Source organism: Desulfofustis glycolicus DSM 9705, assembly GCF_900130015.1.
Classification (GTDB): Bacteria; Desulfobacterota; Desulfobulbia; order Desulfobulbales; family Desulfocapsaceae; genus Desulfofustis; species Desulfofustis glycolicus.
On record NZ_FQXS01000026.1, the window covers coordinates 1 to 57,671 of the forward strand.

The following is a 57,671-nucleotide window of genomic DNA, read 5'->3' on the forward strand; positions in this document are numbered from 1 at the left end:
CGGTGATCAGCCGGTCACCGTCCGGATCGCTGATTTCGGCGATCACCTCCTCGCCCCAGGGAAATTCTCGATACAGCTTCTCGGAAACCGTGGCTACATTGCCGTCGGGACCCGACACCGTGGTCCGTTCGACTCGGTCGCCGTCCCCGTTCCGGTATTCAAGGCGGGTTTCCAGGCGCAGACCGTTGCCCGAGGTCAGGCTCCAGGTGTTGTCCGCTTCGGTGTACCGATAGTCGTAGCGGCGCTCCAGGCCTTCCCGGTATTCCTGCACGAGCAGATCGGTGGGCGCGGCGCCGTCCGGGGAGGGATTTTCGAGTCGCCAGACGACAAACGGATCGGCAAAGAGCGTGAGCTGGTAGAGGCCGTCCTCCTGCAGCTCGCCCTGGTCCGACTTGTCATAAAACCTGATCTCGTAGGAGGACGCGGTGTCGGGCTCGATGACGACAAACGCTTCGGGGGTGACCACTTGCCGGAGGGTATCGTCCAGATAGACGGGGATGACGTTCTCGCTGAGGGTGGAAAGACGTATTGTTGCCGGGGTGAACAGTTCTGGAGACGGTTTGTCGGCCCTGACGAACAGGTCGCCGGCCGGCATGCCTTCTTCGGCTTGGCCGAGGTTGATGGAAATATCGATGGAACCGATATTGACCGTGCCGCTGCCCACCACGTTGCACGAGTCGCCGGTACAGATCTGGCAACCGACGTAAACCTTGGCCGCAACCGATTCGCCGCCGGTGATCGAGGCCTCAACACGTATCCAGCCGCTGCCGCTTTGGTCGGTTGGCAGAATGACGACCTGGTTGTTTCCCTGCGCTACAAAGGAAATCCGTGCCTCCGATCCGTCATCCGGGGTGATCGCCCATTCCACCTGCTGGCCTTCAGGATAGGTCCGCGCGGTCAGCGTAGCGGAATCGCCGAACATGATCGGTACCGACTCCTTATCTTCAAGATAGATACCGGTGACCATGGCCGGGACGGCCTTGAGCACACCAAAGTCAAGGCCCGCCTGGGCCGACCTGAGAGATAATAGGACAACGGCAAGAAGGAGACAGAGCCGCAGCAGGGGGGGCAAGGTTTTATTCCGGATCATTTTCCTGTGTTTCCTGGGTGACTACCGGCAGGCCGCCTATTTGCCCGACTTGGCCGGGCGATCGGAGGTCCGGGATGGATACGGGGGCGATAGGGATAAGCTCAATGGTGTCCGGCTCGGGAGGAACCGCGCGCACCTGCACTGGTGGATTGGGTATTACGGAAGCAATGTCCACCCGATAGAGCCTGGCCAGATAATGCGCTACTGCCGAGAGTGATGCTCCTTCCTCCACTGCCGCCAGGTAGGCGTCTACCGCACTGTTCTTTCTGCCGATGTGCTCCATGGCCCGGCCCAGCAGGATGAATGCTTCCCGGCGGTTTTGCTGGTCGTCGTCATCCTGTGCCAGCGAGGAGAGCAGTTCAACGATGAGCTGGTGTTCCGACTCCGCATGAAAGAGGATATAAGCGACCAACAACTTGACCCGGGAAGGGAGGGTATGGTGCCGCGCAAGCTCCGCCGACCTATGACGAAGCTCGCCCAATTGGCCCGGGGTTATACTGATGGCGTCGGCGGCGAGCAGCTCCAGCGGCAGGTCCCGGCCAAGCATGCTCTCAGCCCGGACAATATCCTCTGCCATGAACAGCCGATAGATATCGACCAGGCTTACCCCGGCCTTGACCAGTGGCTCACGCTGACGATGGGTATCGCTGGACAACAACAGTGGCAGGAGGTCATCCTCCAGTTCCGGGTCACAGGTGATGGCCTGTTTGTAGAAAACAAACGCCTGCTGATAGTCCTCATCGATCATGGCCAGATTGCCGAGGCCAGCATGTGCCGGACCGTACTGGGGATCAAGGTCGATTACCTGCTGAAAAAACCGGTTGGCCTCGGCGTAGTCGCCTTGTTTGTAGGACTGACAACCCGTTTCATAGAGAAATTTGGTTTCTTCGCGGTAGAATTCGGTTCGCACAGCGGCGCACCCCGAGAGGATCACGGTGCACAGCAATGCCGGGAAAAGGTGCCGGAAAAGCGTTCTCATCAGAACTGTACCTCAAAGCCGATTTCACATTGTGCTTCTGTCTCTATTGAGGATCTGTTACCCAGGGAAATATAGGCGAGGGCCTGATAGCGATGCAGAAATTCCGGTTTGTAATCCAGCCGGCTAAAAACATTCATGCCCGACTCCTCGCCGTTGCGTGAATATTTTGTTTGCAGCTGGAAATGCCAGAGATCGTCGCTCAGATCGAAACGGATGTAGCCCTGGTCGTAGGGTGAGAACCTGGAATAGTCGATGGTTCTCCTGGTCCATTCGACAGACAACCTGCCGATCACCTCGGCCCGGGTGTAACTGGTAGTCAGCATGAAACGCAGCGAATCACTGGTGTCGGTGTCGGTGTAGTTCGCCTGCAGCATGGTTGACCAGCTGTCATCCCATCTATGAATGAGGCTCCCCATACAATTGGTATTGGTGCCGAATTCGTCCTCACGGTTATAGATGCTCAGAAACAATGTGTCGGCACTGCCTACCCCCAGACGTAAAGAACCGTCGATTTCACGAACCGTGCTGTCGTCGCTGTGGCGGGTCAGGTTGAAAAAGCGCAGCGTAGCTGAAAGGTTACTGAAAACCCAAACAGGCTGGGACATGAAATAATCGATACCGGCATCAAACCCTTGTGCGTCGCGGTCTACGTTGTGCAGAGGATCTGCGAAGTCTGCCTTGAAGTTTTCACCGAGGTTGGTATAGCCAGCCGAAAACCTGATGGCGCCGAGGTCATATTCTCCTTTCAGGACATACCCCTGATCGCTGCCGAGTACTTCATCATCCGTCGTCACTGCTTCGGCTGCTATGGAGAACGATTCAGAGAACCAGTATTGCAGGTCGGCGGCAGCAGCGTGGGAACCCTGCCGTTCGTCACTGAAATACTCATCGACCGCTCGTCGGTAGGTGAAACTTGTCCCGACCAGCCAGGATCGCTCCTCCCCGTAGCTGAGTCGGGCTGCCGCTCCCTGCTCTTGACTGTCGACATCGCCTTCCGAAGAGAAGAAAACGGCTGTCCCGCTCAAGCGATCATACCCCTGGTCGACCGTGAAACCGAGCTTGTTGCGCTCTGTCTTGAAATCGCTGAAGAGTTGCATGGGGTCCCGGAAATTACCGAGATTGTCCCGGAACACGCCTTTGGCCTTGCCGGTAAGCCAACGCCTTTCGGCCATCACCTGGGTTCCGTTGAAGGTTGCTGAAGAACCGTCATAATCCTGGATGGCCTGGAAGACACCCCGAACGGTGTTGTTCTCATCTTGATAGTCCAGACCAGTCCGCAAACGGGCTTCACCGTCATCCTGGTCTTGATCATCATTATAGCGATACAACGTTGAGAAGGAGCCATAGAGTCGATGTGGATATTCCACCGCCGGCAGCGGTTCAGGAACCTGGATTCCCGGCCGAGATTCAATTTTAGCTACCATGACATCGATCAGAGCAGCATCCCGGCTGCCGTCGGTAAAAACAACACTAACGGCAAATTGATATCTGCCATCGGGCACCAACTCACCGTTGTTATCGGTGCCATCCCAAACAAAGCGGTGATCCCCCGCGCGAAGATCGACAAAGGTAAAGCGATCAGCAACCTGACCACGAAAATCGATCACTTTGACCTCGATCTCGCTCGCATCCCGAAAAAGCTGATAGCCGACGGCAAGAGGGCCCTGGGATGGATCGAATATGCCGGCATCGCTGTTGAAAGGAAGGAAGCCCTGGGCCGCACAGCTTTGTGGGAAGATGAGAAACAGAACTATCGTCGCGCCAGCAACTACGTGTATGAGAAATTCGATTCGCACCGTCATGTTCAAATTATTCCGATTACCAGCAGGGACCAGTAACGATGATAACGGTATCAGTCGCAATCAGACCGTCCACAGTGCGTATCTCGACCTCGATTGGATAATTTCCTTCCGGAGAAGCAATAGAGTCACATTCAGCCGTGAATGTTTCGCCGCTGATATCCGGGTCGGAGCAACCAACGGGGCCGCGCACCAAAATAGTATCAACCGATGAGCTGCCCGGAGAAAATGTGCCGTTCACCGGTATTGGGTCGCATAGAAAATAATCGCCATTTTCAATGGATGTTATTGTTATGACAGGTGATACGAAGGAAGATGTCTTGTTGACAAAGGCTGAGGCGGAGCCCATCAGTCCGGTCTCATCCCTCGCCTCGGCTCTGACTGCATTGCCGCCATCCTGGAGGTCAATGGTGGCCGAGAACCGTTTGCTGGCCGCATTATAGCTGGTCGGGAATGACGAGCCGTTACTGAGCACCTGCATATAGGTTATATCGCTGCCTGTGCTTGAGGCACTTCCGGTTACCAAAAGAGATTCGGCTTCCGTTGAGGGGGGCAGACGATCCAGTTTGACGGAAATGGCAGCTTCGAACCGTATGGTCGTTTGCGCCCGGCCGTAAGCCCCTGCCTCGTCGAAAGCCTCGACAACTATCGTATTCAAGCCAGACGTTAACGAGACTTCTGCTCGAAAGGTACCGGCCGATTTGTGCCAACGGAGATCAACCGGAATTCCATTTACCTGCATGGTAATTTCACTGATGATCGAAGCGCTGCTTTCCGCCTTGCCGGAAATCATTATTTCCGAAGAATCAGTGGTGCGAGGGAGTCTATCCAGCGTTACCTCAATAGCGCTGTTGCAGGAAATGAAAACAATAGCAAACCCGTTTGCACCGCTTTCATCGACGGCTCTCATTTCGATAGTATTCGGACCCGGATCAAGATTCAGAGCCACTTCGAAACGCTCGCTGTGTTTGTCATAATTACGTACCGGAACCTCCCTGCCGTTGACCAATACGGTAACTTCCTCAACGTAGGAGTGACTGCTGCTCGCCTTACCGCTCAACGTGATCAACGAGGTATCCGTGACGGCCGGCAGACGATCCGGTTCGACAACCACCTGCGAGGAAATATCTGCAGGCACGCTCGGCTTGAAGATCGGCAATTTGAAGGGAATTTCGTATGGGGGGTGCTCATCGCAACTGAGGTGTAATCGGAAATCCGCTTCGAATGGGTCTCTGATGGTGGTGTCAAAAATCTCTGGAGAAATCTCCATTTCAAACCCGCGCAACGGCATCGTTGACACACCCGGGGAAAGTTCCCCATACGAGACTCGTGCAGTTTCGACACCTATTCTCGAATCGAATGCGTGCAGAGATGCTTGACATTGCTCGGCCGGGATAACGGTATTGTTTTGCAAGGACAGGAAGAGGCGGATTGTTTCGCCGGGGTTTGCTTGGCCGTCGTTATTCTGATTGCTTATTTCCCAGATATTGTAGGTATCGATAGAGATATCAAGGGAAGTGTCGGGAAGAATAGTAGTATTTTGCCCGGCGAAGAAAGAGATCTGCTGAAAAGCGCTGTTGCCATCCGTATCTACTGCCTTGACCACGGCGAAATGTCGGCCATGGCTTAGTTGTAATGGGCCAAGCACACAAAAATAACCGCTATCCGGATCATAGTAGAGTGCTTCTTGCGCTACAATTTGGTTGTCGATAAAAAAACTGATACCATCGGGATGCAGGTTTTTACCTTTATCAAGGATAAGAGCGGTAAACAGGGGGCCACCATAGCCCTGGACCGAGGAAGGTGAAGCTTTGAAATTGAAAATTTCCGGCTTGAATGTCAGCGAGAAATCAAGGCTAGCCTCAGCGGAGTAGCCACTATGGTCGGTTACCCTGAATTGGGCGGTATGTGGCCCCTCATCGACCTGAACACCAAAGTTAAGCCGATAAATCCCATGAGTTGAGTCAAGCAGCCTGCCTTCGGCAACTTGATATTCAAGCACTGAACGCCCTTGCCAATCAAATGGCATGCGGCCATAGTAAGGGATCGGCTGATCATCTACCCGCACTCTCGTTTTGTCTGGATCGATTCGGCTTTCATCCCACGCCTCGCCCAAAAACTGCGCGTTAATCGCATTCCCTTCCAACTTGAGACTCTTTCCACTTTCAGCCCGATCAATGAGCCTGAGAGCAACGAGAGGCGGATTTTGCGGGAGGAAGATACCAATCGTCCTTGAACCGAGATTCTGAGCGGCATCACGTGCCTCAATGGTGAGTCCGAAGAGTTCCAAACCCTGATCTTCATACGTGCCTGAAAAATGGCCGGATGAAGGATTAAAAGCGGTTTCGGGCAAATAGTCGTGCCCACCTCCATAGAGTTTAATATAAGATGGATTTTCTGGAACAATTTGATATTCAGCGTAACCTGGATTTCCTGGCTCAATTTCCAAACTTTCAAGCTTTAGTCTCGTTTTTAAATTCTCTAAAGGTGCTCCGTGATCATAAATATCCGCTTCAATTTTTCCGGTATTGAAATTATAGCTCGCGTTGAAAATTACTGGTGGAAGCAGATCCATAAACCTCACCTCACACTCCGGCGGGTGAGTGACCGTATAATAGTTTTTGTTAACCCTTAGAACGTATGGCTCTGGCGGCTGAGAGAGATTCCAACCAGGTTCTCCTTTGGCAATCGCCTCTTGCCATTTTTCTTTTGCCTCTTCCCAGTTCGCAGCACCAAAGCTGGCGAGAATATTATTATTTATTTGCGCAAATAGGTGTCTCAATCCTTTCTCTGTATAAAATTTCATATTGACGAACGCGCCAAGAACGCATTCCGTTTTTTGCGTGCAATACGAAACCTTATGAAGGCCGCTCGTCAGCGGTCCTTCCAGCAAAGCGGCGCTAATGGTTTCGGATGGTTCGGAACAAAATTTGTTTGAAACGGTTGATCGCCGCCCTGATTTATTGATGAAGTCGATGTGATCTTGCATCTGTTCAGCAGGACTCGTTCCATACAACATTTTATACAGGTGGTTGTTGTAATATACGGCAGGCGTACCTATTGACGGATTGATTTCCTGTTCCGGAGCCTCGGTGGCAGTCGAAGTTACGGCTGATTGATCGGGATCCTCGGACGTATCATCCAATTCTCCATAAACGACACAGTGTGCGGTCGTATTCTGTGAAGCGTTGTCGGTAACTGATAAAGAAACCGTTGCTATATCATCAGTGAGCTGAAACGGCGCAGTCAATTTTCCGGTAGATTTATCAAAAAAGAATGGAATATCACCATGCATCGGAGTCGACAGGAAGATTCGTAAATCCTTGAGTGGCGTTCCTTCATCTTTAATCAATGCAGAAAAACTGCGACTTTCTCGGTTATAAATAAAATTCTCGATTTCAGGAGGATCGAAGGGCACTAATATTTCTTTGGAATACAAAACGTTTCTATCGTTATTGATAAGCCGAAATGTATCGCTATAGGTGGTCTGCCATTTCCCTGTCTTGTGACCGATATTTACGGTATAGAGATTGAATCCCTCAATGGCGGGGGCAGTCGAGAAACCCTCTTCATCGAACCAGTATTTTTTACCGTTTACCTCAAACCATGAGGCTTGCAAGTCGATCTCAGGAAGCGGTCTTGTTTCAGCCGAGGCAACTAGAGTTTTGTTTAGCGGTTCGACTTGAAACCGCAACTCCGTGGACTGTTCAATTCTGACGGGAATCTCTATTGTTCCGAAAGTAAAGACCGCGTTGTTTGAGTAAAAACTATCAACATCTTGCTGGGTCGATTCGCTATCGAATGGGCAGTTTTCCGAACTCAGGTTTGATTGAAAACCGTTTGGGAAAGTCAATGATAAGGTTGTAAAATCAAGCTCTTGATCCTGAGTAGCGATATTGAAAATGACCTTGTTATTTTGTTGCGAATCAAACTCGACTTTCTTCACTACTATCGAACCGTCTGTACTATCCAGTGAGAATTGACTCCATATATTCTCGTTTAACCGACTAAGTCTTTCAGATGGATGCCCAAAACGCCAAATCCATGTGGTGAAAGGGATAGTCAAAGGATACGTCCGATGGGGACGAATAATAACAGGAGAAAGATGGTCTGTTCTAATTTCAAGTGGAGTATTTGATAGACTATACAAATACCCCGCTGTCTCACAATGAGCCCAGGTTTTTTCTGGTTGTTCAACTGAATAATGATTTGTAATCGTCTTTTCATTTCCGGCGCGATCCTGAAGGGTCAGAAGTAAAGACAATTCAGAAGTTGAATCTAACTGTCCTTCAGCGTTAATCACCACAGTTCCCGATCCATCGGCATGATTGGTCATTGCCGCATGAACCGCTTGGCCATTGATGCGGGCCTGCTTGACTCCCTGGTTATCGGTTGTCTCAACACCGGACCCTGTATCCAGATACTGAAAGAAAAACGGTATGTTGCTCGACGGAATTTTTTGAACTTGCGGGGTCGATGCCACGATTTCAGGAGGAATCGTATCAACAATGAAGAGGAGCTGTTTTGAGTCTTTGGTGGAATGGTCAGGATAAAGTGTTGTCAACGTAGCCGAGTGCCGACCTTCTGCCGGTGTCGCTATGGTCTGCTCAACAGAAGCCGCCCCTGCGTCTGATCCCGAGATGGTCATGTTGATTTTATTCTCATCGATGGAGAGTGTTATCAAGTCATTGTTTGGAGCGGGAATCACCCCATGAGGATCTGGAACCAGCGTTGCTGATAATGGCAGGTCTTCTTCGGAAACGTACTCCACATCGATCCCCTCCTGTGCAGGTGCCGACGGGCATGTGAAGACGAGCAAGGCAATAGCTGACAGAGCAAGAAGAAGAATTTTCGACTCGGGAAAAAGGAGATCATGATAGCCCTCTTCCCGACGGATATCTTTCCACGTTTTGCGGATGACATTCGAGATCAATCGAAAACGAAGACCGGAGAGATTCTTAAGTTGCGATGAAGTTATCATCTATCCTTTTCCAAAGAGTGGTGAGGGGTCCTTGTTCCCCTAATGGTGCATAAGGATCTCAAGGATACTATTTCGGCCGGTCTCCCAAATATTACATATCCCTGGGAAATGATGGCTGATTATCCAGACGAACAAAAGTGCCACTAACACGCGGCATTTTTTGTGTCAACAATAAATTTTAATGTCAAAACAGATACTAGCACCACTTTTGGTCACAATCCCTTACCAGTAAAAGGTTTGCGTCGTTTCACACAATTTTTTCGATGATCAGGGGTGTACTATGCGAAGGAGTGCATTCACGACAAGTTGAATCTCCACGGCGATGCTACTCAATATGTTAGGATGGTTAACGAAGATTCCTGCCCCTTGCAATCAAAGCGAAGCCTTCATTTTTCTTATTCAACTGTTTCGGTAGTGACAAAACAGGTGACTCAGATTTCCGATTTCAGCACAAAGCACGACTGGCCAAAAGCTCCAACAGATTGGTTCTCTCTCTGAGGCAAGACATCATCTTGGTGAATAAGGGGGGAGGTGCTGAGGGCAGAAGAAATCCGTTCAGGAGCGGTCGTTCAAGCGCTCCGTAGTGATACCCGGCGTAATTTCGACGTGTCCGAGATCGCTTGCCGACTGATCAGAAAGCGATGAAAGAGACGGACGAGAAAGAACGCGCCCTGCCTACAGGCTTAGGGGCTCCGCACAGGGCGCGCTCCGGAGGGGTCTGTTCAGCTGGGGTACTTATCCTGCATATAATCTTTGAGGTGGCGGATCTCCACATCTTGTTCGGTGAGCTGGGCCTTGACCGCGTCGCCGATGGAGACGAGACCGGCGAGTTTGCCGTCCTCGATGATCGGGATATGGCGGATGCGGTTCTCGGTCATGATGCTCATCAGGCCGCCGACATCGTCCTCCGGCGTGGCCACGATGACGTCTCTCGTCATCACCTCGCTGACCGACACGGTGGAGATGGATTCCGGTTTCTGGTGGACCGCCTTGAGTACGTCGTTGGGCGCGACGATACCGAGAATCTTGTCGTATTTGTCGACCACGACGAGTGAGCCGATCCGGTTGGCGAAAAAGAGCGACACCACATCGATCAACAGGTTCTGCTCGTGGATGGTTACCACCCGCGTTCCTTTTTCGGTCAGAATATCCTTTACTTTCATAACGATGCCTGTTGTTTGATTGGTTGTTACGACCGGCAGCCGGCAAGTTGCCGGCTGCCGGCGATGCTTCTGTGACGCTTACAACACGACCGGGTAAAAACTGATGGCAAATACGCAAACGGCAAGAACGATCGTACCGAGCGGGGCCAGCGTCAGTTCGGCGACCTCGAAGCGCTGCTCCGGCTCCCGGAAATACATGACGATAATCAGGCGCAGGTAGTACCAGAGCGACAGGATGCTGCTGACAATGCCGAGCACCGCCAGGACTGCATGACCGGCCTGAAAGGCCCCGGCGATGATGTAGAATTTCCCCATGAACCCGGCCGTCGGCGGAATACCGGCCATCGACAGCAGGAAGATGGCAATGCAGGCCGCCGAATAGGGCCGCACCTTGGCCAGCCCGCGAAAATCGTCGAAGCTGACCCGCCGCTCGTCCTGGCCACTCAAATAGGAGAGCGCGACGAACAGGCCAAGCGTCGCGACGCCATAGGCGGCCAGGTAAAAGAGAATCGCCCCACCGCTGAACCGCTCGCTGCCCAGCGCCACCAATGCAATGAGCAGATAACCGGTATGCACGATGCCGGAAGCGGCGAGCATCCGCTTCAGATTTTGTTGGCCGATGGCAATAAGATTGCCGGCGAACATGGTCAGGATCGACAGGTAGAACAGGAAGGTGACCCAGCCCTGATGAACTTCGGGATTGATCAACAGGAAGTTGGCCAGCACGGCAAAGATCGACGTTTTCACGGCGGTCGCCATAAACGCGGTGACCGGCAGCGGCGCCCCGTCGTAGACATCGATCACCCAAGCATGGAATGGGAAGGCGGCGGCCTTGAAGAGGAAGGCAAACAGTATCAGAAACGAACCGCCGACCAGGGCCGGGTTGCTCAGATAACCGCTGTCGGCAACGACCGCGCCGATGGCAGCAAAGGAGGTGCTGCCGGTGCCGGCATAGACCAGTACGGCGCCCATCACGTAGAAGGCACCGGCAAAAGCGCCGAGCATCAGGTATTTCAGGACCGCCTCCGCTCTGACCACGCTGTGCCGGTCGTAACCGACCAGGGTGTAAACGGCCAGCGACATGATCTCCAGCGCGATGAACAGGGTGATCAATTCCGCAACCATGGTCAACAGGAGCATACCGAACGCGGCAAACAGCAGCATACAGTAAAACTCGAGAACGAACCCCTTGTTCTGGGTGAAATAGGTCTGGGCGGCCAGAGCTGAAAAAAAGCCGCAGGCGAGAATGATCAGGCCGGCCACTTTGGTAAAGGTGTTGGCGACGAGCATCCCGTTGAACACTTCGGCAAAGGGGTAAATATCCCCACTGTTGTCCACGGTGAGTTGAATGAAGAAGGCAAAGGCGAACAACCCCATGCCGAGGATGGAAATCCCCTCCCGCCGGAAGGTCTCGAAGGCCGCTACGAGCATGATCAGGATGGCGCCGGCACCCGTTGCCGCAAGCGGCAGAATCACCATTACATCAAACATTGCAGATCTCCCGGTGTCAGTTCTTTCCCTGGTTGTTCAATTCGGCCCCATCGCCGCTGTCGGCCACCGCAACCACCTGGGCCAGCGCGGCAATCTGCCGGTCGGCCGCAGGATTGATCTTGTCGAGGAAGGGTTGCGGATAGATGCCCATGACAATGATCAGCACGATGACTGGCAGGATGGTCAATACCTCGATGGCCGTCAGATCATGAAAGGTCGCCGTCTTCTCGGCAGGTTTTTCAAAGAAGACCCGCTGGAACAGCCAGAGCATATAGCAGACACCGATCACCAGCGTGGTCGCCGCCAGAATACCGATCACCGCGTTGAACTTGATGGCGCCGAGGATGATCAGAAACTCGCCGATAAAGCCGCTGGTGCCGGGCAGGCCGACCGAGGCGAGCATGGCGACCGCGAAAAAAACGGCCAGGATCGGCGCCCGGGAGGCCAGTCCGCCGAAGTCATCGATCGTCCGGGTCGCCGATCTCTCTTCGATCAGGCCGAGCAGCAGGAAGATCACGCCGGTACTCGTGGCATGGGCGACGATCTGGTAGAGCGTGCCTGTCAGCGCCTGGACATTCATGCAGAAGATGCCAAGCGCGATGATACCCATGTGCGAGGCGGATGAAAAGGCGAGCATCCGCTTGAAATCCTTCTGCACCAGCGCCGCGATTCCGCAATACATCATGCCGACCACGCCGGAGCAGGCCAGGATCAAGGCATAGCGGGCAAAACTCTCGTCAAAGACCGGCACGACAAAGCGAATCACGCCATAGACGCCGATCTTCGCCATAATCGCCGACAGCACAAAGGTGGTCGCCGTCGGCGCCTCGGTGTAGGCGTCGGGCAACCAGGTATGGAACGGAAAGAGCGGAATCTTGATGGCAAAGGCGACCATGAAGCCGACAAAGGCCAGGGTCGCGGCCGGTCCCGCGAGCGACAGGCCGGACAGCGCGTCCATCGCGAAACTCCACTGTCCCGTGGCCTGGTGATGGGCCATGCCGAGGTAGATGATCGCAGCAAGCATCAACAGTGAGCCGGCGATGGTGTAGATCGTAATCTTGACGGTCGCCTTCAGCCGATTCGGCCCACCGTAGAGACCGATCATGAAAAAGACCGGCAGCAGCATCACTTCCCAGAACATGTAGAAGAGCACCAGATCGGCGGCACAGACGGCGCCGATCATCGCCCCCTGGACGATGAGCAGATTGCCGTAATACCCCTTTTCCCGGGTGCGAAACAGCAGGTAGACCATCGGGAAGAGCAGCGCCGCCGCCATCAGCACCAGCAGACTGATGCCGTCGACGCCGAGATGATAGGAGATGCCGAGCGATTCGATAAGCGGCGAGCGTTCGACGAATTCGAGGCCGGAGCTGCCGTTAAAGGTGAGAAAAATCTTCAGGCCGAACAATACCACCAGCACCGAAGCGGCCAGCCCGAGCGCCCGGGCCGCCTCCCTGCCGACCGGCAGCAGCAGGATGCCCGCTCCCAGCACGATCGGCAGAAAAATCATCAGTGACAACAGGTTATCAAGCATGATCCACCCTTCAGAAGTTCAACGATTGCGAGAGCACCAGGCTCATGACGCTGAGTCCGATGACCATGTAGATGGCATAGACCCGCACATAACCGACCTGAATCACCTTGAACGCCAACCCGGCCATGCGATAGAGCCAGGCAGCGGCCCGCACCGGGCCGTCCGTGACATACGGTTCGATCACCCGCTGGACGGCCTGGCCGACAAACCGATACGGCCTGACCAGCACCGTATCGTAGAGTTCGTCTACATAAAACTTATGATAAGCAAACTTCCTGAAACCGGTGAATACCGGCTGCTCGGCGCCGCCGGCGAACCGCCGGTAGGCGATGCTGATACCGACGACAAAGGCCAGCACACTCCCACCGATGGCCAGCACTTCGGTGGCCATCGAGCCATGCGGATGGACTTCGGTCAGACTCGGCGCGAGCCAGTGCGAGACCTGCTGGTGCCCGCCGAAGATCGCCGGCAGGTTGAGAAAACCGGCAAACAGCGCGCCCACCGCCAGCACGATGAGCGGCAGGGTCATCACTTTCGGCGATTCATGGGCATGGTCGTAGACCTCCCGGTCGCGCGGCTGGCCGTGAAAGACCACGAAAATCAGCCGGAACGTATAGTAGGCGGTCATCCCGGCCACCAGTACGCCGATCGCCCATATTCCGGTATGGCCACCGGCCAGTGCCGAGTAGAGGATCTCGTCCTTGCTGAAAAACCCGGAAAAAGGCGGGCACCCGGCCAGGGCCAGGGCACCGATCAGCATGGTCCAGTAGGTGATCGGCAATTTGTTCTTCAGCCCGCCCATCTGCCAGATGTCCTGGCGATGATGGAGGGCAAGGATCACCGAACCGGCCCCGAGGAAGAGCAGCGCCTTGAAAAAGGCGTGGGTGAAGACGTGAAAAATTCCGGCGGAATAGGCGGCTACGCCGACACCGGCGAACATATAGCCGAGTTGGCTGACCGTCGAGTAGGCGAGGATCTTCTTGATGTCGTTTTGAAACATGCCGAAAATAGCACCAAGCAGCGCGGTCATGATGCCGATCCAGGCCACCACCAGCCCGGCCACCTCGACCTGGGCGTAGAGAAAACTGAAGCGGGCCACCATATAGACGCCGGCGGTGACCATGGTGGCCGCATGAATCAACGCCGAGACCGGGGTCGGACCGGCCATCGCATCGGGTAGCCAGACGTAGAGAGGAATCTGGGCTGATTTGCCGGTGGCGCCGACAAACAGAAGCAGGCAGACGGTTATTCCAAGCGTCGGCGCCAGCAGGTGGGCATTGGCCTTAAGGGAGAGATAGTCAAAGCCCTCAGCCCCGATTCCCCAAAAGAGAAACGACATGCCCAGAACGAAGCCGAAATCGCCGATGCGGTTGACGATAAAAGCCTTGTTGCCGGCCACGACATTTCCCCGATCTTCGCTGTAATAACTGATCAGCAGGTACGAGCACAAACCGACCCCCTCCCAGCCGACGAACATCACCAGCGGCCCGTCGCCTAGAACCAGGATGAGCATGCTGCCGAGAAAGAGGTTGAGATAGGAGAAGAACTTGCCGAACGCCGGATCTCCGGCCATATAACCTATGGAATAGACATGAATCAGTGATCCAACGAGGGTGACGAACAGCAGCATCAAAACGCTGAGCGGATCGGCGAGAAAGCCCATGCTGATCGTCAGTTCACCGACGCTGAACCAGGTAAAGGCCTGATGGCTGAGAAACCTGCTTTGGGCCGGCAGGGCCTGCAATGCGAAAAAGACGTTGACGGCCAGCAGAAAGGAAAGGATCGGGCCGATACAGCCGACCAGTGCATAGATTCGCTCGGAGATGAGCCGGCCCCGGCAGGTGGCCAGGTGCATCAGACCGAGCACCAGCGCGCCGGCGAGCGGCAGCAGGGGAATAAAACCGAGGGAGGAGAGGTTGCCTTCCATCTGATCACCCTTTGAGCAGGCTGAAGATATTGGTATCGAGGTTGCCCTTGTGCTTGTGCAGCAGGATAACCACCGCCAGGGCAAGGGCCGCCTCAGCTGCGGCCACCGCCATAACCATCAGGGCCAGCACGTGGCCGTCCATGCTCTGGTGCAGCCGCGCCACTGCGACAAAGCCGAGGTTGGCCGCGTTGAGCATCAGCTCGATGGACATGAAGACGACAAAGACGTTACGGCGGGAAATGACACCGAGTACGCCGAGGCAGAACAGCAGAACGCTCAATGACAGATAGTGTTCAATCACCGATTCACCCCCTCTTGCCCGCCAGCACGACTGCCCCCACCAGGGCGACGAGCAGCAGGATCGACACGATTTCAAACGGTAACAGCCACTGCTGGAACAATACCAGGCCGACCTGCTTGACCCCGCCGAAACCGGCCTCGGTCAGCGGTTCCGCCTCTCCCGGCAAGCTCTCGACAATCTTGAGCAGCAGGCCGGCCACCGGGGCCAGCAGGACAATGCCGCCGGCCAGGTAAAACCAGCGGGCGGTATCGACCGGAAGGTCTTCTTCCTGGATGTTGAGAAACATGATGATAAACAGGATCAACGACATGATCGCGCCGGCATAGACAATCAGCTGGATAGCAAAAATCAGTTTGGCCGACAGCAGCGCATAGAGTCCGGCCAGCGAGATCAGCGTCACCACGAAGCTCATGGCGCCGTTCATCGGATGGCGAAAGAGAATCAGGCCGAGCGCTCCGAGCACCGAGAGCAGGGCCAGCCCGAAAAACAGATAGGTATCAATCATGTCCTCAACGCACCCCCTTCTGGTAGCTATCTTCGTCGAACGCACCCGGCGTTCGCAGCATCTCTTCCAGCCCCAACACCATGGACTCGCGATTGTCGCTGGTCACCGAGAAGATGCCGGTATCCATCCTGATCGCATCCATCGGGCAGGCCTCGACGCAATATCCACAATAGATGCATTCGAGAAGGTCGATATCGAAGCGCAGGGGCATCTTCTCCGATCTGCCGTCGAAGCGCTCACCGGCCTCGATGATGATGCAGTTCGATGGGCAATTGGTCTGGCACATGAAACAGGCCACGCATTTGACCGTGCCGTCCTCGTGCCGGGTCAACCGGTGCCGGCCGCGCCATCGCGGTGAAATCTCCGGTCTGACCTCCGGATAATGTCTGACATAGAGGCGAGAGTTATCAAGCAGGTTGCGGAAAAAGTGACCGAGAGTAACGGCCATTCCCTTGAAAACCTCGAGCAGATAGAGCTGCTCGAGAAACGTCCGGCCTTTCCGCTCGACCACTCTGACTTTGGCGCCCATCACAAATCCTCCTAACCGAACGCGACGATGACGGCGCTGGTGATAAAGATATTGAGCAGAGACAGAGGCAGAAGCTTCTCCCAGCCGATCTTCTGCAACTGATCATAGCGAAAACGCGGCAGGGTCCACCGTACCCAGACATAGACAAAGCACATCAGAAAGGTCTTCAGCAGAAAGGTACCAATCTGCAGCAGGGCAACCAGAATCCGGTCGGCGCCGCCACCCGCGGCAAAGAGCAGGTACCCGAGGCAGATCACCTCCAGCAGCACCACCAGCGACCAGAGCAGCGCGATATAGACTTTGGTTTCCCGAATCCGTGGGTCATGTTCACGCCGATAATGACTGCTGTTGTTTTTCTTGATCCACTGGCCGAAGAAATAGCCGATCACCGGCAGACCGATCATCAGTAACACGGTCACCGGGCGGGCGTAGGCGAGCAGGGTGTCGGTCGCCAGCCAGGGAATCTGGTAGCTGCCGAAATAGAGAGTGACGATCAGGGCGCTGGAAACAAACATCGCCACGTACTCACCCATGAAAAACAGGGCGAATTTCATCGACGAATACTCGACATGAAAACCGGCGACGATCTCGCTCTCTCCTTCTGCCAGATCGAACGGGGTCCGGTTGGTCTCGGCAAAAGCGGCGACGATGAAAATGATGACACCGAGCGGCTGCAGCACGACACCCCACATCGGGATGAAGCCGAACAGCAATTGCCCCTGATATTGGGCCATCTCCGTCAGATTGACGGTGCCGTAGACGGCCAGCAGACTGACCAGGGCCAACCCCATCGGGATCTCGTAACTGATGACCTGGGCGGCCGCCCGCAGGCCGCCCAGCACCCCGTATTTGTTATGCGACGACCAACCCGCCAGGATGATGCCGTACACACCGAACCCGACGATGGCCAGAAACCACAGGATACCGATATCGGTCGGAATCGCCTGCATGATATAGGAGCTGCCGCCGACGAGCAGGACATCGGCAAACGGGATCACGGCAAAACAGAGCAGCGCGGTGATAAAGACCAGCATCGGGGCGAGGATGAAGTAGAACTTGTGCCTGATGTGGCCCGGAACGACGTCTTCCTTGAAGACCAGTTTGATCGCATCGGCCAGGTTCTGGACCAGCCCTCCGGCCCTGAAGCCCATGATATTGCACCGGTTCGGCCCGGATCGATCCTGGAAATAGGCGGCGCCCCGGCGCTCCATCCAGACGAGCACCGCGACGAAGGAAAGCGGAACCAGTACCCCGAAGGCGATCCGCAGAAGGATCATGATGATATCAAGCGCCGACATGGGTCTCCTCGCTGCTGTTCAAGGTTACGCCCTCGACCGGAATCCGCTCCGGCCAGATCCGGCTCAGGGCCGGCACCGACTGTCTGAGACCGGGCCAGGCACGGGCGTTATCGCTGATCGCCCCTCCGAGCAACCTGGTGATCTCGATGATGTCACAGGGGTCGGCATCGCGGCATACGGCCCGAGCAAACCGTTGCAACACGTTGTTGCGATTAACGATCGACCCGCCATATTCGCTGTAGGAGGCACAGGGCAGGATTACCGTGGCCCGGCTGAAGGCCGGCCGGTCATGGCTGCAGACGCTCACCTGGTCGGTAGCCTCGAGCGCCTCCTGCAGATCCTCGTTACCGGGTGAGAAAAACAGGTCGTTATTGAAGTTGACGAGCAGGTCGGCATCCGCCAGCGCAGCGGCAAACGACTCTTTGCCGGAGTCGATATCGAGCAGCTGCAGCCCGGCGCGATTGGCCGCCTTGTCGTCGCTGATCAGATAATCGTCCCCGTCACCTGCGAGCACATAGGCGTCGCTGTAGCCGGAGAGGACGGCGCCGTACAGCGTGGCGATCCGTTTGATCGCCCAGAGCTGCTCAAGCGTGCTGTCGGGCGATACGAGCATCAGCGGTTTCCGCGCCCTGTTCAGTTTGTCCAGGGCAGCCTCGATGCCCCGTTCGAGCGGGACTTCGACCCCGTCAACCAGGGTGCGGTCCTGACGATTCTCGTTTTCAGTCTTGTAGCTGAGCCGACCGGCATCGCAGATGAAATAACCGTTGACCTGCAGATTGGTCCGGGCCCGGAAGCGATAAATGACATCGTCGCCGTATTTTTCCCGGTGATGGTCGATGTAGATGTTGCAGCCGGTGCTACAACCATGGCAGATGCCCGGATCTTTCTGCAGAAACCAGACTCGTTGGCGGAAGCGGAAATCCTTGCTGGTCATCGCCCCGACCGGGCAGATATCGACGATGTTGAGCGCATATCGGTTGGCCAGCGGCCGTCCCGGGAAGATGGTTACCCGGGCCTGGTCACTGCGGTTGACAATACCGAGTTCTCCGGTCTTAGTGATCTGCCGGGTAAAGCGGACACACCGGGCGCACAGGACACAGCGCTCCTGGTCATGGACCACACCGCAGCCGAAATCGAGGCGTTTGTCCTTGTGCACCTGTTCGACGTTCATCCGGCTGTCCTGCTGACTGTACGACATGTAATAATCCTGCAGGGTACATTCGCCGGCCTGGTCACAAACCGGGCAGTCGACGGGATGATTGATCAATTCAAGCTCCATGATATCGCGCTGGATCTTTTTGATCTTCTCGTCCTCGAGCAGCACTTTCATGCCCGGCTGGGCCGGCGTCTTACAGGCCGGCACCAGAGGCGGCCGGCCATCTTCAATGCCGACCAAACACATCCGGCAATTACCGTCGGCACCAAGGGCCGGGTGATAGCAGAAGTGCGGAATTTCGATACCGACCACCTGCAGGGCATCGATCAGGTTCTTGCCCGCCTCGACCTCGACCTCCTGGCCGTTGACAAAAAGCTTCACCATTTCAGCCATGGTACGTATTATCCCTCACGCAGCTCGGTTTGTTCCGGGGCGCCGTCAATCGCATACGCCTCGAATTCGTCACGGAATTTATCCAGGTAGCTGCGCACCGGCATGGTACAGGCCGCCGACAGTACGCAGACCGTCTTCATCTCGATATTGTCGCAGAGTTCCCGGAGCAGCTTGATGTCGGCGACCGTACCCTCACCGGCCAGCAGCCTGCGGACGATCTTCAGCATCCAGCCGAGCCCTTCCCGGCAGGGCGTACATTGCCCGCAGGATTCGTGGTGGTAAAAGGCGATCAGGTTTTCGACCAGTTTGACCATGTCGACCGTCTCGTCGAGCACGACAATGCCGCCGGAACCGAACATGGTCTTGTGCGCCGCCATCGACTCATAATCAAGGGTAACCGTCGCCACCTCGTCGGGAGTCAGCACCGGCGTCGAACTGCCGCCCGGAATCACCCCCTTGAGCCGGCGCCCCTTCCAGACGCCGCCGGCGACCGTCTCTATAACCTCGGCCAGCGGCAGCCCTAAGGGCAACTCGTACATGCCGGGCTTCTCCACGTGGCCGGAGATGCCGAACAGGTGTGTACCGCAGCTCTTTTCGGTACCGTAGGCCTTGTAGGCGTCAGCCCCGTTGGTGATGATAAAGGGCAGCGAGGCAATGCTCTGCACATTGTTGATAATGGTCGGGCAGCCGAACAGTCCGACGACCGCCGGGAACGGCGGCTTGCTGCGCGGCTGTCCCTTCTTGCCCTCGATCGACTCGAGCAGCGCCGTCTCCTCGCCGCAGACATAGGCCCCGGCTCCCCGGTGGACGGTAACGTCGAGACGAAAGTTGCGCCCGGCCACCCGGTCGCCGAGATAGCCTTCTGCATAGGCCTCATCGATCGCCTGCTGAAGGATCTTGACCTGGCTGGTGTACTCGCCACGGATATAGATATAGCTGTCGTGACAGCCGATGGCGTAACTGCAGATGATGATCCCCTCGATCAGCGCGTGCGGATCGCGAACCAGGATGTAGCGGTCCTTGAAGGTGGCCGGTTCCGACTCGTCGGCGTTGACCGCCAGGTACACCGGCTTGCCGGTGTCTTTCGGCAGAAAACCCCATTTCACGCCGGTTGGAAACCCGGCACCACCGCGGCCGCGCAGGCCGCTCGCCTTGACCGTTTCGATCACGTCGGCCTGTTCCATGGCAAACAACGTGTCGAGTGTCTGGTAGGCACCGTGCTGCCGGGCGACATCGATCCGGTTGGCGTTTTCGATGTCGAACCGGGCGCTGAGAATCTTCACTTCCATCGTCGTCCGTCCTCCCCTACGCCAGTGTCGTCAACAGCGCTCTGAGTTTTTCGACGTTCATGTCCTCGTAGAACTCGCCGTTGATCTGGACCACCGGCGCGCTGCCGCAATGCCCCAGGCATTCCACCTCTTCCAGGCTGAAGCGACCGTCGTCGCTGACCTGCCCCGGTCTGATACCTGCCTCATCGGCAAGGAAGTCGACGATTTCCTGCTTGTCGCGAAGATAACAGGACAGGGTTCGGCAGACACAGATATGGTAGGTGCCGACCGGCCGCAGATGGTACATGGTATAAAACGTGGCCAACTCGAAGACCTTGGCCGGGTAGGTGCCGACCCGCTCGGCGACGTACTCGATCGTCTCGGCACTGATCCAGCCCTGCTGCTGCTGGGCCAGCCACAGGGCCGGCATGATCATCGACTCCCGGATCGGGTAGCGCGCCGCCAACCGTTCGAACTCGGCATCGGTTTCTGCGTCGAAGGCAAATGACTTACCAGTAGCCAGCAATTGTGATCGGTCGCTCATCGATCCAGCTCCCCGCCAATGATATTGATACTTCCGAGGTTGATGACCGCATCGGCGATCATTTCCCCTTCTACCATGGTATGGAACCCGGCCATCGCATAGAAGCAGGGCGGACGGACCTTCAACTTGTAAGGGCGTCCCGATCCATCGGACACGAAGTAGAAGCCAAGCTCGCCGTTGGCCGCCTCGAAACTGTCGTACCACTCACCGGCCGACACCTTGACCCCTTCAAAGATCAGCTTGAAATGGTTGGCAAGCCCCTCGATGCGGTTGTACACCTGCTCTTTGGGGGGCAAAACGTAGCGATGGTCGAAAACGAAGATATCGCCGTCCGGGATCATCTTCATCGCCTGGCGGATGATCTTGATGCTCTCGAAGATCTCCTCGAAGCGAACCATAATCCGGTCGTAGATATCGCCGGTGCTGCCGACCGGGACGTTGAAATCGAAGGCGTCGTAATGGTAGTACGGATTGTCCTTGCGCAGGTCGAAGGCCACGCCGCTGGCCCGCAGGTTCGGGCCGGTGAACCCGTAAGAGAGCGCCGTTTCCGCCGGCAACAGGCAGGTACCCTGGGTCCGGTCGTGGACGATGCGATTTTGCAGGACGAGACTGAGAGAATCGTCGACCCCCTTTTCGATGGCCGCCAGCTGATGCTCCATGTCCGCTTCCCAGCCCTCGTAAAAATCACGGTACATACCGCCGATCCGGGTAAAGGAACTGGTGAGCCGGGCACCGGTCAATCTGCTGATCAGATCGTAGGAGGCTTCTTTCTCGTTATAGAGATACCAGTAGTTGGTCAAACCGCCCATGTCGACCAGATTGGCCGCCAGACAGACGAGATGATCCTGGATCCGGAAAAATTCGGAGAGGACCACCCGCATGAACATGGCGCGCTCGGTGATCTCCAGTCCGAGCCACGATTCAACCGCCTTGACATAGGCGATATTGTTGAGCAAGGCCGAACAGTAATTGAGCCGGTCGGTGAGCGGGATTACCTGATTGTAGGTCCGGTGTTCCGCCGTTTTTTCAAAACCCCGGTGCAGATAGCCGATCTCGTTGACGTTGGCCATGATGGTCTCGCCGTCCAGGGCGGTAAAGATCCTGATCGCGCCGTGCGTGGCCGGGTGGGACGGGCCCAGGTTAAGAAACATCATCTCGGTATTGATGTCGCGCATGGTGCTCTCATCGACACCTTTGGTGGCCAGCCGGGCCCTGATTTCCCGCTCCAGACTGTCGGTCTCAAAGCAGATCTGTCCCTGGCGGATGTCGTAATCCTTGCGCAGCGGATGCCCCTTGAACTGCCAGTGATTGAGAATCCGCCGCAGATCCGGGTGGCCGGTGAAGACGATGCCGTACTGGTCGTAGACCTCGCGCTCTGCCCAATCGGCGGCCCCCCAGATGGTGCTGACGCTGGGCAATCCCCGCTCCGGGTCGGCCACCTCGACGACCACCTGCAGCAGCCAGTTTCGGCTCCAGTTGCGCAACACGTAGACCACCTTGAACCGGGTCGACGTCTCTTCCGGGTAGGTGAGGTAATCGACGGCGGTAATGTCGAGCAGCATCGTAAACCCGAGGTCCGGATAGGTCTTGAGCCTCTCCATGGTCCGGACAAGCGTATCGGGAGCGACGTCCATGACAATACTGTCCAGAACCTGTCGACACCGGTTATCGGGAAACAATACCCCGAGTTTGTCTGTCAAGGTCTCATTCATGATCAGTCAAGGATCCCTTTAAAGTCTTTATGTCGGTCAACGAGCACGCTCTCGGTACGAATCTGCTCCTGGATCTTGATCAGGGCATCGAGTACCGCTTCCGGTCGTGGCGGACAGCCCGAGATATAGACATCAACCGGGATAACCGTGTCGATCCCCTGGACGGTGCAATAATTGTCATAGATCCCGCCGGAGCTGGCGCAAGCACCCATCGCGACAACCCATTTCGGCTCCGGCATCTGTTCATAGATCCGTTTCAGAATCGGGGCCTGCTTGTAACTGATGGTGCCGCAGACCAGCATCAGGTCCGCCTGGCGCGGAGAAAACCTGACGACTTCTGCACCGAATCGGGAAATATCATGCTGGCTCGCCGCCGCACTCATGAATTCGATGGCACAGCAGGCGGTCCCGAAGACCATCGGCCACAAGGAATATTGCCGTCCCCAGTTGACAATGGCATCGAGTTTGGTGGTAACGATCGAGTCTCCGAGACTCGCTTCAATTCCTAACGCCAATTGAGCACCCCCTTCTTGAGGATGTAAATCAAACCGGTGAGCAGCAGCAGGATAAAGACCGTCATCTCGGCGAAACCCAAGAATCCGAGTTCCCGCAGGCTCACCGCCCAGGGATACATGAATACCGCTTCGATATCGAAAATCAAAAAGAGGATGGCGAGCAGGTAGAACTTGACGCTGAATTTCTGGTCGGCCATACCGACCATGTGTTTGATACCGCTCTCGTAGGGATCATTCTTCGCCGCCCCCCCGGAACGGGGCCCGAAAATGACCGTCAATACCATCACCATTGGAATGCCCAGGGCCAGAGCAATAAAAATCGCTCCCGAGAGAATCACTTCCGTCGACATGAACATACCTCGTCTTCAGCTGAGCTGGGTCGTCTCCCGCCAGGAGACGATCGATACGAATCACCATGCAGAACTCCTCTCTGATACCAAGCTTGCCCTTTTCCTGTCAAGCACAACAAATCCATGTTTCCGGATACTTAGCCGCCAGCGAGCAACAATTACCTTGTGCAGTGCGAGCGATAACTTGTGCGGGTTGTGCTTAAAACCATCAAAGGTGGAGTTTGCGTCTCTCGACAACACAACGCTCTCGATATCTCTTGCGAGTCTTTTTTCCTCATTGAAACGAGGTGATGATCTAACTATCGACGGCAATGACGGTTTTCCCCGTCATGCCGCACCTGCACATTGCGCACAGCCCGCGAGTATTGATTGAGCCACACGCCACCACTGATCAGTAATACGTAACGACGCGTCAAGAAGAATTTATAATGGACGATTTAGTACTTGAAAGACAGTTGCTTACAAGAAATGACGAGATAGCTGGCGGCTGCCCGACCGACGCCTGAAACAACACACGTCCACGGATCAACGCTGCTGACCAGGCGGTCAAGGCGTCCACATGCGATCCTCAAGAATGTCAGGCAAATCGATAGCAAGACGAAAATCGCCGGTCGCCTGTCGCATTTAGAACACATCCACCAATCATGAAGAGAAAAAGTCGCGAAAAGAAGAGACCAGCCGGGTAATATCCTGCTTGTCGATATCGAGGTGGGTTACCAGACGGATGCGCTGGCCGCCCGCCAGCAGAATGCCTTGCTCCGCCATAGATGACTGCAACTCGCCCACCGCCTGCCGGGGAATGGTAAGAAATACCATATTGGTTTGTGCCGCATGGTAGTCAACGGAGCACTCCGTGATCTCGCTTAATCCGTCGGCCAACAGGCGGGCATGTTCGTGATCCTGCTGCAAACGGCGGTACTGGTGCTGCAGGGCAAAGATGCCGGCGGCGGCGATAATACCGGCCTGGCGCATGCCACCGCCGAGCATCTTGCGCCACCGTCGAGCCCGGGCAATGGTCTGTCGATCGCCGCACAGCACCGAGCCGATCGGCGCACCAAGCCCTTTCGAGAGACATACTGAAACAGTATCGAAATGACGGCTGATCTCGCTGACCTCGACAGCACACTTGATGGCCGCGTTGAAGATCCGCGCGCCGTCAAGATGCAGCTTCAGGCCGTAACGATCGGCACAGGCCCGGGCACGAGCCAGGTAATCAAGCGGCAGGGCCAATCCGCCCTGGGTGTTTTCCAGGCAGAGCAGCTTCGTTTTGGCAAAATGGAAATCATCGGGCTTGACGGCGGCGGCCACCCGCTCCAGATCAAGGGTGCCGTCTTGCTCGAAATCGAGCGGTTGCGGTTGGATCGACCCGAGAACTGCAGCGCCACCTCCTTCGTATTTATAGGTGTGGGCCAGCTGACCGACAATGTATTCATCGCCCCGCTGACAATGCGAAAGCAGCGCCAGCAGATTGGTCTGGGTACCGCTTGGCGCAAACAGGCCAGCTTCGCACGCCAGCATCGACGCGGTCAATTCTTCGAGCTCGTTGACAGTCGGATCTTCGCCATAGACGTCATCGCCCACCTCCGCTGCGGCCATGGCCTCCCGCATCGCCGGCGTCGGTTTGGTAACGGTATCGCTTCTCAGGTCGATATGTCGCATAGTCACACTCCTTCAGGATCCATATGTATGGTCGCTTCAATATTGAACCTGTCGCGCAGAGTCTGTTCAATCACGTGCACCCGATCATGGGCTTCCCGCAGGGTCAGGTCGGGAGCCATGGTCACGTGAAACGTCAGTTCGACATGGTCGCCGTAGCGGTGCAGATGATAGTGATGCGGCTGAATATCAGACCGCAGCTCATTGATGACTCCTTCAAGACGGGCGAGCAATTCTTTATCGGGCGGCTCGCCGATCAGCCTATCGACGGAATGCCGAAGGATATCATAGGCCGCATAGAAAATCATGACGGCAACGATAATCCCAAGCACCCCATCCATCCACCAAAACGAGCCGCCCAACAAAATCCCGACTAATACCACGACGGATGACAACGCATCGCTCCGATGATGCCAGCCGTCTGCCCGCAGCATCGGGTTGGCGGTGCGCCGACCGGCCCAGAAAGCAAACTGGGCGAGCGCCTCCTTGACAACGATCGAAATGATAGTGACCGCTATCGCGAATAATCCGTAGGACACGGAGATTCCCGACTGCAACTGGCCGATCGCCTTGACCACAAATTCCAGACCGATCATGGCGAGCATCACGCCGATCATCACCGAACAGATAAGGTCGGCCCGGCCATGGCCGAACGGGTGCTGGTTATCTGCCGGTTTCCTGCTGAATAGGGCACTGACCACGACGAGCAGCGAGCTGATCGAATCGGTCAGCGTGTGCCAGGCATCGGCGGTCAGTGCCACCGACCCGGTTACCAGTCCGACCCAGAGCTTTAACACGAACAGTAAGCCGTTGCCGAGAATCGACAGCCAGCCTTCGGTCATGGCAAGGTTGGTGTGCCGTTGCCGAACGCTTGTTGATGAGGGCATTTCAGGTGTCGTCATCGTTACGCAAGGTTCAATGAACAATCGCCCGAAATGCCGCAACGACATCAGGATCGAAATGAGAGCCGGAATGGTCCGCTATGTAATCAAGGACCGCCGTTCGCGACCAACTTGGTCGATACGGTCGCACCGAACTCAATGCGTCATACACATCGGCAACGGCGAGGATCCGCGCCGACAGATCGATCTGCTTGCCGGCAAGTTTCAGGGGGTAGCCGGAGCCATCGAAGCGTTCATGGTGCTGCAGGACCATCGGCAGAATATCCTGATAGGCCTCGATCGGCTCGAGGATCTTGACGCCGATTTCCGGATGGGTCATGATTTCCTTGTATTCGGCATCGGTCAAACGCGACGGCTTGTCAAGGATCGCCTTGCCAACACCGATCTTGCCGATATCGTGTAACAGGCCGCCACGATTCAGTCTTACCACTTCCGCCTCGCTCAATCCGAGCTTGCCGGCAATCATGCCCGCCAGCATCGATACCCGTTCGGAATGACCGGCCGTCCATTTCGATTTGGCGTCAACTGTTCGCGCCAGCGCCTCAATGGTTCCCGTCGCCAGTTTTTCCAGGTTTTCCACCAACTCGGAATTGGACAGGGCGATCGATAGCTGATCAGCCAATTGCCGAAGCTGCCTCATCTCCCCTTCATCATAGACCTTCGGCTGGCGATGACCGAGAATTATAATGCCCTTGGCCTGATCATCCTTGAACAATGCCACCGAGATGATCGTCCCTTCCTCATACCGTTCAAGCACGGAAATCCGCTCGATACCAGCCAACCCACGCGGCCAGACAAACGGTTCCGGGCTTTGGAAAAGGACGCCTTTTCGGCCTTCGGAAACGGTCACATGTTCCACCGTGGATTCCGGCACTTCCTCCGAGAGAATATGGCTTTTCAGGTAGTGTTCCGAACGGCCGACCACCAGGCCGAGCACCACCGTTTCGCAGGCAAAAAACTGTTTGAGCATGGGCAAAGCGGCCGCGATGATATCGGGCAGGGTTATCGAGCTCAGAATCGCCCGATCGATTTTATCGATAGTTTCCAGGGCCGCGAATTGTTTTCCGAGTTGGCGCGACATGACATTGAACGACTGGGCCAGCTCCTCGAATTCATCACCGCTGGCCAGGGATATCTCACTGGTGAAATCCTTTGCGGCGATCTGCCGGGTACGTTTCTGCAATTCACCGAGCGGGGCGAATCCCCTGCGAATCAGGAGCAAGGAGACAAAGAGGATCAGCCAGAGGCCAAGGAGAATGGCCAGAAACAGATTCCGTTTAAAATCCTTCAGGGTCGCCAGCAGATACTCCTCGGACTGGCTCAGGACAACGGTCCAGGACCCGGCACCGAATCTCGATTCGAGAAACAAGTTCCAGCGTCCGGCATAATAGCGCCGGTCATCATGGAGGTACTCGAATTGCCGCTGATTTTCCTCGCTATCCTGGGGAAGATCCGCCAGACTTCCGCCGGGAGCAGCATAGGTGCCGACCAATGCGCTACCGCTCTCATCGTAAACCGCCAATTCGGTCGCCGTCGGCAGCAACGGCACCGATCCGATCCCCCACAGATAGGCAACGTTCACCTTGGCCACCAAATAGCCCCGCAGTTCCCGGTCCATATTCACCGGCAACGACAGATAGATCGGCACAGGGTGGGCTTCGCCGCGAACGGCGTAAATCTCCAGCTTATTGGAGCGCGTCGACAGCAGCGACATCATCTTCTCATCGATCGGCAACCCGTTACTATCGATGAAGACCTGCAGCTCTCCGGTGGGTGTCAACAACACGATGGAATCGAACAGTTCCGAGATTTCCGGAAAACTATCCCGCATCTGCACCGCCCTGTCCACCCCTTCCATTTCGATCAGGCGGGCAAAAAAGGCCAACTGGTCACTGACCCTGATGAGTCGCTCATACAAGGACAACCCGTACGTTTTCGTTTCTCTGATCAGTTTCTTGACACTCTGGTCTACCAGCTGGCCGCTGACCCGATCGTAGGAAACAAAGAGCAGCACAAAAGTGGGCAGAAAAGCGCAGACCATAAAGAGCAGTACGAATTTGCGTGATAGTTTGCTTTTACCAAGAAAGTGTTTCATCGTCGTCACGGCGCTCAATAATCGGAGACCCAGCCGAAATACCCGCCGTCGGCGGCCCGGACGATATCGTCCCTGCTGGCTTTGGCGGTAAACGGTTTCTGGCTTTGACCATCCGGACCCATACTGTAGAGGTCGTAATCGGAATTGACCGGGACCAGAGAGTGGTCTTTGCGCATGTCTCCCACTTTCGTCTGGTCCTTCTTCGGCAAGCTCGGATCCCGATTGATATTCAGATACTGATACGGATTTCCCCACGGGTCCCGCAAGCCGCCAAGTCCGACATCCGCCAGCGAATCCGGGTGATCTGCATGATCTGCCGCATAAGCGTCCAGAACGGTGCTGATCATGCGCAAGGTCTGGATTGCATCCACATAGCGCGCCCGCTCACGATAGCCAATAAAATTGGGGATGGCAATGGCCGCCAAGGTGCCGATAATGGCAATGACGATGAAAAGCTCGAGGAGGGTGAACCCCTGGCTGAAGCGATGCCGCCGCCGAAAAAGGATCATGGAGCGATTCTATCACGACGGGAAAGAGAAATGAAAATGATTCATACATCAGGAGCCTTTTGCAAAACTTAGATTTTTGTTCAAAGTCAAGGCATGCGAAAAATTTTACCACAGGCATATAAACGATATTCCGAGGATAAAATTTTGAGCATAACGCAGAGTTTGAGCGAAAAGATTGTTTTGCAAATGGCTCATCAGGTCACAAATTTAGAGCCGTATCCGGGGTGCCTACAAGCCGTCAATACTGGTTCCAGATCGTATAACCCTGTTGCTCAAACGAGCGGATACACTCCTGGTATTTTTCATAGGAGCTGTCCGTTCGCCAGGCGTCAACGGTACATTCCTGTATTTCACCGGTACTGCGGTCCAGCAGAAGTGTTCGTGAATGCTTCTCGCTGAAGGACGCACAACCGGCAAGACAAAGGAGCAAAAAAAGAACGGGGAGCTTTGCCATGTCGCCAACCTCTTTCCAGGTGATCGATCGTCGGTCGATCCTGACGTTTTTCGTCGAAAGGACAGCTATCAGCACGGTGTTATAAAGAGACAGGCAGGCCTGTCAAGTCTTTTCCTGCCATGCGGAAAGGCTCCCCCAGGGGCCACGGACCGGCGACGGCCGGTGCCGGTCCGTGGCGGGCAGATACACGCGCACATCAGCCAGCATCTTCACGGCCCGCTGTCCAGAAAAACGATCTCTCCGAGTTCCGGGCGCAGATACCGTTCCTCCGGCAGGCCGCGCGCCGCGATGATGCGGTCCAAATCAAGGCGCGGATAGCCCGCCGGTTCGTCGCCGAGTCGAAACGTCCCCCACTGTGTCGGCACGAATACGCGCGCCCCCAGATCGGCAAAGGCCTGCACCGCTTCCTCGCCGTTGAGGTGAGGGTAGTGCATGAACCAGCGGGGATGGTAGGCGGTGGTCGGCAGCAGGGCGTAATCGATATCCGCAAAGACTCTGCCAAACTCCCGGTAACCGACAAAATAGCCGCTGTCGCCACCGAAATAGACGACGGTCTTGCCGGAACGGATCAAAAAGCTGGCCCATAGCGACGTATTGCGCCCGACGCCCAACCGAAGCGACCAGTGCTGAGCCGGCAGGCAGACCAGCTCGGCGCCATCGACACCCCGGCGCTGCCACCAGTCAAGTTCGACCACCTCGCCTCCATGCAGCGACTCGATCAGTTTCCGTATCCCAAGCGGCACGAAAAACCGGGCGTGCTCCGGCAGCCTCTCAATCGTATCGCTGTCCAGGTGATCGTAGTGATTGTGCGAAATAATGACATTGAGCGGCCCGTCGAGGACGGCCACGTCCTCTTTGCGCAACGCGGGTTCGGTCAACCGTTTGGGGAGCAGTGCCCGCTGGGAAAGCATCGGGTCGGTCAGCCACCAGCTGCCGTCAAGGCGCAGCAGAAATGTGCCGTGACCGATCCAGACCAGGATATCGCGCCCCGCCGGCAGCTGTGCAAGCCGTTGCGCCAGGTCGGGGATCAGCCGGGGCAGATAGCTTTCTTCCGGCGGGGTGTAAGTCCCCGCGCGGGTAAGCCGCCACCTGAGTACGCTCAGCAAACCGCGCCGCTCTTCGGGCATCCAGGGGTTGAAAAACCGGCCTTCCTGTTGGTGGGCCGCGTACAGGTCCGCCGGATCCTGGCGAGCGACTTCCTGTTGCCACTGCCGCTCGGAAAAGGGCGGCGGGGTAAACAGGCAGGATGCGCAGAGCACCAGCGGCAGGACAAACGATAAAAACCGTAAGCTTAAAAAGCATCTGCCCGGAAAGACGGGACTTTCCGGTTTGCTCAACAGTATCATCGCGCAGTGGCGATCATCGGCTGGCGCCGCTTTCAACCAGTGCCGCGGCGGTTTTTTTCAGGAGCCAGCCGATGACAATAAGACCACCGAGCAGAACAACCAGGAAAAAAATCAGCGGAGAATATTGGGGAACGACCGCCAACTGATCGAGACGAAAGACTTCAGCCAGATAATCGCTGCGCAACCAGGCCCGCATAAAGCTCATCAAGTAAACGAGCAACACCACTGAGCCGACCGTTACTGCCAGCCGCCGCCGATACGCAGCAACGAGAATAACGACGATCACCAGCAGAGCCAGCGAGAAAACGGCAGTGGCCCCACGATTGCCCCCCATGAACAGTAGCATCGTGTCTCGCTCCTGTGAGAGCAGGTACCACACGCCAAGACAGATATTGACCAACGTCAGGCGAAAAAAGACCTTCATTCCGACATCCCGCGCATGCGCCGCCAATTCACCGTCCTGTTCGGAACGAAACTGACCGACCAGTGCGACGAACAGGCCGCCAACGGCAAGCGCGCCGGTCACCATATGCAGGTAACGGGGCGGAAAGACCTCTTCTCCGGAGGCGAGCATCGTGCCGGCGCGATGCTGAAAATATCCGGCAAACGCTTCGGGCAGCGACATCAGTAACATATTGTTGACGAAAAAATAGGCGATGGTCAGCAACATCAGCAAAACCGCCAGACCGATCCACTTACCCGCACCGCCGAGACGGGAGAACTTGAAATCATAGAGATACGCGCCATAGTAGGCAACGATGAGCAGCGGTACGATAGAGATCCAGAACAGTCCCATCAAGATCGAGCTGGTGTACATGAACTGGCCGTAGAGCACCTGGAGAAACAGCAAGGGGGCCACCCCGAAGTTAACGGCAAAGGCGATAACCAACGGCAGGGCGACTGCCAGCCGATGAGCCAGGCGATCACGAACGGAGCCTCCGATAAACTGCTGACCGACCCCGACAGCAAGGCCACCGAGCATCGCGTTCATCGCCAGCAGGTGCAGCGGAAAAGTGAGCAGCAAAAAGAACTGGAACCATCCCCAGGCAACCGGGATGGTGTCGGCGGCGGGAATATACAGGGTAGCCATCACGGGTTCCTCCCAAGGTCGATCAGGTAATCGGTCAGCGCGTCTTTTTCATCGGCGGTGCCGTCATAGGGCGGCATCTCCTCGGATATCGCTTGGAGATCGTCCAGCGCCGCACGCACCGCCCCTCGCTCCCAGGATTCCAGCACCGCCGCCACGTCTTCCGGGGCGTGGCAGACGGCGCAGTTATCGGCAAACAACATCTCGCCGTCGGGTGTGGCAGGCGCCACCGCCTCCTCGCCGCCCGACGGGACACGCAGAAAGGCCGCCAGCGCCACCGCCTCGGAACCACTGCCGCTAAATGGCTCCATCTCCGTCGAAATCTCGTCCAGCCGGCCGAGCAAATCGACAATTTCCCCGGTCGGCAGCCCTCCGAGGCTCTCCGTCAGATCCTCTGGCGCATGACAGGCGGCGCACTGGGCGTCGAATAGCTGTTCACCCGCGTTTTCCGTTCCAGCAGGTGCCTCTTCCTTGCCGTGCCAGCTGCCGACCAGATAGGCGGCCAGCGCATCCGCCTCCGCATCGGTGCCGGCAAACGGCGGCATAAAATAGCGAACCTCGTGAATCCGCTTGATATAGGAACTCATCGCCGGATAGCTCATCCGCGCGGTCTGCGCTTTCAGGTCGTTGTTCCAGCCGCCGGCAGTATGGCAGGCGTAGCATTGCTGGATAAACAGTTCCTCGCCGGCAGTCGGCCGGCTCTGGTCGGTCAACTGCCGGTCTTCGACCCAGACAGCCGTCTGCAGGTACCCCTGCTCGGTGATACGCTCCAGCTCTTCTTTTTTGATCATGTTGGAATAGATGACTTCGTTGATCGCATACGGTCGCCTGGCCGCCTCCCTGATCCACTCAAACGAGCCGATGGTGATCAGACCGCAGACCATCGCCAGTGCGGCGACCGACCGCAGATTCAGGGCCGGCCGGACAATACCGGCAACCAAGGTGATGACAAGCAAGGCGACGGCTCCAACAGCACCCCACTGCGCCGCCGCGGCAATGGTCGGCGATGTGCCGAAAACCAGTTTCTGGGCCGGCTCGGGTAGCACGACCACATACCACCAGGCAAACGGCAGAGCGGCAACCAATGCGCCGAGTGCCCATTTCCCGGAAAACCGGGTCATCGTCAGGCGCACCTCACGCTGCTGGCAAAACGATGCGGTCAGATAACCATAGACCCCGGCCAGCATCAGCGCGATAAAGGTTCGCAGACCAAGCGACGGCCAGAAGCTGGGGTTGAAAAAGCCGTTCCAGAAGTTGCCGTTTTCCAGCCACGAACCAGGGGTCAACATGAACCCGATGATACCGTTGATCAGGAAGAGCGACATCCAGGCACTGATGAAATAGACCCAGCCGACCTTGAGGTGAGTCGCCGGATTCATTTTGCCGAACATGTAGAAGTAGACGAAGGCGGCAACGATCTCAACAAGGAAGAAGACCCATTCAACGGCCCAGCCGAAAACGAAGATGTGAATAAGCAGCGAAGTGGCGGCCGGATTGACCAGGGCAATGATGAACCAGATCCCGACCCCGGTGATCGAACCGAAGACCAGGGTCAGCAGCAGGAAGAAGCGCGCGTGCCGTTTGGTAAAGGCCAGAATGCCGTCATTGTGTTCGCGAAGACCTTTTTTTTCGGCATAGATGAGATACAGGCCGCCGCCCACGGCAAAATGCGAGACAAAGACGTGCAGCACCGCGATCAGCGCAATGAGCAACCCTCCGCCGATCTCGGGCAAATACCAGACGGGATAGTTCATAACGATACCCTGTGATGGGAACCTTGAAAAATTGTCATTCCGCCCAATCTCATCGTTGCGCAATCAAATTTTATCCTCGGAATATCATGTATATGCCTGCGGTAAAATTTTCTTGTGCGCCTCGATTTTGAACGAAATACCGAATTTTTCAAGCTCCCCTGGTGTTTTTTGTCACGGCCGCACCTTCCGCCCCGATCGGCACGCCGCCCGCGTGACTACGCCGCCGGCCCTGTTTTGAGCAAATGTACAAAATTTGAGAACCGTTTTCAAGAAAGACTCTGTTCGATCGGCCGGGGAACTTGTCACGCCGCAAGCAAAGCTGGGGCGGTCTCTTCAGCGGCCGGCTTGCACCGGGTTGCGCAGCACACCGATACCCTCTATTTCCACCTCGACCACATCGCCGGGTGTAATCGGGCCGACACCGCTCGGCGTGCCGGTGACGACGATGTCCCCTGCTTCCAGGGTAAAGTTGCGCGAAATAAAAGCCACAATGGCCGGAATCGGGAATATCATTTCCCGTGTATTGGATTCCTGTACCACGCCCCCGTTAAGACGGCAGGAGATGGCGAGATTCTGCGGATCGCCGATCTCCTCGGCGCGAACGATCCGTGGCCCGATCGGCCCGAAGGTATCGAGCGACTTGCCGCGAAACCAGCCGGCCTTTTCATGCTTCTGGAAATTACGCTGGCTCACGTCGTTGAAACAGGTATAGCCGAAAATATGCTCACCAACCGCAGACTCGGGAATATCCTTGCCGCGCTTGCCGATGATCAACGCCAACTCGGCCTCGTAATCGGTGCGGCAGGTGCGGAAACCATAGGTCTCGAGAAAGGCGGGCAGGATAATCGGCTGATCGGGACCGATCAACGTGTTGGGCGTCTTGGCAAAAAGGATCGGCTCCGCCGGTTCCTCGTCCTTGAAACGAAGGACCTCGGCCAGCGCACTTTCCTTGATATGGTCCCGATAATTCAGGCCCAGGCAGATAATTTTCTGCGGACGCACCTCGTATTCACTTCCATTGCTCACCGGCAACCTGATACTCATAGGTAACTCCTCGTTATATTGATAATAAATGCCAATTCACAAGCGACAGAAAACGCTTGCCCGCCAGGGCCGTCTCAGCTACTGTGAGATTCTTGATTACCATGACTACCCAAATCCGGAAAAAATGTAAACGGACTCCTGAGCGCCATGAAAAAGATCCTGACGACACTGCTTCTCTGCATCATCTGGTTGGGCCATGCGACGGCTGCGGAAGAGAACCTCAATTACCACCTGGTGACACTCCAGGCCCAGGCGGCCGACACCGTCGACAACGACCTCCTCGCGGTCACCATGACAGCGGTCGCCGAAGCCAACACCGCGGCGGAGGCAGCCGATACGGTCAACGAAACGATGGTTCGAGCCGCCGCGCTCATCGGTGAAATCGACGATATCTCCTACCAAACGATGAATTACCAGACCACGCCGCGTCACCAGAACCGCGCCATCATCGGCTGGTCGGCCAGCCAGCAGATCAGCCTGAAAAGCAAAGATATCGAAACGTTGACTGCCTTGGTCGGCAAGCTTCAGAAACTCCTCAACGTCTCGGCCATGCAGTTCGAGGTCGGCCCCGAACGTCGCAAAAAGGCCCATGACCGCCTGATCACCGAAGCGTTGACAGCCTTTTCCGAAAAAGCCCGGCTGGTCACTGCGGCCCTGGGCGCCAAAGACTTTCGCCTGGTCAACCTGACCATCGACGAGGACGGGATAGCCCCTCTGCGCCGGGACTTCGGCATGGAGATGGCCCTGTCCCGCGCTGCCGCTCCCGAAGTCGCTGCCGGAGAGTCCCGCGTCAGCGTTACCGTTCGAGGCAGCATTCAATTGAGCTTTTGATCGGTGCCGACATCATCTCGCTGTGCCACGATGTGCCGACCCGGCCGAATCATTCGACCGCGAAGAGCTCCTGCTTGCCACGATCCGGCGGCATGCTTATTGAGAAAGAAGGCCTTTTGATAATCTTTCCCAGCGAGTCATTGCCATGTCATCAGTCGTTACCGCCGATCCCCTCGAAACCCTTACCTTTGACAACCGTTTCGTCAACACCCTTCCTGCTGACCCGGAGCATCGCAATAATCGCCGGGAAGTGCGCAACGCTTGCTATTCCCTCGTCGAGCCGACACCGGTTGCCAAGCCCCACGTGCTCAGCTATTCTCCGGAGGCCTCAGCGCTGCTCGACCTCACCGAGGAGCAGTGTCGAACGCCGTCTTTTGCTGAGATCCTGGCCGGCAATCGGCTGCTGCCCGGCATGCAGCCCTTCGCGATGCGCTATGGCGGTCATCAATTCGGCTCCTGGGCCGGGCAGCTCGGCGACGGCCGGGCCATCAATCTCGGTGAAATTGTCAATCGACGTGGCCGGCGCTGGACGCTGCAACTCAAGGGTGCCGGCCCGACGCCTTACTCCCGGCGGGCCGACGGACTTGCCGTGCTTCGTTCATCGCTGCGCGAATTTATCTGCAGCGAAGCGATGCACCACCTCGGCATCCCGACGACCCGGGCCCTGAGCCTGGTGACGACCGGCGAGCAGGTCCTGCGCGATATGTTTTACGACGGCCATCCGTGCCATGAGCCGGGGGCGGTGGTCTGCCGACTGGCCCCTTCCTTTCTTCGTTTCGGAAATTTCGAAATCCACACCGCCACCGGCGAGATCGAGCTGCTCAGGCAACTGGTCGACTACTCTCTGGTCACCGACTTTGCCGACCTCTCCGCCAAACCGGGGCCAGACGGTTATCTGGCCTGGTTCAGCGAGATCTGCCGGCGGACCGGTGAGCTGGTCGTCCATTGGATGCGCGTCGGCTTCGTGCATGGAGTGCTCAATACCGACAACATGTCGATTCTCGGCCTGACCATCGACTACGGTCCGTACGGCTGGCTGGAAGACTACGACCCGTCCTGGACCCCGAACACCACCGATGCCCAGGGGCGACGATATTGTTACGGCAACCAGCCACAAATTGCCTTGTGGAACCTGGTGCAACTGGCCAACGCCATCTATCCGCTGATCGAAGAGTCGGAACCGCTACAGGCGGCACTGGACGTCTACCGGAAAACGTTCCAGCGCGGCTGGCGCCAGGCGCTCGCCGACAAGCTCGGGCTAACCGGCCGCGAAGATGGCGACGATAGCCTGATGCAGCGAACTCTCGAACTGCTGGCGGAGCAGCATCTTGACATGACCATCTTTTTTCGCCGGCTCGCCGACCTGCCGGCAGACCCCTCGATCCCGATCGATTTCCCCAGTTTTTTCGCCGATGCCTACTATCAAAACGCGACCGGCGAGCCCGGCCAGGCACCGCTCAATGACTGGCTGTCGGCCTACCGGACCCGGATCGGTACAGCGAACGGAGACGATCAGCAACACCGCCGGACAATGATGAACCGGGTCAACCCGAAATACGTGTTTCGCAACTACCTGGCCCAATTGGCCATCGAGCAGGCCGAACAGGGTGATGCATCTCTGATCGAGGAACTGCTCGAGGTATTGCGCCGGCCATACGATGAACAACCCGGAAAAGAGAAGTTCGCACAGCGCCGTCCGGAATGGGCCCGCAACCGAGCGGGCTGCTCGATGCTTTCCTGCAGTTCCTGAGAAACGAACCGCATTACAGGGGAGCCTGAAAAATTCGGAATTTCGTTCAAGATCGAGGCGCCGTTCAAAATAGAGACGTGCAAGAAAATTTTACCACAGGCATATACATGATATTCCGAGAATAAAATTTAATTGCGCAACGATGAGATTGGGCGAAATAACAATTTTTCAAGGTTCCCTACAGCAGCAACGCCACCGAGAGCGCCCCAAAGGACAGCAGCGTCGAAACGACGATGGCCGCCGAGGCCAGCTCGGTATCGCTGTTGAGCTGAGAGGAAAGCACATAGATGGCGGTCGACGTCGGCAGGCAGAAAAAAATCATGCCGGTCTGAAAGGGCACGCCCTCCACCTCAAAGAGACGATACAGCAGATATCCGATCAGCGGCAGCAGGCCGAGTTTACAGACAGCGGCCAGCAGCGACAGCGGCAGATAACGATACACTCCCGTGAACGACAACCCGCCGCCGATCGAAATCAGGGCAAGCGGCAGCGTTACCATCGACATTAATTGTAATGAATTATTGACAAATTGCGGGAATTCTCCAACCAGCCGGGCGTAGACGATGCCCAGCACACAACCGACTATCAACGGATTGGCTACGAGGGCCCGGGTCACGATGCGGGCCTTTTCACGCCCGCTTGCCGCCACACCGGAATGCCAGATCAAATGAGAGACGGCACAGACATTGATCAACGGAATGACAAGAGCGATCAGCACTCCGTAATAGGCGATGCCTTCCGCTCCGAGACTGTTGAGGATCACCGCCACACCGATATAGGTGTTGAACCGGTAACAGCTCTGGGAAAAAGAGCCGGCCTGAAAAGGGGCGACCGGCAGGACCCTGATGATCAGCATGCTGATCAGAACCATGAGAACCACCGCCAACAGGGTGGTCCCGACAAACAGCCACTGGCTGCCGGCTCCCAATTGTGCGCTGCCGATCTTCCAGAACAGCATGAGCGGAAAGAAGATATAGTAGACCAACCGGTCCGCCGTCTTCAGGAAGTGATGATCAGTCAACTCCAGGCGACGCAGCAGACCGCCCAGGAAGAGCAGGGAAAAGATGGGAAACAGTGCGTTGAGAATAATCACGAGATGGCATGTCCGATAATGGTGTGCTTCGACAGCGGTCGATGAACGAGTATCGGCCGCCTCATTTGGAAGGGTATTGTACTACGTCGTTTTCAGCGAGAAAACATGATATTGCTGCCGTTGCAGAGGAAAACCGCCCGGGCTTCATTTCACTACACCCGGCGCGTATCGATATGGTACAATGCCCGCATGAGCAATCGGTTCGAAGCGGAATGTTACGGGGATACATGATGACCACCTCTCGCCAGCCCAGCATTGACAAACAACTCGAAGCCTTGCCGCCGCTGCCGCTGACCGTTTCCCAGGTCATGCAAATCACGGCCGACCCGCTCAGTTCGGCCAACGACCTGATGAAGGCGATCCTCCCGGATCAGGCCATGTGCCTGACTATCCTCAAAATAGCCAACTCGGCCCTCTACGGCAGACCGAAAAAAGTCGCCTCCCTGGAATCAGCAATCGTCGTGCTCGGTTTTGATGAAATCCGCAACATCGTCCTGGGCAAGGCGGCCGTTACCACCTTCCGGAATATCTTCAAGACCCGCCGCGCCGAGTTAGAAAAGTTCTGGGATCACGCCTTTACCTGCGGACTGGCTGCCAGGATCGTCGCCGAACACCTTGGCCTGCAAAGCGGTCAATTCTTCATTGCCGGGCTCTTGCACGATTTCGGCAAGCTGGCCATGCTGCTCACCTTTGAAAACCGTTATGATGCCAACCGCTGGTTCACCGAAATCACCACGACCACGCAGCTGGCACGAGAAAGGGAATTGTTTTCAACGACCCATGCCGAAGTCGGCAGCAAGCTGCTGCATCACTGGCAGTTTCCCGACACGCTCATTTCCGCACTGCGCTATCACCACACCCCCGGGCAGGCCGGGAAGATGATCGGTTATGCCCTGGTCGTCCAACTCGCAGACTTCCTCGCCCATTGTTGTGCCCTTCCAGAACGTCCCGACGACCGAGCGCTTAAAGAGCTTCTTGACCTCAACATTCCGGGATTTCTCGACAGCTGGCATGAGCGAAACCTCCCCTGGGAAGAAATGACGCTGGAATACCTCTTCGCATGGCTCGCCGTAGACCGGAAACACGGCAGCTCCATCCTCGATATCCTCGCTTCTTCCTGACCGGTAGTAAATCATCCGGCACCGGCGATCGACGCCGGAACACGCGCTCATTTCCCTGGGAACACCATCAATGTGCCTGTTTGATCACGGCACATTCCCTGGCTGCGGACCATCATCGAACTCGATGATGTGTGGAAACCGATCGGATGCTCCTGGTTTGGCCCGGTGATACAACGGGCTGTCGGCGCTGATCCGGCCACCCATGTTGTAGGTGAACGCCGTCACCGCATCGTGACGCAGCCAGTATCCGGTGTAGACGGCTCCCTGGCGATTATAGGCGGAGTGAAAATGCACAAATTCCTCCTGCGGCTCCGGCCGTTGCTGCAACCAGTCAGACGGAGCATCAGCAAAAAAGATCGGCGTTATCCGTTGCCTGGTTTGCGGAATCTCGCCGGTTTCCGAAAGCATCGTCAGCACTGCCTCACCCCTGAATAACAAGGAATCTTTCGGCATTTCGTCGGTATAAAAGCCGCGTTCGTTGAAACACAGGAATTCCAGGTGGCCAAGATCATCACCGACCTGCGGTTTGAAGTAATAGCCGACAAACGGTCCGAAGCTGAACTGCTGCCCGTTGCTGACGACATCGAGGCGGGAATAGTAACCACGCAGCATTGATCGTTGTTCCGCATGGGCCCACTGACCTGCAAGCACCACGGCAAGGAGCAGACTCAACATGACATGGCATCGTTTAATCACCATAAGGCCTCCAGAATCGTCCAATCAACAGGATCCCGATGCCGAACAAAATGATCAGCAGGCCAAGCGCCACGCCGGAATGACCGACCCAGTCAGTGAGGGTCAATTGTCCCAGGTTGGTCGGCGAATAAAAAAGAGGGATCAATGTTTCGTGGAAGTGGGCAAAAACCGCCGTCCCTGCCAGACCGCCGAGAAGGGTAAAAATGGCATCCATACGACCCTCTCCGACCGCCGCCCAGCAGGTTCCGGGACAATAACCGGAAATCCCCCAGCCGATCCCAAAAATGATGCCCCCCAGGCCGGTGGCGACCAGGCTGGTCGGCAGCACCCTCGTGGTGCCGATACCCGATGCTTGCATGATAACCAGTCCGATAGCGGAAAAGATGACCACCAGCAACATGAACTGGGGAATGAACCGCTCTTTCATCAGATGGGCCAAAGCCATCTTGTGCGGATTGGTCGCTCCAACCCGCTGAATGACAAACCCGAAGGCGGTACCTGCAAATAATCCCAACCATATATCAATCATGTCGGTCCCTCCTGGAGCTGTAAACGAGACGTGCCGTCAGCATGGACACAGCAAAGATGACGATGCCGAAATAGATGCCGCTGATCGACAACTGAGTCGCCCCGGAGAGAAACAGGCCCAACGTACAACCTCCAGCCAAACGGGCACCGAGCAGGATCAGGAAGCCACCGAGAAAAGTGGCCGCGTACCGTCTCGTGCGACTGGCTCCATAGCGTTGAATCCAGGCTTCCGGAACATCGGTGATTTTCTGTCTGAATGTTCGTCCGCCGATGAACCCGCCGATCGCCATGCCGAGTACAAATGCCATCAACCAGGAACCCGGTCCCGGCATCATCCGGTAGTGTTCCTTGCTCCCCGCATACTCCGGCAGAATCTCGAGGAAAAATCCCTTCAAGGTAGTCACGAAGCCACTCGATGATGCCGGCGGTCCGAATGTGGCGAAGATGAACAGCATGATCCCGGCCAAGGCGATAGCACCGGGCACTATTGGCCAGTAGGGGGCGTTGGTCTGGGTGCTCATGATTTACCCTCCACAGGAAATGTAATCTTTCTTGGCAGGAGCGGCCGACTCTTTCTCCGCGGCATTCTCGGGCTCCGGGGATGAACTGCCGGTATCGGTTGAACCGGTGCTACCTGCCGTCTTTGTGATCCTCGGCAAGCTCTGACCAGGCAGTTCATGCGGCTGTGTCTCAACAGGGTAGTAGCGTTCCGGACTGCCCCAGCCGTACCAGGAGTTCTCGTAAACGATGACGTCCTCAAACCCCATCAACCGCAATATGAAATAACTGAAGGAACTGCGCCGTGCCGAGTGACAATAGACAGTGACCGCCTTTCCCGGATCAAGGCCCCGGTACATTTCAGCCAATGCCGTATAATCCTTGATTGCCAGGGTTTTGTCGTCGGTCCAGTTCGTTTCATAATTGATATTGTAGGCACCGGGAATATGGCCGGCTTTCAAAGGGTTGCCGTCGAGACCGGTATTGAGCGACTCGCCACGGTATTCGGCGGGAGAGCGCACATCGAGAACCTGGTAGTATGGATCTCCAAGCCTTGAATAGATAAAGGCTTCATCGGTCAATCGACGGATATCAATCTCATCGGCAGGGGCCTGGTAAAGCAGCGGCTCCCGTTCAACCGGGCTATTGACGATCTCGCCGTCGCTGTCTCGCCAGGCGTCGATGCCACGCTCCAGGATAGCCTTTTGCTCGTGTCCGAGCATGTCGAGTACCCAAAACACATAGGAGGCCGTCGCCCCGCCGTCACGAGCTACTGAATCATACAAGATGATGGTGTCATTGCGGAATATCCCGTGCCGGCCGAGAATCTTTTGCGCTTCAACGCAGCCGACAAAACGGCCGCCCATGTTGATCGCCGAATTATCACGGCGAAATAATGTCCAAGGCATGCGTATCGCGCTGGGAATCATCTTGCCGTCATAATATTCGTCGGCCCTTACGTCGACAATGACCAGCGGTTCGGACTCCATCCGTTCCTGAAGTTGGGTTGCCGTCACGAGAAATTGATGATTCGGGTAGGTGGATGCAGCGGACTCCGCTTCTACCGAAGAAAAAGACCAGTAGACGCCGACCAGTAAGCCCAGGGCAATGAACAGATAGCGAACGTGAAATGACGTTCCCATGATAACCTCCTTGAAAAGTTGGGCACGGTCCCGAGGCCGCTGCCACGGAGACCGCGCAAGTCCTCAAGCGGGCCAGCCACGGCGCCGTCGGACACATGGTTTTCCGAAGCCAACCGCCGACGCAGCGGAACCAGGCAGGGCCTGCAGGAGGTACTACGATATCGAGACGTTGAGACGGCGGAAAAGACAGGAGCAGAAAAGCTCCCCAAGAGACGGTTCATTCAATTTTCAAACGCCAGGAATCCTCAAGGGGGGCTCGTGGCGGTGTTGTGACTCCTGCCGATCTTTCCGCATCCTGTAGTCGTCCGCAACAACTATTATTGTACCAAAATATTTTTTCAATGCAAATGCGCCTCATCTTTCCCACCACCGCTTCTTTCTAGATGATCACCGATCAGGGACCGAGCAGTTCGATAACGGCAGCACGCATGATTCGTTTTTCGTTATAGCTCCGAGGAGAAGACAGGCTCACAATCTGATCCCTGCGATGTCAGGAAACCACGGTTGACAAATACGGACTATGATGCACTTTCTTTAAACAGGGGCAGAACTTTGTGATTTCCAGCCGTGGAGGTGTTCAAAGGTGCTCTGATCCGGTTTTGGACGCCGGCAAGACCATCGGGGGACAGGCTGTTCATTGTTCGCCATGCACTCGACAACCAATCAGAATCAGAGGGAGACTATGATTGATCGCCAAACATTTATCACTGAGCTCGAAGCAGCAATTGAACGGTGGCATAAGGAAATCGTCAAATTCAAGGTTATTGCCGAAGCTGAAGAGGAAGAACCCGATGCCCAGATTGAATATTATCAGGTCATTGAAGAGATCGCTGCCAAGCAGGACGCGATCGAGGACAGGCTTGAGCACCTGAAAACAGACGGGGCAACCGGATGGAATGAGACAGTCAAGGATGAGATCGAAACACTCAGTGCGTCTTTGGAAGAAGCAATCGAATCGGCCAGACGAACGATCAATTGAACGCTTTCCCTTCGGAAGGGGTTGACGATTGCTCATCACGTCATCAAACCCCCGTCAGACGAAATTCCTCAGCGTCACCGGCCGAAAAACGTTCGCACCTGCTTTCCGTGACGGTTTTCCTGACACAAGGAGGAAGAAATGAAAGAGCTATCCGTTAATGATAAAATAGTAACTGTTGATGATGAAGGGTTCCTGGTCAACCGCGACGACTGGGACGAAGATGTCGCCCGTGCCATTGCCAAACATCTGGACATTCCCGATCTTGACGAAGAACAAGTGGAAATCATCAGCTTCATGCGGTCCTATTACAACAAATTCCATGCGTTTCCAATCCTGCGCAACGTCTGCAAACAGGTCAAGCAAACGGGAGCCTGCGTCAACAATGAGTTCGTCGACCCGATGAAAGCCTGGAAAATCGCTGGATTACCCAAGCTTGACGGTATCCATTTCGTCACCGTCGACGGTGTCAACTACCTCCTTGAAGAATGCTGTTGACTCTTGCGGCCATCACCCTCTTCTATCCGATCGACACCGACAGTTAGAGATAGCCTTCCTGCTTGTACCAGGCGGCCGTCCGGCGTAATCCTTCATCGAGACTGATCTGGGGGTGATAGCCAAGGTCCCGCTTCGCCTTATCGATCGAAAACGCACGGTTCTGGCGATACCAGTCGACCCGGCGTGGAAAAATAGGAGGAGTTATTTTCAAGGGCGTACACACCTTCTCGCAGATATGGCCGACAATAATCACCGGCCATATCGGCAGATGGGGGATTTTCACCGAAACCCCAAGCGCGTCCGCCGTTTTTTTCACCAGCGTCTCAATTTCGACATACTGCTCGTCGGCAATCAAGTACGCCTCGCCATCTCCCCGGCCCGGCTCCTGGGCAAGGACATGGGCATCGATGAGGTGATCGATATAGAGCGGGTGGTACAGGGTCTTGCCGTTGCCGAACATCGGAAATAATCCTTTGTTGACCCGCTTGAAGATCATGAAAAACCGCTCCGGATCTCCCGGACCGTAGATCGCGGCCGGCCGCAGGATGGTCGTGGCCATCCCCTTTTCCTGGTATTGCCTGACGATCGGTTCGGCTTCGTATTTAGTCTGCTGATAATAGTCGGCAGCGTTGATCGGGGCATTTTCATCCCCCGGCGGATGCTCCACATTCCCATGCACACCACAGGTGCTGCAGTAGACGAATTTCTTGACCTTTTCCCGGAAGGCCGCCGCCAGCACGTTCTTCGTTCCTTCAACGTTGACGTCCCAATAATAGCTGTTCGGCACATTCAATTGCCGGAAGGCGGCTGCCAGGTGATGGACGATATCGACGCCTGTCATGCAGCGGTCGACGACCGCTTTATCCGTCACTGTACCGATTACCACCTCGGCGCCCCAATCCCTGAGCTCCTGGGTCTTCAACCCCTCCTGAAAATCGAGAGCAATCACGTGGTGCCCGTCTTTCAAAAGACGACGAACCAGGGCCTTACCGGTAAATCCGGTGCCTCCGGTCACAAGAATTTTCATTATCTCCTCCTTCGCTACCGCATTGAAAGGAACCTTGAAGCCATTGCCGCAGAAAAACGTCTCTCTGGCAACATCATCGTAATTATGTTCCCGGTTTCAGGCCAGGCTGTCATAAAGCGCACGCAGTTGCCGACCGACAGCGTCCTGGGAATACTCGGCAGCCGCCCGCTCCCGCCCGAGAGCCCCATAGATATGCCGCGCTCGTTCATCTGTCAATGCCAAATCCATCGCCAAAGCGAGGTCGGTCGCGCTCGTGCCGACGGCGAAAAAACCGTGTTCGCCGAGAAAACGCCGATTGTTTTCCGACGAGAAACAGACCACCGGCAGCCCGCTGGCCATATAGTGCAGGATCTTGCCGCTCGCTTCGCCGGACTCCGAGCCTTTCGGGTCGACGGCAAGATCGGCAACCGCCAGCCACTCGGCCAGTCGCCGGTACGGTACCTCCCCGGGCAGCACGACGCGAGGCGCGTTGTCCCAGACCCGCAAGAACTGCTCCACGGCCTCCTTGGGGTAGCCGACCAGAACGAAAGAGATCGCCGGATGCGACCGGGCCACCAGCCGCATCGACTCGAGCAGCACGTCGATGCCCTTGCCGGGCAGGAGCGATCCACTATAGATCACGATGATGCCATCCGACGCCAGCTGCAAACGCTCTCGCTGCGTCCGTTTATCTAAAACGGTAAAAAAAGAAGCAGGCACAACGTCGCCGACCATCTCGATGTCCTTCTCGGCGACCAGCGAGGTGTCGACGATAAAGGCAAAGCTGGCCCGGGACGAACAAATGATCCGGTCAGGCAACCGCAATATCAATCGCTCAAGCCAGGAGAAAAATCGCAGCAGCAGCGGCAGATGACGAAACGTACCGTAAGCTCGCAACTCGCCCGACAGACTGCCCTGAATATCCATGATCAGCGGGATACGACGCCAGAACAGCGCCGTCTTGACGCACCAGCCGATCAGACCACCTTCGTGCAGATGACCGTGAATGATATCCGCGTGTTCGTGCAGTACGACCCGGAGACAGAGGAAAAAGAGCAACACATCGGCAAGCGGCTTAAACGGCGAGAAACCTGCCGTCGTTTTTCGATACCCCGGAATTGACCAGATCCTCCGGATATCAACATCGGCGACATCGCTTCCGAGTCCGTAGGTACAAACGATCACTCGTATCCCGGCCCGACGCAGCGCCTCGTATTCGTTCAGGATCCGAATATGGCAGCCGCGATTGGCAAAGAACGGCGTCGGCGCGATATGCACCACGACCCTGGTCCTGCCGTCCGGACCGTCTCCTGCCGTCCGGGGCTGCCGGACGGCTTCTGTCTTGTCCCGTCCCGCCACGATCAGTCATCCAGATAGCGATACCGCTGTTCCACCAGATTCACCTCCTGACGATACCGCTCGTCCGGCCAGCCAAGGATACCGCTCATGATCGAAAATACCTTTTGCAACACCGCTTCGCCCGGGTGACCGATGGTGCCGAGCCCGGTCCGGGCGAAGACCACATCATCCATGGTGCAGGCCATTTCCTGCTGCACGGCCCAGGCGACCTCTCCGGCCAACGTCTCCCGATTCCCCGCCAGTGGCTCGAGATAGCCGTCCGTCTCCCGGCAGAAGGCGATGACCTGATCAACAGCACTACCATAGGATACGACCAGATGATGGACGGTCTCCGCCGGCAGCAGATTACGATAGCGCTCCTGTCGATCGACGATAAAGGCCTCCAAATCGTCGATGCGTCCCTCACCGAGCGGCTCTGTGGCAGTGCGGCAGCGCAATTCCGGCTTGTTCAACTTGGCGACGACAATATCGATGGCCTGCTCGGCTATGGCCCGCGCCGTGGTATATTTGGCACCGAGCACCGATACCATGCCGGCCAGTTGGTCCTGGCCGGCATGATCGACAACCTGGTATTCTCCGGTTCCCTGATAGGTGTCGGTCTTGATGTCGTCACTGATCAGCGGGTAGAGTCCGGCAAACGCGTAGTGAACATCGTCCTGCCGAAGCCCGACTCCGGGTATGATGGCATTGATATCCTGCAGGAAATCACGGATATCCCGGTTCGTCACACGGACCTCGTCAAGGTTGCCGGTAAACGGAACGTTGGTCGTGCCGATCAGTGAACGGCCGCGCCAGGGGATCAGGAAAATATGACGGCCGCCACGGGTCACCAGGCCTTCGGTTTTCTTGCCGCTACTCAGCGCCAGGGCATATCGCTGCTCGATTTGCCGGGTGACGAGATGAACACCCTTGGAAAAACCGGTCGGCTCTTTGCGCAGATGAGCCCCCTTGAGCAACTTGTTGATCCCCGGTAAAAACGGACCGGCAGCATTGACAACGATCCGGGCACGAACGGGAAATTCCTGCCCGCTGAGCTGATCGCGGCACATAACGCCGGAGATCTGCTCGCCGTGTTGGATGAAATCGATCACCCGGACATAATTCGCCGCGACGGCACCGTGCTCGACAGCCGTCTTGACGAACGCCAGCGTCACCCGTTCCGAATTGTTCATATGGACTTCAAACAGGGTATGAGCCCCATTCAAACCATCGATGGCCTGCAACAACGGCACCTTTTCAAGGACCTGGCGCCGGGAATAGAGACGGCCGAACTCGATGCGTTTCACCGGATCCTTGATCAGCCTATTGAGGCCGGCGCACAACAGTCGATAGAGATTCATCCCGGCCAACAGTGCCGCTCTCCCTTTCATCAGACTGCCGCCGATCGTTGGAATCAGAAACGGCACGCACCTGGTGGCGTGCGGGGCAATCACTTGGAAATAGGTCCGCTCACGCGCCGATTCTCTGACCTTACCGAATTGCAGTTTCTGCAGATAGCGAATGCCGCCATGCAGAAGTTTCGAGGAAGCGGCTGAGGTGCTCACGCCGAAATCATCCTTCTCCACCAACGCGACCCGAAGCCCCCGAAGCGCCGCATCGTGTGCCAGACAGGCGCCGGTTATACCGCCGCCGATCACCACCGTGTCAAATTCAGTTGACTGCAAAGACACAATCTCTCGCTTCATCACCACCAGCCATTATCGTACACTTTGAAATTACTCATCATTTCCAGCAAAAAGAGGACGCCACTGGAAAATAACATGTGACAACACGGAAAAATTTTAGATTCTAGAGCATTGCCGCCGATTTTCAACTCTTTCCGCAAACTATTTTCATCACCGCCGTCTTGACAAATTCTGGCAAAAAAGATATTTTATAATATTATTTTGTATAAACATTTCTTGTGCGCCCGAAGCACTCCACCAATGGCACCCGGCGTATCAGCGGTCTGCAACGTTTTTCGCTTTTCGCTGCTTGTCGGTAACCGGTGATCACGGTTCCATCATACAGCATCACCACAGCTTCGAGTGCAGCAACCAATCCGAACGTCTTTTCACCTGCCCAATTACGCTGATTTACGAGGATATCTACCATGTGTGGGATAGCTGGCGAATTTCGCTTTGACCATCAACAGGCATCTCTGTCGGCCATCGACAAGATGATGGCGGCCATGGTCCCGCGCGGCCCCGATGCCGCCGGCACGATATTGACAAACGAGACGGTCTTCGGTCATCGACGGCTGAAGATCATCGACCTCAGCGAACAGTCTCGACAACCGTTGAGCGACCCCTTCCTCGGACTGGACATCGTCTTCAACGGCTGCATATACAACTACCGGGAATTACGGACGGAACTCGAACAGGCCGGATACCGCTTTTTTTCCGAAGGAGACACCGAGGTTATCCTGAAGGCATATCATGCCTGGGGCACTGACTGCCTGCAACGGTTCAACGGCATGTTCGCCTTTGCCATTCACGAACGGGAAAGTGGCCGCCTGGTGTTGGCTCGCGACCGTCTCGGCATTAAACCGCTCTATCTGTCCGCCACCCGGCAGCGCCTCCGTTTCGCCTCCAGCCTGCCGGCATTGCTCACCGATCCCGCGATCGACCGCAGCATCAATCCGCAGGCCCTGCATCATTACCTGCACTGGCACGCCGTCGTACCCGCGCCGCATACCATCCTCAACGGCATCTCCAAGCTGCCGCCGGCCACGCTGCGTATCTACGAACCAGACGGCAGGTTCTCGGAACAGACCTACTGGCAGCTGACCATTGAACCGGATGAACGGGCCGACGCGCTGTCCACGACGCAATGGGCCGATCTGCTCCTCGAAACGTTGCGCCGCGCCGTCAAACGACGAATGGTCGCCGATGTCCCGGTCGGCGTATTACTTTCCGGCGGGGTCGACTCCAGTCTGCTGGTTGGCCTGCTGGCCGATGAAGGGCAGAACGGCCTGAACACCTTTTCCGTCGGCTTCGAATCGGCCGGCGGCGAAAAGGGCGACGAATTCTTCTATTCAGACATCATCGCCGAGCGCTTCGCCACCGACCATCACAAGATTTTCGTCAAGTCCGAACGATTGCTCGACAATCTGCCGGGCTGTATCAAGGCCATGTCCGAGCCGATGGTCAGTTACGATAATATCGGTTTCTACCTGCTCTCCCAAGAAGTTGCCAAGCACGTCAAGGTGGTGCAGAGCGGCCAGGGGGCCGACGAAGTATTCGGCGGCTATCACTGGTACCGGGAACTGCTGGACAGCACCAGTCCGGTCGATGACTACTGCCGCTCGTTTTTCGACCGCGACCACAATGAATTCTCCCGGATGGTTCGCAGTGATCTGGTGCACGACGATTTCAGCCGCGCCTACGTCGACGACTTTTTCGCCCGCCCCGGAGCCACGCACCCGGTAGCCAAGGCGCTTCGTCTCGATACCACGGTGATGCTCGTCGATGACCCGGTCAAACGGGTCGACAACATGACCATGGCCGCCAGCCTCGAGGCCCGCGTGCCGTTTCTCGACCATGAACTGGTCGAACTGGCCGGCCGTATGCCGACGGATATCAAGGTCGGCCAATCGGGAAAATGGATTCTCAAAGAGGCGGCCCGCCAGGTCGTGCCGGACAGTGTCATCGACCGGCCGAAGGGATATTTCCCGGTACCCGCCCTGAAGCATATCGAAGGGGTGTATCTCGATCTGGTCAGACGCTATCTGACCAATGATATGGCCCGGCAGCGTGGGCTCTATCAACAGGACTACATCGACTCGCTGCTCGCCGAACCGCAGTCGCACCTGACCCCGTTGCGCGGATCGAAACTCTGGCAGGCGGCACTTCTGGAAATGTGGCTGCAAACCCACGAGATCTGAGGCCGACAGGAAAGAGCCATGGAACAGCCCTGCAAAAACCCGCTCGACCCGACCTGTATGTGCTCCCTGAAACACTGGGGCAAGCCGCTCAACGATGCCACCTCGGACACCGTGCCGGCCGATGTTTCCGTCGATTGCGGCTGGGGACGGCTCATTTTCGGCCAGACCTTCACCGACCCGTGCAAACTTGCGGAAAGCATTCGCGACGAACAGCGAGGCCGGCGCGATGTCGCGATGTATATGCGGGATCCCCATGTCGTGGTGTCCTATGCACCGCAGGAACTGTTCATTGACCCGTCCCTGACCTATCGTCTCGATTTTCGTAATTACCGGGCCGACCCGTGCAATCTCGACGGGCTGACAGTGCGGCCGCTACAGGACGGCGACAGTGAAACGGCGATCAACAGAATCTACCAAGCCCGTGGCATGGTTCCGGCATACCCGGGATTCTATGCCAAGGCCCGCAGGGATGAGCGATTGCAGATCCTTCTCGCCATCGACAACAGCGTCGGCGAGATCATCGGCGCCGTCACCGGCGTCGATCATTGCCGGGTGTTCAACGACCCGGATAACGGATCGAGCCTCTGGGCGCTGGCCGTGGACCCGCAATGCCGAATCCCGAAAGTCGGCGAAGCACTGGTTCGTGAACTGATCATCACCTGCATCGAAAACGGCCGCAGATTCATCGACCTGTCTGTCATGCACAGCAACAAGGAGGCAATCGCGCTTTACACTAAACTCGGCTTTGAGCAGGTGCCGGTCTATTGCATCAAGAAAAAGAACTCGATCAACGCCCCGTTGTTCATCGGCCCGGACCCGGAAGAGCAGCTCAATGTCTACGCCAGGATCATCACCGACGAAGCGCGCCGGCGCGGTATCGGGGTCGATGTCATCGATGCGGAGAACGGCTATTTTCGGCTGTCGCTCGGCGGCCGGACCATTACCTGCCGTGAATCGCTCAGCGAGCTGACGTCAGCGGTGGCCATGAGCTGGTGCGACGACAAGGCCGTTACCCGTGCACTGCTGCAGGGTGCCGGTCTTCGTGTTCCGGCCCAGGCGATAGCCACCGGCCAGGACAGTATTGAGGCCTTTGTCAAGGAATATCCCCGGGTGGTGGTTAAACCGGCCCGGGGCGAGCAGGGGGCAGGCGTCTTTGTCGACCTGACCGATGTAAAAGACGTAGAATCCGCCGTCGACCGCGCTGCGCAACTCTGCGACAAGGTCCTCCTCGAGGAGTTCGTCACCGGAATCGACCTGCGTATCATTGTCGTCGCCGAAGAGGTGGTTGCGGCCGCGGTCCGCAAACCGGCGCAGATCAGGGGCAACGGTGAGTTGACCATAATGCAGCTCATCGAGAAACAGAGTCGGCGGCGAGCGGCGGCCACGGGCGGCGAAAGCACTATTCCGATCGATGAGGAAACCCGCCGCACCATTGACGATCAGGGATATGCGCTGGACGACATCCTGCCCGCCGGCCGTGAGCTGCAGGTCCGCAAAACGGCTAATCTGCACACCGGCGGAACGATTCACGATGTCACTCCGGAGCTCCATGACAAACTGCGTGAGGTGGCCGTTACCGCCGCCAAAGTATTGCAGATGCCGGTGGTCGGTTTCGATTTTCTCGTTCCCGATGTTAGCCAGGAGGAGTATGTCATCATCGAGGCTAACGAACGCCCGGGACTGGCCAACCATGAACCGCAGCCCACCGTGGAGAAATTTATCGATCTGCTCTTTCCGCAAACCAAAAATATCTTTCCCTGACATCACGTGATCACGCATATCAATCAGGACTATCTGCTTGGAGTCCTCGGTCGCCTGCTGGCCATTCCCAGCCCGAGCGGCATGACCGACGACATCGTCCGGCTCGTCTGCGATGAACTCGACACCCTCGCCATCGACTACGAATTGACCCGCCGGGGTGCCATTCGCGCCCATCTGCCGGGCCGCGCCAAAAAACCGCGTCGAGCGGTTGTCGCCCACCTGGACACCTTGGGCGGGATGGTTCGAAGCCTCAAACAAAACGGCCGCCTGGCCATCGTCCCGATCGGCACCTGGTCCGCCCGTTTCGCCGAAGGCGCCAGGGTGCTCATTCATTGCGACAACGGGCGCACATTCCACGGCACGGTCCTGCCGCTCAAGGCCTCCGGACACCGCTATAACGAGGAAGTCGATCAACAGCCGTCGGCCTGGTCGAACCTGGAAGTACGCATCGACGAGGCCAGCTCTTCCATCGACACGCTCTGGGATCTCGGCATCCGGGTCGGCGATTACGTCTCCTTTACCACCGCAATGGAGTTCAGCGAAAACGGGTTCATTAATTCCCGTTTTCTCGATGACAAGGCTGGAGTCGCGGCGATTCTTGCCGCCGCCCGGGCATTGAGCGAAAACGGGCTCAAACCGGAATTGGACAGTTCTCTGCTCTTCACCATCTCAGAAGAGGTTGGGGTCGGCGCCTCGCATGTCCTGCGCGGCAATGTCGCCGAAATGGTTTCGGTCGACAACGGTATCGTCGCACCGGACCAGAACACCAGCGAATTCGGGGTGACCATCGCGATGAAAGATTCCAGTGGCCCGTTCGACCGGCACCTGACCAGTCACCTGTTGCAGCTCTGTATGGACCAGGAAATCAAGTTCAGCCGTGACGTCTTCATCCATTACCGAAGCGACGCCGCAGCTGCCCTGGAAGCGGGTAACGATATCAGGACAGCGCTAATCTGCTACGGACTCGACGCCTCGCACGGCTATGAGCGGGTCCATGTCCAGTCTCTGACCAGTGTGGCCGGATTGATCGGTGCCTATCTCTGCTCGGACCCTCTTTTTTCTCGGGGCAAGAACGTTATCGGCGAGGAAAAGTCCTATCCACTCATTCAGAATTCATCGGAAGACCGCCCCGCCAACCGCTGATTCCCCGGTTATCGGCACGAGGCACCCCGCAGAACATGTGGGGAGCAAGGTTTTCATGTGTCTCAGGATTGGCCGGGCTCCGGCACACCACCAAGACCGGTAACCCGTGCCTTGATCGCCTTGTACCAGGCAACGCGCCCCATGATCAGCGAATAACCGATTCGGGCGAGGATGTAGAGCAGCAGAAATGAGGTGAAGTAATGGAGCTCCCTGCCGCCCAACAGCGGCAGAGTGGCCGGCAGCTGGAGAGGGGCCTCGGCGAAACGCGAATTGAGCCAGGCCAGCGCGAACGGCATCGGCCAGATGGAGACACAGAACAATGCCGCACCCATGGAAAAAGAATAGCCGAACGCGTCCAGCCCCTGCTTGTTGACCGCCTTGTAGCTCTCTTTGTCGCCCATCATCAACGCCTTTTCCGAGAGGTGGTGATGGTGCTCCATCTTCCGGCGGAGTTTGCTCAGGTACCCACGATTGAGAAAGGCAACCAGCGTTGCCGACAAATCGCCGATCACCACGCAATACAGGGCCAGTATCGTTGTGCCGAGCAGGTAGCCGGCCACTGCCGGCGCCACTGCCCGGTACGGAACGATCAGCCAGGGATCGATTAAGGTAAGAAAGGTTTGCAAGTCCATAAAAAAAGGCTCCGGTTACACTGCCCGGAGCCTTTGTCTCGGCTACAGGAATGAGGGAAATGCGCCGGCTAACCGATGATACGGAAGCCGAAGAAACCGCGCAAAACGTAATCAATACCGACATAAAGCGCCAGCACAATAAAGAGGCGCTTGAGCCAGATATCGGAAAAGTACTTGGAGGTCCGCGGACCGATCACCGATCCGACGGCAACACCGACCAACTCGAGACCGATCAAGGCCCAGTCGAACTGCACGCCTTTGGATATCAGCGTGATGATACTGGTGATCATGCTGATCAGGACCGCCAGGGCCGAAGTCCCCGCCGCCAGGTACATCGGCAACTCGGCAACGCTGGTCAAAAACGGTACCAGTAGAAAGCCGCCGCCGACTCCTAGAAATGCGGCAATAGCCGCAATCACCACGCCACCGAAGAAGGGGATCAGCGGGTTGAACTTGAACTCGACGCCGTAAAAGGTAAAGGCGATCTGCGTCAGCGACATCCTGATCACTTTAACTCCGAGCGAAGCGGTATCGACACTCTCGCCGCTCTTCTGTTTTTTCACCGTGGCCTCGAAGGCCTGGGCGGCTGCCTTGGCTTTCTTCTTGTTGGCCTGGCCGGCCGGAGAGGTCTCCCAGAACAGATAGACGCCGAGCGCCAGCACGAACAGTCCGAAATAGCCCTGGTATTGCGAGAAGGAAATCTTGCCGGCCGACAGAGTTACCGAGCCCCAGGCACCGACGATGGACCCGAGCCCGAGCGCCACGGCGAGCGGCACCACCAGGCGGCCCATTTTGTAATAGTTGAACGAGGAAATCAGGGCCGAAAAGCCGACCAGAAACTGGTTCGAACCACGGATCGAGTCGGTGATCCCTTTGTTCAGGACCGGTGCAGTCTCTTTGAACGACTTGGCATAATCGCCGAGCCCGAAAACGCCCATATGACCGACACCGGCCATGACGCCGCCGAAAGCGCCGACGGTGGAGAAGATCCAACCGACCCAGACCGCCCAGAGAAAAGCAACGATCAGATTGACCTGGGGGCCTCCGGGGATGCCGAGAAAGCCGACCGGCTGACTCGGATCGATCTGTCCCCCTTCGGTGCCGCGCGGGGCGGCGGCGATGGCATCATCGAGGCTGCCGGCCCAGGCCGGCTCCTGAACCAGCCCGACGACCAGGAGTGCCAACAAACCGCCGAGCAGCCAAAAAGTCTGTTTCTTTGTCACAATACACCTCCACTGTGTTGAAATAATGGGTTCCACGAATAACGCTGGTTTTCTGCAACCTGCCAAAATACTGGTAACGATCGATCTTCGGGTACCACTTAGCCGAGATCGACAATCCGTGTCTCGCCGACATACTCCTTGCCGCGATAGCCGGTCATCGAAGCCATCTTCGCGGTCAATTCACTGATGGCCTTGAGATTCCTGACGATGGTCCGGATATCCTCGACCTGCTCATCATCACCGAGATCACTTTCGAGCAGTTGCGCCGTACCAAGAGCGGCAAACAACGGGGAGTTAATCTCATGGGCCACCGTACCGGCCAATTCAATCACCCCCTCGAGCTTGCTCCGCTCGGCCTGCTCTTCTTCAAGACGTCGCTGGGCAGTCAGGTCACGAATCACCTCGATCACATATTCCACCTCACCGTCGGCGCCGAGCATCGGCGTCGCCGACCGCTCGTACCAATGGCGCCCGTCTTCTTCCCGTTGCGACTGGACCACCACGGCCATCTCGCCGGTCGCCAGAACCTCGGCCACCGGACAGCCGCGCTCACCCTCCTCGACCCGGCACAACTGGTTATACGCCATGCCGAGCACATCGGCTTCCCGCTGGCCGTTGGCCTCGAGAAAGGCCTTGTTGGCCATGACCACGTGCCCCCGGTTATCGATCACCAGCAGTTGAGGCCGGATGCAATCGAGGATGTTGCCGAGGAACTGTTCATGCTCCTCGATCTGATTGAAGAGCAGCGTGATCTGGCGATAGGTGCCGGCATTTTTAATCGCCGCCCCGCCAACTTCGGCAACGGCCGCGGCAAAACTGATCTCAGCCGGCGAAAAGAGCCGCCGCTCCCGGGCCAAGACACGGATGATTCCGATCACCTCGTTGTTGACCTTGATCGGCACCGCCAGCAGCGATTTGATTCCCTCCCGGCCCATGTGCTCGTGGTAGAGGACCCGCTCGTCGCTGGCAACGTCGGCAATGGCGACAGGTTCTCCCTGCAGGGCACGGATGGTGTTCTCCTCGTCGACCACCTCGCCGCGCTCCAGATACTCGCGGGACAACCCAAACGAGGCGGCGAGAACCAGCTTATTGCTCTGCGGCGTCAACAGGCGTATCGTACAGCCATGGGCTCTCAGGCTGCGTGGCAGCAACTCGACGATGGTCTGCAGGACGGCATCGAGATCGAGCGTTGAATTGACCATCTTCGAGATCGTCTGGACTTCCCTGAGGTAATTGACCTGGTGTTCCAGCTGCCGAAACATCGCCGCGTTGGCGATGGCGATACCGACCTGCTCGGCCAAGGCATGGGCAAAATCGATCTCGTCGCCGGCAAAGACGCGCCGGCGCCTGGTCAACAACCGCATGATTCCGGTTACCCGTCCCTGGTAGGAGATGGGCAGGGTCAGCACCGAGACGATGCCCTCGCGCCGGGCTGCCTCCCGAAAGCTGTCGTGCGGACTGGTGGCGACATTTTCCATGGCCACCGGCCGTCCGGCGGAGACCATGTCCATAGTCTCCGCCGAATCGACATCACGGCGGGACAGGTACGTGTCCGATACCCCGGCCGCCGCCCCGAGGACAAACTGGTCGGCATCGGGATCGAGGAGCCGGATGGTGCAGGCATCGATACCGAGCAGTTCCGGGAGGTTTTCGACGATGCTCGCCATCACCTGGCGCGGGTTGTGGGCCAGCGAGATCATCTTGGTGACCTGCTGGAAGACCAGCAGGTACCGGCGATCCCGTCCCTGTCCGTCACTGCTGTTCATGGTCATGCATCCTGCCGTCGCCACTCAGGCCTTGACGACCCTGGTCTTGATATACTTGAGCGGCGGCGTCCCGGACCATTTGCATGCTACGTTGGGCGGTAGCAACACATTGGTGTTGAAGCCATGGTAGTGCGGATACTTCGGGTCTCCCTCCAGTCCGAACAGTCCGCCGAATCCGCCGGCCGCCGCGAGGACTCCCTGGCGGATATCCCAGGTCACTTTCGCTTTGGCTCGCACCACGGCCCACGGCGAGGAGATCTCCACCTGGTCGCCGTCACCGATGCCCAAACGCTTGGCATCGACAAAGTTGATCCAGACCGGATTGGTACCGCTCTGCTTCATCAGCGCTACATTGGCATAGGTCGACGTGTGTTCATGCTCGAGCACACGAAAATAGCCGAGCAGCATCGGAAATTCGTCGTCGCTCTGTAATTGCGGCCAGTCCTCATAGGGTGATTTGTAATCGGGCAGCCCGTCGAGCCCCTTCTCCTCGGCAACCGGGTTGATAAAGGCGTACTTACCGGAAGCGCTGCTGCCCGACGAACCATAGCCGGCCGGCGGATTGACCGATCCCCAGGCCTTGTATTTGTAAAACTCCTGCGGATCGGTAACGTAAAATCCCGTCTGCTTGAGCTCTTCAAGACTGACCTTTTGGTTGCGCAGTTGGTTGCGCAGGTATTCCTCCTCACTCTGCCATGGGAAAAATTCGCCGTAGCCGAGACGGTTGGCCAGATCGGAAAAGATCTGGACTACGGTCCGGGATTGGTACATCGGCTCGATCGCTTTCTGGCCGAGCGAGATGAACGATTCGTACATCCAGTCGGCAACCACCCGGCTCTGCTCGAGATACGTGCAGTCGGGCAGAATCACGTCGCAGAGCACCGTGGTGTTGGTCAGAAAACAGTCGATACCACAGGAGAACTCGAGTTTTTCCATGCCGCGCCGCATGGCCGGCTCGGACCCGCTCGACATGACCGGATTGCCGAAATAGCAGACCATCGCCTTGAGCCGACCGGCCTCGACATCCTGTTCGAAATAGGCGGGGATCCAACCGCTCCACAGATGTCCCTGGTTAAGCTTTGTCTTCGCCGCATTGTTCGGCGGCTTCGGCTGATCATCCGCCCAGGCTGAAGCGAGTTTGAATTTCCTGATCAACGACGGGCCACCGGGAGCATCAAAACACCCCATCAATGCGTTGAGCGACATCAGTGCCTGGGTGGCATGTACGGTGTTCGGCGCCTGGGCGACCCCGGTCCAGGCATTGGCTCCGGCGTGGGGCGCCGCGGCGGCAAATTCATGGGCGAGCCGCTCGATGGTCGCGGCCGGCACACCGCAGATCTCGGCTGCCCACTTGGGCGTCCGGGCAATGCCGTCCTCCTCACCGAGGAGCCGCTTCTTGAA

Annotated in this window: 48 protein-coding genes and 1 pseudogene (1 of these 49 running past the window's edge); 8 read left to right on the top strand and 41 right to left on the bottom strand. The window is 56.8% G+C overall.

What is annotated here, in order from left to right; translation table 11 throughout:
- The 28 genes and pseudogenes from BUC26_RS17435 to BUC26_RS17565 form a co-directional block, all read right to left on the bottom strand.
- Positions 1–1,090: hypothetical protein (locus tag BUC26_RS17435; RefSeq protein ID WP_143166060.1), on the bottom strand; the 1,090-nt coding region annotated here is incomplete at its 3' end.
- On the bottom strand, positions 1,077–2,069 hold the full coding sequence (locus BUC26_RS17440; protein WP_073378077.1) for a tetratricopeptide repeat protein: 993 nt from the start codon (positions 2,067–2,069) through the stop codon (positions 1,077–1,079). The genes BUC26_RS17440 and BUC26_RS17435, both read right to left, overlap by 14 nt.
- Complete coding sequence (locus BUC26_RS17445) at positions 2,069–3,571, bottom strand: hypothetical protein (protein WP_244155891.1); 1,503 nt, start codon at positions 3,569–3,571, stop codon at positions 2,069–2,071. Before BUC26_RS17445 ends, BUC26_RS17440 begins: the two co-directional genes overlap by 1 nt.
- Before the next feature lie 24 nt (positions 3,572–3,595).
- A pseudogene (locus tag BUC26_RS24560) lies at positions 3,596–3,871 on the bottom strand (hypothetical protein); the annotation flags it as partial.
- A gap of 16 nt (positions 3,872–3,887) precedes the next feature.
- Positions 3,888–8,849: a hypothetical protein gene (locus BUC26_RS17450; RefSeq protein ID WP_073378080.1), complete on the bottom strand. Its 4,962-nt coding sequence runs from the start codon at positions 8,847–8,849 to the stop codon at positions 3,888–3,890.
- Positions 8,850–9,571: 722 nt separating this feature from the next.
- Positions 9,572–10,012, bottom strand: coding sequence for a CBS domain-containing protein (locus BUC26_RS17455; protein ID WP_073378082.1), 441 nt, complete (start codon positions 10,010–10,012; stop codon positions 9,572–9,574).
- A gap of 78 nt (positions 10,013–10,090) precedes the next feature.
- Positions 10,091–11,503, bottom strand: a complete 1,413-nt coding sequence (locus BUC26_RS17460; RefSeq protein ID WP_073378084.1) for an NADH-quinone oxidoreductase subunit N — start codon at positions 11,501–11,503, stop codon at positions 10,091–10,093.
- 16 nt (positions 11,504–11,519) lie between these two features.
- The gene (locus tag BUC26_RS17465) at positions 11,520–13,037 is read right to left on the bottom strand and encodes a complex I subunit 4 family protein (RefSeq protein ID WP_073378085.1); all 1,518 of its coding nucleotides are present in this window, start codon (positions 13,035–13,037) and stop codon (positions 11,520–11,522) included.
- Positions 13,038–13,047: 10 nt separating this feature from the next.
- Complete coding sequence (gene nuoL, locus BUC26_RS17470; RefSeq protein WP_073378087.1) at positions 13,048–14,964, bottom strand: NADH-quinone oxidoreductase subunit L; 1,917 nt, start codon at positions 14,962–14,964, stop codon at positions 13,048–13,050.
- Between the two features lie 4 nt (positions 14,965–14,968).
- Entirely contained in the window at positions 14,969–15,265 is a 297-nt protein-coding gene (gene nuoK, locus BUC26_RS17475) for an NADH-quinone oxidoreductase subunit NuoK (protein WP_073378089.1), read from the bottom strand.
- A 4-nt stretch (positions 15,266–15,269) separates the two neighbouring features.
- Entirely contained in the window at positions 15,270–15,770 is a 501-nt protein-coding gene (locus tag BUC26_RS17480; RefSeq protein WP_073378091.1) for an NADH-quinone oxidoreductase subunit J family protein, read from the bottom strand.
- Positions 15,771–15,774: 4 nt separating this feature from the next.
- Positions 15,775–16,299: a NuoI/complex I 23 kDa subunit family protein gene (locus BUC26_RS17485; RefSeq protein ID WP_073378093.1), complete on the bottom strand. Its 525-nt coding sequence runs from the start codon at positions 16,297–16,299 to the stop codon at positions 15,775–15,777.
- Between the two features lie 11 nt (positions 16,300–16,310).
- Positions 16,311–17,597, bottom strand: coding sequence for a complex I subunit 1/NuoH family protein (locus BUC26_RS17490; protein WP_073378096.1), 1,287 nt, complete (start codon positions 17,595–17,597; stop codon positions 16,311–16,313).
- A complete protein-coding gene (locus BUC26_RS17495) occupies positions 17,584–19,146 on the bottom strand; it encodes an NADH-quinone oxidoreductase subunit G (protein ID WP_073378098.1) in 1,563 nt (520 codons plus the stop codon). Before BUC26_RS17495 ends, BUC26_RS17490 begins: the two co-directional genes overlap by 14 nt.
- An 8-nt stretch (positions 19,147–19,154) precedes the next feature.
- Entirely contained in the window at positions 19,155–20,435 is a 1,281-nt protein-coding gene (gene nuoF / locus BUC26_RS17500; RefSeq protein ID WP_073378100.1) for an NADH-quinone oxidoreductase subunit NuoF, read from the bottom strand.
- Positions 20,436–20,451: 16 nt separating this feature from the next.
- Positions 20,452–20,958 (bottom strand): NADH-quinone oxidoreductase subunit NuoE family protein, encoded by a 507-nt coding sequence (locus BUC26_RS17505; protein ID WP_073378102.1) that lies wholly within the window; start codon positions 20,956–20,958, stop codon positions 20,452–20,454.
- Positions 20,955–22,592, bottom strand: a complete 1,638-nt coding sequence (locus BUC26_RS17510; RefSeq protein ID WP_073378159.1) for an NADH-quinone oxidoreductase subunit D — start codon at positions 22,590–22,592, stop codon at positions 20,955–20,957. The genes BUC26_RS17505 and BUC26_RS17510 overlap by 4 nt, the downstream gene beginning before the upstream one ends.
- 80 nt (positions 22,593–22,672) lie before the next feature.
- Positions 22,673–23,185, bottom strand: coding sequence for an NADH-quinone oxidoreductase subunit B (locus tag BUC26_RS17515; RefSeq protein ID WP_073378104.1), 513 nt, complete (start codon positions 23,183–23,185; stop codon positions 22,673–22,675).
- Positions 23,176–23,535, bottom strand: coding sequence for an NADH-quinone oxidoreductase subunit A (ndhC, locus tag BUC26_RS17520; protein ID WP_073378161.1), 360 nt, complete (start codon positions 23,533–23,535; stop codon positions 23,176–23,178). The genes BUC26_RS17515 and ndhC overlap by 10 nt, the downstream gene beginning before the upstream one ends.
- Positions 23,536–24,177: 642 nt before the next feature.
- Complete coding sequence (gene ltaE / locus BUC26_RS17525) at positions 24,178–25,194, bottom strand: low-specificity L-threonine aldolase (protein ID WP_073378106.1); 1,017 nt, start codon at positions 25,192–25,194, stop codon at positions 24,178–24,180.
- 2 nt (positions 25,195–25,196) lie between these two features.
- Positions 25,197–26,078: a cation diffusion facilitator family transporter gene (locus BUC26_RS17530; protein ID WP_073378108.1), complete on the bottom strand. Its 882-nt coding sequence runs from the start codon at positions 26,076–26,078 to the stop codon at positions 25,197–25,199.
- Positions 26,079–26,106: 28 nt separating this feature from the next.
- Positions 26,107–28,188 (bottom strand): HD domain-containing phosphohydrolase, encoded by a 2,082-nt coding sequence (locus tag BUC26_RS17535; RefSeq protein WP_073378109.1) that lies wholly within the window; start codon positions 28,186–28,188, stop codon positions 26,107–26,109.
- A gap of 14 nt (positions 28,189–28,202) precedes the next feature.
- Positions 28,203–28,697: a prepilin-type N-terminal cleavage/methylation domain-containing protein gene (locus tag BUC26_RS17540; protein WP_073378111.1), complete on the bottom strand. Its 495-nt coding sequence runs from the start codon at positions 28,695–28,697 to the stop codon at positions 28,203–28,205.
- A gap of 238 nt (positions 28,698–28,935) precedes the next feature.
- Positions 28,936–29,151, bottom strand: coding sequence for a hypothetical protein (locus BUC26_RS17545; protein ID WP_073378113.1), 216 nt, complete (start codon positions 29,149–29,151; stop codon positions 28,936–28,938).
- A 209-nt stretch (positions 29,152–29,360) separates the two neighbouring features.
- Positions 29,361–30,488 (bottom strand): MBL fold metallo-hydrolase, encoded by a 1,128-nt coding sequence (locus BUC26_RS17550; RefSeq protein ID WP_244155893.1) that lies wholly within the window; start codon positions 30,486–30,488, stop codon positions 29,361–29,363.
- A gap of 22 nt (positions 30,489–30,510) precedes the next feature.
- On the bottom strand, positions 30,511–31,587 hold the full coding sequence (locus BUC26_RS17555) for a hypothetical protein (RefSeq protein ID WP_073378114.1): 1,077 nt from the start codon (positions 31,585–31,587) through the stop codon (positions 30,511–30,513).
- Positions 31,587–33,338 carry a c-type cytochrome gene (locus BUC26_RS17560; RefSeq protein WP_073378116.1) on the bottom strand — a complete coding sequence of 584 codons (1,752 nt, stop codon included), beginning with the start codon at positions 33,336–33,338 and terminating at the stop codon, positions 31,587–31,589. The genes BUC26_RS17555 and BUC26_RS17560 overlap by 1 nt, the downstream gene beginning before the upstream one ends.
- Positions 33,339–33,671: 333 nt before the next feature.
- Positions 33,672–34,382 carry a fumarylacetoacetate hydrolase family protein gene (locus tag BUC26_RS17565; protein WP_073378118.1) on the bottom strand — a complete coding sequence of 237 codons (711 nt, stop codon included), beginning with the start codon at positions 34,380–34,382 and terminating at the stop codon, positions 33,672–33,674.
- Between the two features lie 147 nt (positions 34,383–34,529).
- Here BUC26_RS17565 and BUC26_RS17570 point away from each other — a divergent pair, with 147 nt between their 5' ends.
- Together BUC26_RS17570 and BUC26_RS17575 are read left to right on the top strand one after the other, a co-directional pair.
- Positions 34,530–35,213: an SIMPL domain-containing protein gene (locus BUC26_RS17570; RefSeq protein ID WP_073378119.1), complete on the top strand. Its 684-nt coding sequence runs from the start codon at positions 34,530–34,532 to the stop codon at positions 35,211–35,213.
- A 145-nt stretch (positions 35,214–35,358) separates the two neighbouring features.
- The gene (locus BUC26_RS17575) at positions 35,359–36,963 is read left to right on the top strand and encodes a protein adenylyltransferase SelO (RefSeq protein WP_073378121.1); all 1,605 of its coding nucleotides are present in this window, start codon (positions 35,359–35,361) and stop codon (positions 36,961–36,963) included.
- Positions 36,964–37,141: 178 nt separating this feature from the next.
- On the opposite strand, the gene BUC26_RS17580 is transcribed toward BUC26_RS17575, so the two are convergent.
- Positions 37,142–38,056, bottom strand: a complete 915-nt coding sequence (locus BUC26_RS17580; protein WP_073378123.1) for an AEC family transporter — start codon at positions 38,054–38,056, stop codon at positions 37,142–37,144.
- Positions 38,057–38,283: 227 nt separating this feature from the next.
- Here BUC26_RS17580 and BUC26_RS17585 point away from each other — a divergent pair, with 227 nt between their 5' ends.
- Positions 38,284–39,177, top strand: coding sequence for an HDOD domain-containing protein (locus tag BUC26_RS17585; RefSeq protein WP_073378124.1), 894 nt, complete (start codon positions 38,284–38,286; stop codon positions 39,175–39,177).
- An 84-nt stretch (positions 39,178–39,261) separates the two neighbouring features.
- On the opposite strand, the gene BUC26_RS17590 is transcribed toward BUC26_RS17585, so the two are convergent.
- The 4 genes from BUC26_RS17590 to BUC26_RS17605 are packed head-to-tail and all read right to left on the bottom strand — an operon-like array spanning position 39,262 to position 42,041.
- Positions 39,262–39,876, bottom strand: a complete 615-nt coding sequence (locus tag BUC26_RS17590; protein ID WP_073378126.1) for a hypothetical protein — start codon at positions 39,874–39,876, stop codon at positions 39,262–39,264.
- Positions 39,866–40,402, bottom strand: a complete 537-nt coding sequence (locus BUC26_RS17595; RefSeq protein ID WP_073378128.1) for a DUF6691 family protein — start codon at positions 40,400–40,402, stop codon at positions 39,866–39,868. The genes BUC26_RS17590 and BUC26_RS17595 overlap by 11 nt, the downstream gene beginning before the upstream one ends.
- Positions 40,395–40,922, bottom strand: a complete 528-nt coding sequence (locus BUC26_RS17600; protein WP_073378130.1) for a YeeE/YedE thiosulfate transporter family protein — start codon at positions 40,920–40,922, stop codon at positions 40,395–40,397. The genes BUC26_RS17595 and BUC26_RS17600 overlap by 8 nt, the downstream gene beginning before the upstream one ends.
- A gap of 3 nt (positions 40,923–40,925) precedes the next feature.
- Positions 40,926–42,041: a sulfurtransferase gene (locus BUC26_RS17605; RefSeq protein ID WP_073378132.1), complete on the bottom strand. Its 1,116-nt coding sequence runs from the start codon at positions 42,039–42,041 to the stop codon at positions 40,926–40,928.
- 682 nt (positions 42,042–42,723) lie between these two features.
- On the opposite strand from BUC26_RS17605, the gene BUC26_RS17610 reads away from it, so the two are divergent.
- Entirely contained in the window at positions 42,724–43,020 is a 297-nt protein-coding gene (locus BUC26_RS17610; RefSeq protein WP_073378134.1) for a sll1863 family stress response protein, read from the top strand.
- Positions 43,021–43,158: 138 nt separating this feature from the next.
- Positions 43,159–43,515 carry a TusE/DsrC/DsvC family sulfur relay protein gene (locus BUC26_RS17615; protein WP_073378136.1) on the top strand — a complete coding sequence of 119 codons (357 nt, stop codon included), beginning with the start codon at positions 43,159–43,161 and terminating at the stop codon, positions 43,513–43,515.
- A gap of 43 nt (positions 43,516–43,558) precedes the next feature.
- Here BUC26_RS17615 and BUC26_RS17620 read toward each other — a convergent pair whose 3' ends face one another.
- The 4 genes from BUC26_RS17620 to BUC26_RS23100 form a co-directional block, all read right to left on the bottom strand.
- Positions 43,559–44,542, bottom strand: coding sequence for an NAD-dependent epimerase/dehydratase family protein (locus BUC26_RS17620; protein ID WP_073378138.1), 984 nt, complete (start codon positions 44,540–44,542; stop codon positions 43,559–43,561).
- Between the two features lie 96 nt (positions 44,543–44,638).
- Positions 44,639–45,880 (bottom strand): glycosyltransferase family 4 protein, encoded by a 1,242-nt coding sequence (locus tag BUC26_RS17625; RefSeq protein ID WP_073378140.1) that lies wholly within the window; start codon positions 45,878–45,880, stop codon positions 44,639–44,641.
- Between the two features lie 2 nt (positions 45,881–45,882).
- On the bottom strand, positions 45,883–47,565 hold the full coding sequence (locus BUC26_RS17630) for a glycerol-3-phosphate dehydrogenase/oxidase (protein ID WP_073378142.1): 1,683 nt from the start codon (positions 47,563–47,565) through the stop codon (positions 45,883–45,885).
- Positions 47,566–47,761: 196 nt separating this feature from the next.
- Positions 47,762–47,974, bottom strand: a complete 213-nt coding sequence (locus BUC26_RS23100; protein WP_143166061.1) for a hypothetical protein — start codon at positions 47,972–47,974, stop codon at positions 47,762–47,764.
- Here BUC26_RS23100 and BUC26_RS17635 point away from each other — a divergent pair.
- Genes BUC26_RS17635 through BUC26_RS17645 form a run of 3 tightly spaced genes read left to right on the top strand, consistent with a single transcriptional unit; the run spans position 47,973 to position 52,649 of the window.
- Positions 47,973–49,745 (top strand): N-acetylglutaminylglutamine amidotransferase, encoded by a 1,773-nt coding sequence (locus BUC26_RS17635; RefSeq protein ID WP_073378143.1) that lies wholly within the window; start codon positions 47,973–47,975, stop codon positions 49,743–49,745. The genes BUC26_RS23100 and BUC26_RS17635 overlap by 2 nt on opposite strands.
- Before the next feature lie 18 nt (positions 49,746–49,763).
- On the top strand, positions 49,764–51,506 hold the full coding sequence (gene ngg / locus BUC26_RS17640; RefSeq protein ID WP_073378145.1) for an N-acetylglutaminylglutamine synthetase: 1,743 nt from the start codon (positions 49,764–49,766) through the stop codon (positions 51,504–51,506).
- A gap of 6 nt (positions 51,507–51,512) precedes the next feature.
- Positions 51,513–52,649 (top strand): osmoprotectant NAGGN system M42 family peptidase, encoded by a 1,137-nt coding sequence (locus BUC26_RS17645; RefSeq protein WP_073378147.1) that lies wholly within the window; start codon positions 51,513–51,515, stop codon positions 52,647–52,649.
- Between the two features lie 62 nt (positions 52,650–52,711).
- Here the strand turns inward: BUC26_RS17645 and BUC26_RS17650 are convergent, their stop codons facing one another.
- From BUC26_RS17650 to BUC26_RS17665, 4 genes are all read right to left on the bottom strand, one after another.
- On the bottom strand, positions 52,712–53,281 hold the full coding sequence (locus tag BUC26_RS17650; protein ID WP_073378149.1) for a hypothetical protein: 570 nt from the start codon (positions 53,279–53,281) through the stop codon (positions 52,712–52,714).
- A gap of 68 nt (positions 53,282–53,349) precedes the next feature.
- Positions 53,350–54,504: a sulfite exporter TauE/SafE family protein gene (locus tag BUC26_RS17655; protein ID WP_084540747.1), complete on the bottom strand. Its 1,155-nt coding sequence runs from the start codon at positions 54,502–54,504 to the stop codon at positions 53,350–53,352.
- Positions 54,505–54,602: 98 nt separating this feature from the next.
- The gene (locus tag BUC26_RS17660) at positions 54,603–56,270 is read right to left on the bottom strand and encodes a GAF domain-containing protein (protein WP_244155894.1); all 1,668 of its coding nucleotides are present in this window, start codon (positions 56,268–56,270) and stop codon (positions 54,603–54,605) included.
- A gap of 24 nt (positions 56,271–56,294) precedes the next feature.
- Positions 56,295–57,671, bottom strand: the 3' end of a protein-coding gene (locus BUC26_RS17665; RefSeq protein ID WP_073378153.1) for a molybdopterin-dependent oxidoreductase. It continues 1,467 nt past the right edge of the window; the window shows 1,377 of its 2,844 coding nt (coding positions 1,468–2,844); the start codon falls outside the window, past its right edge — the gene reads right to left on this strand; the stop codon is at positions 56,295–56,297.

Excerpts from the sequence above, each read along its gene's own strand:
- BUC26_RS17440 (WP_073378077.1), bottom strand. The coding sequence starts at position 2,069 with ATGAGAACGCTTTTCCGGCACCTTTTCCCGGCATTGCTGTGCACCGTG.
- BUC26_RS17450 (WP_073378080.1), bottom strand. The coding sequence starts at position 8,849 with ATGATAACTTCATCGCAACTTAAGAATCTCTCCGGTCTTCGTTTTCGA.
- BUC26_RS17455 (WP_073378082.1), bottom strand. The coding sequence starts at position 10,012 with ATGAAAGTAAAGGATATTCTGACCGAAAAAGGAACGCGGGTGGTAACC.
- BUC26_RS17460 (WP_073378084.1), bottom strand. The coding sequence starts at position 11,503 with ATGTTTGATGTAATGGTGATTCTGCCGCTTGCGGCAACGGGTGCCGGC.
- BUC26_RS17465 (WP_073378085.1), bottom strand. The coding sequence starts at position 13,037 with ATGCTTGATAACCTGTTGTCACTGATGATTTTTCTGCCGATCGTGCTG.
- nuoL (WP_073378087.1), bottom strand. The coding sequence starts at position 14,964 with ATGGAAGGCAACCTCTCCTCCCTCGGTTTTATTCCCCTGCTGCCGCTC.
- BUC26_RS17480 (WP_073378091.1), bottom strand. The coding sequence starts at position 15,770 with ATGATTGATACCTATCTGTTTTTCGGGCTGGCCCTGCTCTCGGTGCTC.
- BUC26_RS17485 (WP_073378093.1), bottom strand. The coding sequence starts at position 16,299 with ATGGGCGCCAAAGTCAGAGTGGTCGAGCGGAAAGGCCGGACGTTTCTC.
- BUC26_RS17490 (WP_073378096.1), bottom strand. The coding sequence starts at position 17,597 with ATGTCGGCGCTTGATATCATCATGATCCTTCTGCGGATCGCCTTCGGG.
- BUC26_RS17495 (WP_073378098.1), bottom strand. The coding sequence starts at position 19,146 with ATGGCTGAAATGGTGAAGCTTTTTGTCAACGGCCAGGAGGTCGAGGTC.
- nuoF (WP_073378100.1), bottom strand. The coding sequence starts at position 20,435 with ATGGAAGTGAAGATTCTCAGCGCCCGGTTCGACATCGAAAACGCCAAC.
- BUC26_RS17505 (WP_073378102.1), bottom strand. The coding sequence starts at position 20,958 with ATGAGCGACCGATCACAATTGCTGGCTACTGGTAAGTCATTTGCCTTC.
- BUC26_RS17510 (WP_073378159.1), bottom strand. The coding sequence starts at position 22,592 with ATGGACGTCGCTCCCGATACGCTTGTCCGGACCATGGAGAGGCTCAAG.
- ndhC (WP_073378161.1), bottom strand. The coding sequence starts at position 23,535 with ATGTCGACGGAAGTGATTCTCTCGGGAGCGATTTTTATTGCTCTGGCC.
- ltaE (WP_073378106.1), bottom strand. The coding sequence starts at position 25,194 with ATGCGACATATCGACCTGAGAAGCGATACCGTTACCAAACCGACGCCG.
- BUC26_RS17530 (WP_073378108.1), bottom strand. The coding sequence starts at position 26,078 with ATGCCCTCATCAACAAGCGTTCGGCAACGGCACACCAACCTTGCCATG.
- BUC26_RS17535 (WP_073378109.1), bottom strand. The coding sequence starts at position 28,188 with ATGAAACACTTTCTTGGTAAAAGCAAACTATCACGCAAATTCGTACTG.
- BUC26_RS17540 (WP_073378111.1), bottom strand. The coding sequence starts at position 28,697 with ATGATCCTTTTTCGGCGGCGGCATCGCTTCAGCCAGGGGTTCACCCTC.
- BUC26_RS17545 (WP_073378113.1), bottom strand. The coding sequence starts at position 29,151 with ATGGCAAAGCTCCCCGTTCTTTTTTTGCTCCTTTGTCTTGCCGGTTGT.
- BUC26_RS17555 (WP_073378114.1), bottom strand. The coding sequence starts at position 31,587 with ATGGCTACCCTGTATATTCCCGCCGCCGACACCATCCCGGTTGCCTGG.
- BUC26_RS17560 (WP_073378116.1), bottom strand. The coding sequence starts at position 33,338 with ATGAACTATCCCGTCTGGTATTTGCCCGAGATCGGCGGAGGGTTGCTC.
- BUC26_RS17565 (WP_073378118.1), bottom strand. The coding sequence starts at position 34,382 with ATGAGTATCAGGTTGCCGGTGAGCAATGGAAGTGAATACGAGGTGCGT.
- BUC26_RS17570 (WP_073378119.1), top strand. The coding sequence starts at position 34,530 with ATGAAAAAGATCCTGACGACACTGCTTCTCTGCATCATCTGGTTGGGC.
- BUC26_RS17575 (WP_073378121.1), top strand. The coding sequence starts at position 35,359 with ATGTCATCAGTCGTTACCGCCGATCCCCTCGAAACCCTTACCTTTGAC.
- BUC26_RS17585 (WP_073378124.1), top strand. The coding sequence starts at position 38,284 with ATGATGACCACCTCTCGCCAGCCCAGCATTGACAAACAACTCGAAGCC.
- BUC26_RS17590 (WP_073378126.1), bottom strand. The coding sequence starts at position 39,876 with ATGGTGATTAAACGATGCCATGTCATGTTGAGTCTGCTCCTTGCCGTG.
- BUC26_RS17595 (WP_073378128.1), bottom strand. The coding sequence starts at position 40,402 with ATGATTGATATATGGTTGGGATTATTTGCAGGTACCGCCTTCGGGTTT.
- BUC26_RS17600 (WP_073378130.1), bottom strand. The coding sequence starts at position 40,922 with ATGAGCACCCAGACCAACGCCCCCTACTGGCCAATAGTGCCCGGTGCT.
- BUC26_RS17605 (WP_073378132.1), bottom strand. The coding sequence starts at position 42,041 with ATGGGAACGTCATTTCACGTTCGCTATCTGTTCATTGCCCTGGGCTTA.
- BUC26_RS17610 (WP_073378134.1), top strand. The coding sequence starts at position 42,724 with ATGATTGATCGCCAAACATTTATCACTGAGCTCGAAGCAGCAATTGAA.
- BUC26_RS17615 (WP_073378136.1), top strand. The coding sequence starts at position 43,159 with ATGAAAGAGCTATCCGTTAATGATAAAATAGTAACTGTTGATGATGAA.
- BUC26_RS17620 (WP_073378138.1), bottom strand. The coding sequence starts at position 44,542 with ATGAAAATTCTTGTGACCGGAGGCACCGGATTTACCGGTAAGGCCCTG.
- BUC26_RS17630 (WP_073378142.1), bottom strand. The coding sequence starts at position 47,565 with ATGAAGCGAGAGATTGTGTCTTTGCAGTCAACTGAATTTGACACGGTG.
- BUC26_RS17635 (WP_073378143.1), top strand. The coding sequence starts at position 47,973 with ATGTGTGGGATAGCTGGCGAATTTCGCTTTGACCATCAACAGGCATCT.
- BUC26_RS23100 (WP_143166061.1), bottom strand. The coding sequence starts at position 47,974 with ATGGTAGATATCCTCGTAAATCAGCGTAATTGGGCAGGTGAAAAGACG.
- ngg (WP_073378145.1), top strand. The coding sequence starts at position 49,764 with ATGGAACAGCCCTGCAAAAACCCGCTCGACCCGACCTGTATGTGCTCC.
- BUC26_RS17650 (WP_073378149.1), bottom strand. The coding sequence starts at position 53,281 with ATGGACTTGCAAACCTTTCTTACCTTAATCGATCCCTGGCTGATCGTT.
- BUC26_RS17660 (WP_244155894.1), bottom strand. The coding sequence starts at position 56,270 with ATGAACAGCAGTGACGGACAGGGACGGGATCGCCGGTACCTGCTGGTC.